Genomic DNA, 55,045 nt, shown 5'->3' on the forward strand with positions numbered 1-55,045 from the left:
ATCGTCGGCATGGGCGAGACCCGCACCGACCGCGCCGGCCTGCTGCACGCCCTGGCCACCCTGCCGGCCCATCCCGACAGCCTGCCGATCAACGACCTGATGCCGATCCCCGGCACCCCGCTGGGCGGCTCGCAAGCCGTCGACGGCTTTGAGTTCGTGCGCATGATCGCCGTCGCCCGCATCGTCTGCCCCAAGACCGTGGTCCGCCTCTCGGCCGGCCGCGAGCANCATGAGCCGCGAGCTGCAGGCCCTCTGCTTCATGGCCGGCGCCAACTCGATGTTCATCGGCGGCAAGCTGCTCACCACCTCCAACCCCGACAAAGACACCGACGCCGCCCTCATGGCCGACCTCGGCATGAAGCCCATGACCATGGGCGTGGCCGCTCCCTCCATTTCAAACCACCATCGCCGTCACGCGCACGCCGTGACGGGCGTCTCCGGATAAGCCGATGTTTTCGAAAATTCTGATAGCGAACCGAGGCGAGATCGCCGTTCGGATCATCAAGACCTGNTATGAGCCGCGAGCTTCAGGCCCTCTGCTTCATGGCCGGCGCCAACTCGATGTTCATCGGCGGCAAGCTGCTCACCACCTCCAACCCCGACAAGGACACCGACGCCGCCCTCATGGCCGACCTCGGCATGAAGCCCATGACCATGAAGACCGCCTCGGCTGAGGCCGTCGCCTAAATTTCCGAACGATGTCGGCTGCACGCCGCGCTATTCGTCCTGTGGTCTAGTTTGAGCCGTCCCCCGCCCCTATCTGGCGGGGACGCCCGAAGGAGCCCGCGTGCAGCCCATCATTTCCGTATCTGGTCTATCCAAGAGCTATGCGGGGGGCTTCCAGGCCCTCAAGAGCGTCGATCTTGAGATCCGCCCGGGTGAGATCTTCGCCCTGCTCGGCCCGAACGGGGCGGGCAAGACCACCCTGATCAGCATCGTCTGCGGGATCGTCAATCCGACCTCCGGCAAGGTGCTGGCCGACGGCCACGACATCATTTCCGACTATCGCGCCGCGCGCTCCAAGATCGGCCTGGTTCCGCAGGAGCTGTCCACCGACGCCTTCGAGAGCGTCTGGGATACGGTGAAGTTCAGCCGCGGCCTGTTCGGCAAGCCGCCGAACCCGGCCTATCTGGAAAAGGTGCTGCGCGACCTCAGCCTCTGGGACAAAAAAGACTCCAAGATCATGGCGCTCTCGGGCGGCATGAAGCGCCGGGTGATGATCGCCAAGGCCCTGAGCCACGAGCCGCGCATCCTGTTCCTCGACGAGCCCACCGCCGGCGTCGATGTCGAGCTGCGCCGCGACATGTGGGAGATGGTCCGGGGCCTGCGCGCCAGCGGCGTCACCATCATCCTGACCACCCACTACATCGAGGAGGCCGAGGAGATGGCCGACCGGATCGGGGTGATCAGCAAGGGCGAGATCATCCTGGTCGAGGACAAGGACGTCCTGATGCGCAAGCTGGGCAAGAAGCAGCTCACCCTGCATTTGCAGGAGCCGTTGAAGGACCTGCCGACCGGCCTGTCGGACTACCAGCTCGAACTCGCCGCCGACGGCCATGAGCTGACCTACACCTTCGACGCCCAGGCCCAGGACACCGGCATCGCCGCCCTGCTGCGCCAGCTCGGCGCCCAGGGCGTCGACTTCAAGGACCTCCAGACCAAGGAAAGCTCGCTGGAGGAAATTTTCGTCAGCCTGGTGAGCGCGCGGCCATGAACCTCTACGCCATCAAGTCGATCTACATCTTCGAACTGGCGCGCACCTGGCGCACCCTGATGCAGTCGATCGCCTCGCCGGTGATCTCGACCTCGCTCTATTTCATCGTCTTCGGATCGGCGATCGGCTCGCGCATGGTCGAGATCGACGGGATCAGCTACGGCGCCTTCATCGTGCCCGGCCTGATCATGCTGTCGATCCTGACCGAGAGCATCATGAACGCCTCGTTCGGCATCTACATGCCCAAGTTCTCAGGCACGATCTACGAGGTGCTGTCGGCCCCGGTCTCGCCGGTCGAGATCGTCGTCGGCTATGTCGGGGCGGCGGCGACCAAGTCGGTGATCCTGGGCCTCATCATCCTGGCGACGGCGCGCCTGTTCGTCGATTTCAGCATCCTGCACCCGTTCTGGATGCTGTCGTTCCTGGTGCTGACCGCGATCACCTTCAGCCTATTCGGCTTCATGATCGGCGTCTGGGCCGACGGCTGGGAGAAGCTGCAGATCGTCCCGATGATGATCGTGACGCCGCTGACCTTCTTAGGCGGCAGCTTCTATTCGATCAGCATGTTGCCGGAGGTCTGGCAGAAGATCGCCCTGTTCAACCCCGTAGTCTACCTGATCTCCGGCTTCCGCTGGGCCTTCTACGGCATCTCCGACGTCGACGTGCGGATCAGCCTGGCGGCGACCTTCGGGTTCATGCTGCTGTGCCTGATCGGCGTCTGGGCGATCTTCCGGACCGGCTACAAGCTGAAGACCTGACCGGGGCTACAGGCCAGTATTCGCAGGCCCCGCCCCAACCGAACTCTCGCCATGGTGAAGCTTGAGAGCTTCTACCCGCCAGACTTGCAACTATCCCGCGCAAGTCTAAAGGTGTGAACGTGACTTAAGAACTTCACCAACTGTCGGACTGTGTCCGTACAGCGCGACCACCCTTGCATCGATCGACAAGGCCAAGCTCACGACCTGATTTCGCGCTGACTGGATACGACCCAACCCCCTGGGAGATCTGTTGTGAGTAATCTTGTCCAGACCGTGATCAACGCCGTAACGCCGGATATGATCACCAAGCTCTCCGGCCTGCTTGGAGAGTCCTCAGGCGGCGTCGGCAAGGGCCTCGCCGCCGCCGCGCCGGCCCTGCTCGCCGCGGCGCTTCAGCAAAGCTCGACGACCAGCGGCGCCAATGGACTGCTGGGCCTGCTGAGCCAGGTGACCAGCGGCGGCAACCTGCTCGACCAGCTGCCCGCCCTGCTCGCCGACGACACCGCCCGCGCCACCCTGCTCAACCAAGGCCGCGGCCTGGCCGACGGGTTGCTTGGATCCAACAGCAGCAGCATCGCCAACACCCTGGCCAGCTTCGCCGGACTGAAGGGCGGCTCGGCCTCGAACCTGCTGGCCCTGGCCGCTCCCCTGGTCATGGGCGCCATCGGCAAGGCGCTTGGCCCGTCGCCGACGGCGTCGGGGCTGCAATCGCTGCTGTCCGACCAACGCTCCAGCATCCTGGGCGCCCTGCCGCCCGGCCTCGGCGCGCTATTCGGACTTGGCGGCGCGGCCCAGGCGGCGAAGGGCGCGGCGACCGCGGCGGCCGCCGCCGGCGGAGGCGGCTTGATGAAGATCTTGCCCTGGCTGATCGCCGCGGCGGTCGTCCTGGCCCTGATCTTCGGCCTGCGCAGTTGCGGGGCCAAGAAGGTGGAGGCGCCGGCTCCCGTCGTCACCCCGCCGCCAGCCATGGCGCCGGCTACGCCCGCCGCCGAAACCCTGACCCTGCCAGGCGGCGCGACCATCTCCGTGGCGCCGGGCTCGATCGGCTATAGCGTCGCCAAGTTCCTGGATTCCCGCGAGGCCGCGCCGAAGACCTTCGTCTTCGACAACCTGAACTTCGCCACCGGCTCCAACGCCCTGACCCCGGAGAGCGGCGTCACCGTCGACACCCTGGTGGTGATCCTCAAGGCCTATCCCAACGTCCGCGCCCGCGTCGTCGGCTACACCGACAACCAGGGCGACCCAGGGGCCAACAAGACCCTGTCGGAAAACCGCGCCATCACGGTCTCCAAGAAGATCGTCGCCGCGGGCGTCGCGGCCGATCGACTGGAAACCGCGGGCCTGGGCGACGCCGACCCGGTCGCCGACAACGCCAGCGAGGAAGGCCGCGCCAAGAACCGGCGGACCGAACTGGTGATCATCAGGAAGTAGGAGAACTCTGGTTCGTCATGGCCGGTGCAGGCCGGTCGTGACGAACGGAGGCGAAGGGCCCAAAGCCCTATTCGTCCTCGTCGAACCTGGCCGCGACCAGAGCGGCCAGGGCCTCGACCGCCGGGGCGGCTTCCTTGCCCTCGGCCTCGATATCAATGGCGCTGCCCGGCCCCGCGGCCAACATCATCAGCCCCATGATCGAGCGGGCGTCGACGCTCTGCCCGTCCTTGGAGACCTTGACCTCGGCTTCGAAGGTGGCGGCCAGCTTGACGAACTTCGCCGAGGCCCGCGCGTGCAGACCCCGCTTGTTGATGATTTCGACCGTGCGTGTCGCGCTCACTTTTCGCCGGCCAGCACGTAGGAGGCGACGGAGATATATTTGCGGCCAGCTTCCTGGGCGCAGGCGACGCAATCCTCGAGGTTCTGACGCGTGCGCACCGAGGCCAGCTTGATCAGCATCGGCAGGTTCAGCCCGGCGATCACCTCGGCCCGGGTCTGCTCCATCACCGAGATGGCCAGGTTCGACGGCGTGCCGCCGAACATGTCGGTCAGCAGGATGACGCCCGCCCCGTTATCCACGGCTTCGCACGCCGCCAGGATGTCCTTGCGACGCCGTTCCATGTCGTCTTCCGGCCCGATGCAGATGGCGGCGACCGCAGTTTGCGGACCCACCACGTGCTCCATGGCGAAGACGAACTCTTCGGCTAGACGCCCGTGTGTAACGATCACGAGCCCGATCATGCCAACTCTCTCAACGGGAATCCCCACCCGGCCGCGGCGATACGCCGGCCGCGAGGTCGCCTAGATACGCTCCTTCCGCGCCGCGTCCAAGATGTTGCAGCGCGCGACGCAGTTTCGCAGGCGCCGAAGCCTCCAAAGGCGCGATTGAAATGAGCGGTATGCTCAACCCGGCGTACTCGTTGAAAGCCGGATCGGGCAGCCGCTCAACAGGCTCGCACCGCGCCGCCAGCGCGATGCGGCAGAACCGCAAGGCCGGCTCGGCGCAGATCCCGAGACCGCGCACCTCGATCAGGTTGGCCAGGGCGTCGGGCGCGCGACCAAAGAGGACGCCGTCGCAGTTCCAGGCCAGCACCCGATCGTCGGCCACCAGCCGAAAACCGTGATCCAGCATACGAAGCGCCAGGTCGCTCTTGCCGCAACCCGACGGCCCCTCGATCAGCACGCCGCGCCAGGCGCCGGCGATGTAGGTGGCGATCAGGCCCGCGTGATGGATCATCGCCGGGCCTCGGGCAGGGTGAGGACGAACCGGGCGCCGGTGATCTTGCCGTCCTGGTCCTTACGGTTTTCCGCTCGGATCGCCCCGCCCTGGGCGGCGACGATCTGGCGGGCGATCGACAGGCCCAGCCCCGAATTGCCGCCAAACGCCGCACCCTTGGGCCTGGACGTGTAGAACCGTTCAAAGATTGTCTCGAGATTGTCGGGCGGGATGCCGGGCCCGTCGTCGTCGACAGTGACCACCGCCTCGCCGCGCCGCCGCTCCAGCGTCACCCGGACCTCGCCGCCCTTGGGACTGAACGAGCGCGCATTGTCGGTCAGGTTGCGCAGCAGCTGGCCGAGCGGCCCTTCGCGGCCGGAGACCATGATCGGCTCCAGAGTCTCGGGCGCGATATAGCGCACGGCGACGTCGCCCGGCCTGGCGGTGTCCTGGTAGAGCTGGACCACCTCCGAGATCAGCCGCCCGAGATCCAGCGGCCGCAGATCCTCACGCGACAGCTCGGCGTCGAGGCGCGAGGCGTTCGAGATGTCGGTGACCAGCCGGTCCAGCCGCTGGATGTCGTTCTTCAGGATCGCCAGCAGCCGCTCGCGCGCCGCCGGGTCCTTGACCAGATCCAGGGTCTCGACCGCCGAACGCAGCGAGGTGAGCGGGTTCTTGATTTCGTGCGCCACGTCGGCGGCGAAGCGCTCGATGGCGTCCATCCGCTCCGACAGCGACTGCGTCATGTCCTCCAGCGAGCGGGTCAGATCGCCCAGCTCGTCGTCGCGGTGCGCCAGTTGCGGCAGCGAGATCGCCCGGGCCCGCGACATCCGCACGCGGTCGGCGGCGCGCGCCAGCATCCGCACCGGCTGGGCGATCAGGTTGTTGAGCAGGATCGAGGACACCAGGGTCACGAAGATCGCGATCAGGATGAACGGGGCCAGGGCCTGGCGTTCAGCGCTGATGATCTCGTCGACGTCGCTGGCCTCCAGGGTCAGGACCCCCAGCACCGCCTGGACATGCTGGATCGGGATGGAGACCGAGACCACGCGCTCGCCGTCCTCGGCGCGGCGCATGCCGGCCCAGTGTACGCCGCGCAGGGCCTGGCCCACCTCCATCATCAGCGCCCGCTGGGCGGCCGGCGCCACTGGCGGCGGCGGACGGCCCATCTTCAGGTCCAGCGACAGCCCGCCGTCGTCGCGCGGACGGGCGGGCGGCAACACCTTCCACTCCACCCGGTCGGCGACCCAGTAGCTGTCGGCGATCAGGTTGCCCTTGGCGTCGAACAACCGCGCGCGCTGCGAGCGCGGATTGGAGAGCATCTGCAGGATTTCGCTGGCCGCCTGGGGGTCGAGCTCCGGCGTCGGCTCGCCCACCGTCGCGGCGCGGTTGATCACGTTGACGATCAGCTCGCCCTGGGTGGTCAGGCTGTCGATGCGCGCGCCCACCAGCCCCCGCCGCAGCTCGTTCAGCAGCAGCGAGCCGGCGATGATGATCGCCAGGCCCAGAACGTTGAGCAGGATGATGAGCCGCCCCAGGCGCGAGCCTGGCAGCCAACGAAAAAGCGACGGCCCGCTCACCCTACGGGGCTTGCGGGCGTCGGTCTTCGGGTCAGGCTTCGCGGTATCTGTATCCGACGCCATAAAGGGTTTCGATCGCGTCGAACTCAGGGTCGACCTCGCGGAACTTCTTCCGCATGCGCTTGATGTGGCTGTCGATGGTGCGGTCGTCGACATAGACCTGATCGTCGTAGGCGGCGTCCATCAGGTTGTCGCGGCTCTTCACGAAGCCGGGTCGCTGAGCCAACGATTGCAGCAGCAGGAACTCGGTGACGGTCAGCTTCACCGGCTTGCCGTCCCACAGGCAATCGTGGCGAGCCGGGTCCAGGGTCAGCTTGCCGCGCTTCAAGGCCCGAGCGGCCTCGCCGCCGGCGGCGACCGTGGCCGGGTCCTCGCCCTCGACGCCGGCGCGGCGCAGCACCGCCTTCACCCGTTCGATCAGCAGACGCTGGCTGAACGGCTTGTGCATGTAGTCGTCGGCGCCGAGGTTGAAGCCGAGGATCTCGTCGATCTCCTCGTCCTTCGACGTCAGGATGATCACCGGCAGGTCGGAGGTCCGGCGCAGACGCCGCAGCACCTCCATCCCATCCATGCGCGGCATCTTCACATCGAGGATCGCCAAGTCCGGCGGTTCGCTCTCAAGCGCCGCCAGCCCGGCAGCGCCGTCGTAGTAGGCCTTGACCTCGTGGCCGTGGCTTTCCAACGCGAGGCTGACCGAGGTGACGATGTTCTCGTCGTCATCCACCAGGGTGATTTTCGCCATATGTCCGTGTCGCATCCTTCAGCGCAGCTTGCATAGGTAATCGCCCGCCAGCATGGCCTCAATGGGGCGATTGAACGACGGACGGCGCGTCGAGGAAAGTAGTAGGCGAGACAACGGTTCCCCGCGTCCGACTTTAACCGCGCCGCCAGCCCCGTTTCGATAAAGCGATATTAAGCTAGTTCGCAGAACATGGTCAGCCCAAAGGGGGAGTCCCGAGTGCCTGGCCGCCAAGTCCACTATGAACTGTTCATCCGGCGCACGCCGGGCGGCGGCTGGACTCTGGACATGGCCACGGAGAATCGCGCCGCGGTGATCTCCACCGCCGAGGACCTGATGGCCGAGGGCAAGGTCGCCGCCGTCCGGGTCACCAAGGAGACCCTCGACCCCGAAACCCGCGAGTTCCAGTCGGTCACGATCCTCAATCTGGGGGCCGCTGAACCGGTGAAGAAAAAGAAGGTGGTCGAGAACCTCGATCCCCTCTGCGTGTCGCCGCAAGACCTCTACACCGTCCACGCCCGCGAACGGATCGGCCGCCTGCTGGAGGGCTGGCTGGAGCGCAAGGGCGCGACCGCGTTCGAACTGCTGCACCGCCCCGACCTAGTCGAGGAGCTGGAAGCCTCGGGCACCGACCTGCAGCACGCCATCCAGAAGGTGGCGATCCCCGAGGCCCAGGCTCGCGGCCTGACCGTCCACGAACTGATCCGGACCTTCACCAGCCTGGTCGAGCGGACCATCGACCGGCTGCTCAAGGACTTCCGCAAGGGCGGCATGCCCGACCTCGACAAGGAAGGCTTCGCCCGCGCCGCCGAACGGGTCAGCGGCGATCCGGAGCGCGCCTACCTGCTGGGGGCCGGGGTCGCGGCCTCCATCGCGCCGGCGAGATCCTGGTCGGAGAAGATCTCCCGGCTGCTGGACCTGGCCGACGCCGCGCCGATCACCGGCCCGCCCCGGGGCCTGGCCCTGCAGACCATCGAACAACCCCTGGCCGAGATCCTGGGATCGAAGACCGGCCTTGACCACATCATCGGCCTGGAACTCGACCTGGGCGGCCAGATGGCCGCCATGACCCGGCTGGCCGCCTGCGACACCGTCGACGCCCTGATGCGGATCGAGCCGTCGGTCGCCAAGATCATGCCACCGCTGTCGGAGGCCGCGACCCGGCTCGCCAAGTGGTTGGCGGCCGAAGACTTCGAGAGCGTCCGCCTGGCTATCGCCCGGCGTGTCGTCCGCGACCTGAACGGCCCCCGCCGCCTGCGGCCCGGCGACGCCGCCGGGGAGATCGCGGTGATGCGCGGCCTGGCCATGGCGCTCACCGCCGCGGCCGGATCGCTGCTGCAGGCTGATGAGGTCCAGGCCGCCTTCACCCAACGCTCGCGGATGTTGGTCACCAGCGATTTCGTCGAGGCCTATCTGGGCGGCGGCGACCAGACGGCGCGCGACGAGGCCGAGTCCCTGATGTGGCTGGTGGAGAACGTCATCGGCGGCGCCAACAAGCGCCAGGCCGGGCGCTATCTGGCCGCCGGCATCGCCGCCCTGCGGTTCGAGAAGGAATTCCGTTACGGCCCCGACACCGCGGCGGTGAAGCTGCAGAAGCTGGCCGCCCTGCAACGGGCGGTGGCGCGCGGCGGCCTGGCGCCGGAGGACTACCAGCCCATCCAGGTCAAGATCGGCGACGTCGGCGGCATGGTCGAGGCCGACGCCCGGCTGATCCCGACCCTGGCCCGCACGCCGGCCCCACCCGGCCAAAAGCTGATGCTGATGCTGAAGCTCGCCATCGGCGAGACCGCGCCGAACGGCCCAGCCGCCGACCGCGCCCGCCAGGAGGCCATGCGCCTGGTGCGCCAGGAAGACACCCGCGCCGACCTCGCCGCCAACCCGGAGCGGATGACCCAGGTCCGCGACCTGATCCAGCAGCTCGGCCAGGCGGCCTAGCCGCCCAACACCTCGATCAGCGCCTCGACCACGCGGTTCACGTCCTCGTCGGCCATGCCCGGATAGAGCGGCAGCGACAGGCAGCGCTCGTACCAGGCGTTCGCGCCCGGCAGGTCCAGCGCGCCGTAGCGCTCGCGGTAGTAGGGCTGGGTGTGGACGGGGATGTAGTGGATCTGGGTCCCGACGCCCCTGGCCTTCAACGCCTCGACCACCTCGCGGCGGGTCTTGCCCGCGGCGGGAAAATCGATCAGGGCGACCATCAGGTGCAGGACCGGATCGCTCCAATCTGGCCTAGCCGCTGGGCGCAGCAGCGGCGCCAACGGGGCGAGCCTCTCGTGATAGCGCGCCGCCAGCGCCCGGCGCCGCGCGGCGAACCGGTCCAGCTTGGCCAGCTGCGACAGGCCAAGCGCGCAAAGGATGTCGGGCAGCCGATAGTTGAAGCCCACCTCCGGCATCTCGTACCACCACGGATCGCCGCCCTCGGGGCGGATCATGCCGTGGCTGCGTAGACGCCGCAGGCGTTCGGCCAGGGCCGGGTCGTTGGTGGTGACCATGCCACCCTCGCCGGTGGCGATGGTCTTCACCGGATGGAACGAGAAGGTGGCCATGGCCGAGTGGGCGCAGTCGCCGACCCGTTCGACCGAATTGCCGAACCTCAGCGCCGAGCCCAGCGCATGGGGGGCGTCCTCCACCAGCACCGCGCCGGCCGAGGCCGCCAGGGCCTCCAGCGCCGGCAGCTCGGCGGTGTCGCCGCGCATGTGCACCGGCAGCACCGCGCGCAGGCGGCGATCACCGACCCGGCTCAACGCCTGGGAGAGCGTCTCCGGCGTCATCAGCCCAGTGAGCGGATCGACATCGGCGAACACCACCTCGGCGCCCACGAACCGCGCGCAGTTGGCGGTGGCCAGGAAGGTGATCGACGGCGCGATCACCACTTCACCCGGCTGTACGTCGAGGGCCAGCATGGCCAGGTGCAGGGCCGCCGTGCCGTTGGCGCAGGCGACCGCATGGCGCGCGCCGACGGTCTGCGCGAAGGCGGCCTCGAAGGCCTCGACCCGTGGCCCGGTCGTCAGGAAGTCGCTGCGCAACGCCTCGGCGACGGCGGCGATATCGTCCTCGTCGATGGACTGGCGGCCGTAGGGAAGCATGGCCGCCATGTCAGTCGGTGGCCCGCCGACGCAGCGGCGTCGGGCCGCCGTCGTGCAACAGCTCAAGCAAGCCCTCGCCCGAGAGCCACTCGTCGTTGGTGTCGCTGGCGTAGGAGAAGCCCTCGTCCGCCATCGGATGGGTCAGGCTGTAGGGCGTGCGCGAATATTCCACGAAGGCCGGCTCGATGGCGTAGCGGTCGCCCAGATCGACCGTGGTCCGGGCGTCGTCCACCGAGATCATCATCTCGTGCAGCTTCTCGCCGGGGCGGATGCCGATGACCTTGATCGCCAGGTCCGGCGCCATGGCGGCGGCCAGCTCAGTCATCTTCATCGACGGAATCTTGGGCACGAAGATCTCGCCACCGCGCATCTGGTCGAGCGACGACAGCACGAAATCCACGCCCTGGTTCAGGGTGATCCAAAACCTGGTCATCCGCGCGTCGGTGATCGGCAGTTCGGTGACGCCCTTGGCGATCAGCCGCTGGAACAGCGGGGCCACCGACCCGCGCGAGCCCACCACATTGCCGTAGCGCACCACCGCGAAGCGGGTGCCGATGTCGCCGGACAGGTTGTTGGCCGCCACGAAGGTCTTGTCGGAGGCGAGCTTGGTCGCCCCATAGAGGTTGACCGGGTTGCAGGCCTTGTCGGTCGACAGGGCGATCACCTGCTTCACCCGATTGTTCAGGCAGGCCCACACCACGTTCTCCGCGCCCATGATGTTGGTGTGGATGCATTCGGAGGGATTGTACTCCGCCGCCGGGACCTGCTTCAGCGCCGCGGCGTGGATCAGGATGTCGACCCCGCGCACCGCCAGCTGCAGCCGCTCGCGGTCGCGCACGTCGCCCAGGAAGAAGCGCATGCAGGCCATGGTCTCTGGATCGAACTTCTCGGCGAGATCGATCTGCATCTCGTGCTGCTTCAGCTCGTCGCGCGAATAGACGATCAGCTTGCGCGGCTTAGCGCGGGTCAGCACGGTTTCGATGAAGCGCCGGCCGAAAGAGCCGGTGCCTCCGGTGACTAGGATCACCTTGCCGTCCAGATCGAGAGAATTCGGTGCGAACCGGCCCAAACGCGGAGCTCCTGAGAGGGATTCGAAGCGGGAGTGCGAATCTTCGCCGCACTCTTCGGCCCAGCACGTAAAGAGACCGCTAACCATGATGTGGCGTGCTGTCGCTCATGCAACGTCGCCGCCTCCTCACATTCGCCGCCCTGCTGGTCGCGCCCGCCCTGATCGCGGCCGCGCCGGCGAAGGATGAGAAGAAGAAAGGCGGCGGCGCCAGCTTCATCCAGATCAACACCCTGACCGCGACGGTCATCCGCGCCAGCGGGCGTCGGGGCATCCTGACCGTGGAAAGCGGCCTGGACATTCCGAACGAGAAACTGCGCGCCAAGGCCAACAGCGTGCTGCCGCGTATTCGCGCCGCCTTCGTCCAGGCCCTGCAGATCTACGCCTCGGGCATGAGCCCCGGCGCCATCCCCAACGCCGAGATCCTGACCCTGCTGTTGCAGCGCGAGGCCGACCAGGTGCTGGGCCAGAAGGGCGCCCGGCTGCTGCTGGGCACCATGCTGATCAACTAGCGATCCAAAAAGATCCTCCCCCGCTGGGGGAGGTGGCGCGCGCAGCGCGACGGAGGGGGCCTGCTGAAGGAGTCGTAGTCCCGCTCACCCGGCCGAACGGCCGGGAGCTCCCCCAGCGGGGGAGCATCTGCACGTCACATCGCCGAAATGCCGCCGTCGAGCTTCAGCTCGGCGCCGGTCATGAACTTGCTCTCGTCGGAGGCCAGGTAGAGCGCCGCATTGGCGATGTCTTCGGGCTCGCCGATGTGGCCGAGCGGGATCTGGCGGGCCAGCTTGCCGTGCGCGACCTCGGTTCCGAACTGTTGGCGCAGCGGATCGAGGATCGGGGTGTCGATGAAGGTCGGGTGGATCGAGTTCGAGCGGATGTCCAAACCTTGCTTGGCGCAGTGCAGAGCGATGCCCTTCGACAGCAGCCAGACCCCGGCCTTGGAGGCGTTGTAGACCGGCGAGTTATGCGCCGCGATCAGGCCGGCGATCGAGGAGATGTTGATGATCGAGCCCGGCTGGTGGTCGCGCATATATTTCAGCGCGTGCTTGGTCCCCAGGAACACCGAGTCGACATTGACGCTCATGACCAGCTTCCAGTCCTCGTAGGACAGCTGCTCGATATTGCCCGCGCGGGAGATGCCGGCGTTGTTGATCAGCACCGAGATCCCGCCCATGGCCGCGTCGGCCTCTTCCAGGGCGTAGATCCACTGGTCTTCCTTGGTGACGTCCAGCGGGAAGGCGAAGGCCACGCCCTCGCCGCAGGCGGCGTTGATCTCGGCGGCGACCGCCTTCGCGCCCTCGTGATTGATGTCGGCGACCGAGACCTTGGCCCCCTCATCGGCCAGCTTGCGCGCCATCGCCGCGCCCAGGCCCTGGGCCCCGCCGGTGATGAAGGCCTTCTTGCCCGCGACCCGTCCGGCCATCGCCACCTCCTAGTCCTTGGCTCCGGCCGCCTGCGCGGCCTGGTTCATGAAGCTGGCCAAGGCGACGTCCAGTTCCGTCACCCCGTCGGCGTCGTGGGTGGTCAGCGTCACCTCGACCCGGTTGTAGACATTGAACCATTCGGGATGGTGGTCCAGCTGCTCGGCCCGGATCGCCACCCGCGTCATGAAGCTGAAGGCGATGTTGAAGTCGGCGAACCGGAACGTGCGGTGGATGGCCTCGCGCTCGCCATCCGCGCGCGACCAGCCCGGCAGCTGGGCGAGCGCGGCGTCCGCGCCAATCCTGGGCGGACGGCTCACGCCGCCACCCCGTCTTCGAAGATCAGCCCGGTGGCCGCCGACAGCTCGGCCAGGGTCTGATCGACATCGACCACCTTGATCGCCCGCATGCCCAGGGCCGCGGCCGGTTTGCAGTTGATGCCGAGGTCGTCGAGATAGACGCAGGCCTCCGGCTTCACGCCCAGCGCCGCGCACATCATCAGATAGATCGCCGGGTCAGGCTTGCGGACCCCGGCCTTGGAGCTTTCGATCACGTGGTCGAACAGCGGCAGGATCTGGCCCATGGCGCCGGCCGCCTGCTGCGGCGCGTCGGCGCCGGGGCTGTGGTGGCTGACCATGTTGTTGGTGATGCAGCCGACCTTGAAGTGCTGCTTGCAGGCCTTCAGGGCCGCGACCATCCGCGGCCGCACCGCGCCCGAGATCAGCGGCAGGACCTCGCGGCCGGGGACCGGATGGCCGAGCGCGGTGGATTCCGCCAGGAACAGTTCGTCGAAGCCCTTGGCGTCGATCTCGTTGCGCTCGAACAAGGCCCAGGCGTTGCTGTCGGGATTGGTGGAGTTCACCTTGCGGATCAGATCCTTGGGCAACCCCTTCTCCGCCTCATAACGGGCGAAGGCCTCGAAGGGCGAGGTGGTGAAGACCCCGCCGAAATCCCAGATCACCGCCTCGACCGTCATGCATCTAAACTCGCGTTTGAATTTCTGCTCGGAAGCTAGTGGGCATTGGCCGACTTTGAAAGGCTCGCCGTCCTCGTGCGCGCTCGCTAATAGTTGGCGCCATGCGCCCACTCTTCTCGTTCATCCCCCGCCGCCTGCGTCTTGCGATCTTCCTCGCCGCGGTGGCGGTGATCCTCTACCTCACGCTCGCGCCCAACGAGGACGTCCCCGGCTCGGGAATGATCTGGGACAAGGCCGCCCACGCCATCGCCTACGGCCTGCTGACCCTGATCGGCCTGTTCATGTCCACCCACCGCCGCTGGCTGGTGGTGTTGGCGGTCTGGTGCCTGGGGATCGGCGTCGAGATCGCCCAGAGCGTCATGGCGCTGGGCCGGCAAGGCGACTGGCACGACGCCGCGGCCAACAGTATCGGCATCTTCCTGGCCTTCGCCCTGTGGGCGCTCGCCAGGCGCTTCAGGCCAAAATGACCACCATCCGCCACGCCCCGTACGAGGACAGCGCCGATTTCACCATCGGCCTGAAACCCATCGGCGAGGCGGCGTGGCTGGAAGGCGGGGAGGCTGATCCCGCCGCGCGCAAGGACCCGCTGTTCGCCACCCGCCGCGAGATCGTCTGGGGCGAGACGGCCGGCTCTCTAGGCGGTCAGCAGGAAGTCCTGGCGCTGATCGAGGCGGCCTTGGGACCAGCGCCGCATGATCCCGCCCTGCCGCCGCTCTACGCCGCCGCGCGGCGGACGCCCGACGACCTGGTGCTGATGGAGAAGCAGGACGGCGCCTGGCGGGTCGCGGCGCTATCGCTCTGCGCGCCGACCTTTTTCACCGCCCGCGACGTGCTGGGCGCCAGCCTGGCGCAGATCCACGGCCCGGTGCACGGCTTCAGCGAACGTTTCCTGACGCGGGTGGAACGTATCTTCGACGGCCTGCGGCCAGACCTGATCCTGGAGCGCCGGAACTGGAACCTGGTCAATTCGGCCGAGCTCCACACGCCCGACCCGGCGCCGATCCGCGCCCGGATCGGATCGATCGATCCCGCCCAGGCGGGGGCGGAACTCTTCGTGCGGGTCGAACGCCAGACCCTGCGACGGCTGCCGGAAACCGGCGGCGCGCTGTTTACGATCCGGGTTTGGCTACATAGCCTGGACGCCCTGCGGGACGATCCCGCGCGCCTGGCGGCGTTCGCAAAAGCCTGGCGCGCGGCCACGCCGGACTTCCGAGAATATAAACGGCTAGGCCTCTATGATGAGCTTGTGACGGGATTTCTTCGCGCTCACGGTGAAAGCCACAGCGTTAACGGATCTTGATCCCCATGCTTGAGGTTCATTGTTCAGGACGCTGGGAAACCGCCATGCGCTTGCGTTCCATTCTGCCCCTCGCCGCACTGCTCGCCCTGGCGGCGTGCGACTCCAAGGGGCCGCCGAAGATCGCCTCCGCGCCGACCCCGGCGCCCGGAGCCGTGACCGTGCCGATTCCGGCCGCCGCGACGACCGTGGCGACCGCCTGCCCCGATCCGGCCAAGATCATCGCCGCCGCCTGCCCGCCGGCCAAGGTCGCCGCGCCCAAGGTGGTTCGCGCGCCGACCAAGCCAATCAAGATCGTGCGCCATCCGCCGCGGCCGAAGAAACCTGTCGTCCACCGCGCGGTCGTTCGCCACTACACCCCAGCGCCGGTCCGCGAATACGCCCAGGTCGAGCGCGAGGTCGAGGTGCACGAATACGCGCGGGTCGAACCGCCGCGTCAGGTCGCCCCGCCGCCACCCCCGCCGCCGCGCGCCTATGGCCGGGTCGAGGAGGAGGTGATCACCGAGTCCTATCGCAGCTACCCGCCGCCCTCGCCTCGGGTCTATGCGCCGCCGCCGCCGCCGCCGCGCGCCTACTATCCTCCGCCGCCTCCGCCGCCGCCGGTCTACGCCCCGGCCTACGCCTGGCGTCCGCCGCCGCCCCCCGGCCCCTGCTGCACCTATCCGGCCGCCGGCCGCGATCAGAACGGCTTCCTGACCTGGCCAGGTAAGCGCTAGACCTCGTCCTCCGGCGTCAGGCGGTAGCCGACGCCGGGTTCGGTCAGCAGGATCAGCGGGGCTGAAGGCTCCTCCTCGATCTTCTGGCGAAGCTGGGCGACCAGCACCCGGACGAACTGGGCGTCGACCTGGGTGGCCGGGCCCCAGACCGCGGCGATCAGCTGCCGGTGGGTCACCACCCGGCCGCCATAACGCGCCAGGGCCTTCAGCAGATCGTACTCGCGCGGCGTCAGCCGCACCTCGTAGCCCTGGAGAGTCACGCGCCGGGTGGCGAAGTTGACCTCCAGGTCGCCGCTCTTGAACACCGCATGGGTCGAGAACCGCCGCTCGCGGCCGCGCAGGGCGGCGCGAATGCGGGCCAGCAGCTCGCCGACCGCGAAGGGCTTGTTGATGAAGTCGTCGGCCCCGAGGTCCAGCGCGGCGATCTTCTCGTGTTCCAGATCACGCGCCGACAGCACCAAGATCGGGGTCTCCGACCACTCGCGGATGCGGGAGATCACCTCCTTGCCGTCCATGTCCGGCAAGCCGAGGTCCAGGATCACCACGTCGCAGGCCTCGCCCGCCAGATAGCTCATAGCCTCGTGCCCGGTTTCGGCGGTGGCGACCGCATAACCCGCCGCCGCCAGGGCGGGCTTCAGGACACGCAGGATCTGCTGCTCGTCGTCGACCAGCAGCAGGTGGGCCAGAACCGTGCTCATGCCTGCGCTCCGGGCAGGGTGACGCTGACCACAAGGCCAGGACGGCCGTCGCCGCGCCCCCGAGCCGACACCTCGCCGCCCATGGCCTCGACCAGGCCCCGCGTGATCGAGAGCCCCAGGCCGGTGCCTTGCTGATTGGTCGAGGTGGCGGGCGAGCGATAGAACTTCTCGAAAATCATCCGCAGTTCGTCGTCAGGAACGCCGGGCCCCTGGTCGATGACATCGATCACCACGCGACCGGCGTCGCGCCGGCCCAAGATGTCGATGCGCCCGCCGTTCGGGGCGAACCTGACGGCGTTCTCGACGATGTTGGCCAGGGCCTGCTCGGTCAGGATCGGATCGCCCAGCGCCGCCAGGTCATCGGGGGTGAAATGGCTGACCAGTTCGCGCGCGCCGGCGCGGCGCCGCACCCTCTGCACCACCCGGCCGACGACTTCGGCCACGCCGAAACTGACGCCCTCGATGGTCAGGGCGCCGGACTCCAGCTTCGTCATGTTCAGCAGGTTGCCGACGAAGCGGTTGAGCCGCTCGGCCTCCTCCTGGATCGTCAGGGTCAGGTCTTCGCGGACCTCGGCGTCGAAGCGGTCCCCGAACTCGCGAAGGCTGGTCGCCGAAGCCAGGATCGCCGCCAGCGGGGTCCGCAGATCGTGCGAGATCGACGACAGCAGCGCATTGCGCAGTTGCTCGGTCCGGGCGCGGGCCTCGGCCTCGGCCTGTTCCTCGGCGAGCCGCGAGCGGGCGATCGCTGCCCCGGCCATATCGACCAGCACGTCCACCAGCCGTTCATCGTCCGCCGGATTGTCGGCCATGCGCCCGTCGGTGGGCGTCAGCCGCCAGACGGCCAGGCCCAGCACCGCCCCGTCGGCGCGCAGGTGGCGAAGCCGCCATCCCGCCTCCCGCACCGTGGCGCCGCCGTCGACCGGCCGGCCGGCCAGGTCGCTCAACGCCTCGGGTGGCGAAAGGCCGGGCGGCGCGCTCCAGGAACGCCCGTCGTAAAGCACCACGGCCTGACCTCGGCCGGCCTCGGCGATCCGTTCGGCCAGCGCCTGACGCACGGCGTCTTCGTTGTCCGACGCGGAGAATTCCTCGCTCGCGCGGAACAGCGCGCCGGCGGTCCGCGCCCTCGCCTCGGCGCTGCTCTGGGCCTCGCGAACCCTGCCGGCCAGCCGCCCGGTCAACATCGCGACCGCCAGGAACACGATGAGGACCAGGAAGTCCTCGGCCGAGGTCATGGTGAACTCGAACCGCGGCTCGACCAGATAGATGTCGTAGATGATGAAAGCGGCCGCGGCGCCGAAATAGGCCGGGCCTTGGCCCAGCGTGACCGCGGTGACCAGCACGCCGGCCAGGAACACCATCGACAGGCGGTCGGTCTCGAAGGTCCGATAGATCGTCTCGGCGACCAGGGTCGAGAGGATGATGATCGCCAGCGCCGCGACGTATCGCCAGACGCCGCGCGGCGGCGCGATCCGCCGAAATGTCCATTCCCGCGCCATGCGGATCCTTGCAAAGCCGGGGCGTCGACAGCTTTCGCCTGTCCGTGGGAACCCCAGGCTCGAAAAGGGAGACGAGCGAGGCCGCCGACGTGATGGACGATGGAGCGACCCGCCGGCCGTTTCAATTATGCCCAGCTTATGCCCTGCCCTCAGGGCCTGGCGTTATAAACTTCTTATACTTGTCTGATCGGGCCGGCCGCCGCACCAGACTGGTCCATGAGCCTGATCCCTGGCCAAGCTGCACCTTGGTTCACCGCCCCGACGAAGGCCAACCCGCGCTTCGCCTTCTCGAGCCTGGCCGGACGTTACGTCCTGCTGCTCTTCACGCCGGATGATCCCGCCCAGCGCGAGACGGCGCTGGCGCGGCTGGCCGCGGTCGAGGCTCAGTTCGACCAGGTCAACCAGATCGCCTTCTGCGTCACGCGCGATCGGGCGGTGTTCCAGGCCGCACGGGAAACCTTGGGGGTTCGCTGGTTCCTCGACGCGAACGATCAGATTACCCGCGGATATGGCGCGGTGGACGCCGCCGGGGCCGAGCAGCCACAGTGGCTCATCCTCGATCCGACCCTTCGGGTCCTGGTGACCGGTACGATGGCCGACAGCGACCGGATCTTCGCCGCCCTAGGCGGACTGCCCAGCCCCGACGACCACGCCGGCGTTCCCCTGCACGCCCCGGTGCTGATCGTGCCGCGCGTGTTCGAGCCGGAGATGTGCCGGCGGCTGATCAATTTCTACGACCAGACCGGGGGCGCGCCCTCGGGCGTCATGCGCGAGATCGACGGAAAGACGGTCGGGGTGCTGGACGATTTCAAGCGCCGCAGCGATGCGACCATCGAGGACCCGGCGTTCCGCGCCGAAATCCTGCGCCGGATCGAAAAGCGGCTCGTCTCCCAGATCAATCGGGCGTTCCAGTTCCAGCCGACGCGGATCGAACGCTACATCGTCGCCCGCTACGACGCCGACGAGGGCGGCTATTTCCGCGCCCATCGCGACAACACCACCGCTGGAACCGCCCATCGCCGGTTCGCCTGTTCGATCAATCTGAACGCCGAGGAATTCGAGGGCGGCGATCTGCGGTTCCCGGAGTTCGGCTCGCGCACCTATCGCCCGCCGAGCGGCGGGGCGGTGGTGTTCTCCTGCTCGCTGCTGCATGAGGCCACGCCGGTCACGCGTGGACGGCGCTATGCTTTCCTGCCGTTCTTCTATGACGAGGCCGGCGAAGAGATCCGCCAGAAGAACCTGCACACCCTGGTCCTGCCGCCGGAAGCGACCGCCATCTCTTCGGACTGATTGCAGGCACAGTTCACGCGGCAGGTTTGTTCGAACTCCTCCAGAACAACTACGGCGATAGAGAGCGAATACATCCCTGGATACAGGCGAGCCGCCGCGCCAAGCCGCGATCAAGCGCTCATCGCTAGACGTTCGCCGTATTCGAAACCCCGCGGACTTTCCACCCCAGGCGCCTAACCGCTTACAGGCGGTTCAATCTCTGAGCGAGATCACAGCAAGGCGGCCATGGGAGGACAGAATCAACAGAGTCTAATGGAGGTTTGACCCAAGGCGTTCGCCTGAATGGGGATTTTTACCAACTCAATAGACTTCAATGCCTGCTCATCATCGGAGGCGCCTTACTCGCGCTATTCTCATAGATGTGGCGAGAATCTGGCCGGATCAAATAGGGTTGATATTTACTTAACGCGCCACCTGGAGTATCGCTGTTATCGAAGGCGTTCGCGCTCGGCGGGCGTCAGCAAACGCACCGAGGGGCTAACCCTATGAATATGCTACTAAAAGGCGCCGCAGTCGCTGCTGTGGCCAGCTTCATGATCGCCAGTTCAGCGAACGCTGCTGTCAACGTCACCACCACGGCGGGCGCTCCGGACCCGGGGCCGCAGGCCGGCGAAAGCGTCCTGTTCAACTTCAACGGCGCCACGCCTGGGCTTTCGGGCGACTACGCCTTGGTCAGCGGCAGCTCGAGCGGCGTCTATGCGGCTCCGGCCGGCGACGCCAGCCAGTACCTGGTGGTTCCGGGCGTCGTTAACAGCGCCGGCACGGCCACGCTGGACCTGACCACGGTTCTGGCCGGCCTCTACACCAACACCTTCAGCTTCTACTGGGGTTCGGTGGACACCTACAACACGCTCAAGCTGTACGATAAGTCGCACACCCTGATCGACACGATCTTCGGCAACACCCTGCCGCCGGCCAACGGCAACCAGGTCGACGCCAACTCCAATATCCGGGTGAACTTCGCGCTCACGGGCGCGTCGCGGGACCTCGGCTATCTGGAATTCACTTCGAACGGCAAGGCCTTCGAGCTCGACGACATCTCGTTCGCGACGTCGGCGGTTCCGGAGCCGGCGACCTGGGCGATGATGATCGCGGGCTTCGGCCTGGCCGGCACGGCGATCCGCCGTCGCCGCAGCACCTTCGTCGTCGCCTAAGACGCACGAACGTTCCCTGGAAGAGCCGGCGGGGTCCTGCCCCGCCGGTTTTTCTTTGCCCGTCAGACGGCCGCCGAGGAGGGCGGCGCGATCAGGTCGAGGTCCCGAGCCTCAAATCACCGGCCGAAACGGCTGCTGACAGACAGCTGTCAGCAGGCTCATGTTCTGTTGGCGCAAACCCCTGGAGCCGACCATGTCCGACCTCATTTTCTACACCAACCCCATGTCACGCGGCCGCATCATCCGCTGGATGCTCGAGGAAGTCGGCCAGCCCTATGAGACCAAGATCCTGCGCTGGGAGACCGGCGAGGCGAAGGGCGCCGACTACCTGGCCATCAATCCCATGGGCAAGGTGCCGGCCATCGTGCACGACGGGGTGATCGTCACCGAATGCGCCGCCATCTGCGCCTACCTCGCCGACGCCTTCCCTGAAGCGGGCCTGGCTCCGCCCGCGCACAGCCGGCTGCGCGGCCCCTATTATCGCTGGCTGTTCTTCGCGGCCGGCCCGATCGAGCAGGCCGTGAGCGCCAAGATGGTGAACCTGGAACCGACGATCGAACAGCGCAGCATGCTGGGCTTCGGCTGCATCGAGGACGTCCTGGCCGTCGTGGAGGACGCGGTCGAAAGCCGCCCATACCTGGTCGGCGACAGCTTTACCGCCGCCGACCTCTATCTGGCCTCCCACCTGTCCTGGGGGATGAACTTCGGGACGATCGAAAAGCGCCCGGCGTTCGAGGCCTATGTCGAGCGCCACGTCCATCGCCCCGCCGCCCAGCGCGCCGACGAGATCGACAACGCGCTCATCGCCGCCGCCGCGCAGCCCGCGTCCTGAGCCTCGACGGCCGCCGGACGGCCGCCGCGAGCATCTGCGCGCGGCGGCGGCCGAGGCCGCCGCGAACTGATCAGGCGTCGGCTCAGACGCGCCCGCCGCGCCTCGAGCTCCGCAGCTGCATGTAGAAGCCGGTCAACGCGAAAGGCATCACCCAGCCGACCCAGCCCATGGTGATGTAGCGCATCGGCCCCATGTCCTGGATGAACGCGATGGGCGCGTCGAACAGCCAGCGCGTCACCACGAAGGACAGCGTCAGGGCGTAGTTCTGAGCCATCAGCTGACGGTGCAGCGCCACGTTCCGCCCTCGGATCGCCCACCAGCTGAGGCCCGCGGTGCCTGTCCAACAGACAGCCAGGCAGAACAGCCCGACCGCGAACCCGACGGTGCGGGTGAGATCAAGATGGAAGGACATGTAGAACGCGCTGGCCGCGCCCAGCGCCACGCCGGTCAGATAGCCGTATCCCACGGCCCGATGCAGAGCCGGGCGGGCCCGCCTCAGGCCTTCCCAGAACTGCAGCGGACCGAGGAACAGCGCCGCAGACGCGCCGAGGATGTGAGCGGCCATGGCCGGCAGGTGCGGCCAGAAACGGCCATAGGTCTGCTCCGACAGCACGTAGAACGGCAGGGCGTCCCGTCGGAAGATGAAGACGGCTACGACCGCCAGCGCACAGACGCCAAACGTCGCCGCCGCGAGCGCCAGGACCCGTGCAGCGGCCGCGAGGCGGCGCGATCCCGGGGCGATCATGATCTCGGATTCAAGGTTCAAGGCGTCCATCCTTCCGCATCCAGTCGACGGCGTCGGCGATCATCTGTTCGAGCGACGGCGAGGCGTAGCCGAGCTCGAGGCTCGCCTTTTGGGTCGCTACCGATTGGTGGCCGCAGACGATCTCTGCGCCTTCCGGCGTCAGGTCCGGTTCGCGGCGCGTCACGTACGAGGCCAGCTGCGAGAGGGCGCCCATCGTCTTCAGCAGCCCGGCGGGCGTCGCGCGCGCCGGCGTCGGCCGGTCCAGCAGCCGCCCGGCGCAAGCGATGAAGTCCAGGTAGCTGGCGTGCGGGCCGGGCAGGATGTACCGCTCGCCCACGGCGGCGCGGTCGACCGCGTCGATGTGGGCCTGGGCGACGGCGCCGGCGTGACAGAAGACGGTGGAGCCGGGAGGCGCGCCGGGCAGCGAACCGTCATGCACCATCCGAATGAGCCGGGACCAATTGTGCGTGTCGTACCGGCCGACAATGCTGCAAGGATTGAGGATAGTGGCGGGCAGGCCCTGATCGATCGCCTTCACCACGAGGTCGTCAGCCAGCGACTTGGAGCGGATGTAGCCGATCGGCGAGGTCGATCCCAACCGAGGCGAATCTTCATGGATGTCGCGGAACGAGGTTCCATAGACGCCGACCGTGGAGGTGTGGATGACCCGCGGCACGCCCTTGCGCCGCGCCGCGTTCATCAGCTGGCGGGAGCCTTCCACATTGATCGCGTGCTGACGGGCGTTGTTCCGCCGCCAGAAACTCGTGTCCCCTGCAAGGTGGAACAGGCAATCGATGTCGTCCGGGATCGCCGCCTCGAGGGTCGACGGGTCGGCGAGATCGCCTTGCACGAAACTGACGCCTTCTCCCCTGCGCTCAACGCCCGCCGAGCGCTTGAGGACGGAGACGCGCCAGCCGGCCGCCACGAGGCGTTCGATCAGATTGCGTCCCAGAAACCCGGTTCCACCGGTAACAAGCGCACGACGCATATCCCCTCCGCGCGACCTTGTCGTCGCGATTCATATACGATATCGTACTTACATACATATATGTATCTGAAAGTGCAAGCAGCAGGCGGACGAGGTGCGACATGGCGCGGATGACTCGCGAGGAAACACGGGAGCAGACGCGGGAAAGGCTGCTATCGGCTGCGCGCACGGTGTTCGCCCGCAGCGGCTTCGGCGGCGCTTCGATCGACGTGATCGCCGAGCGCGCCGGCTATTCCCGCGGAGCGTTCTATTCGAACTTCGCGAGCAAGGAGGCGATCTTCCTGGAGCTTCTCGCGCGCCACATGGAAGGAGAGCGCAAGGCTGGGCGACAGATCGCGGCGTCCTCCACGGACCTGGATCAGATCATTGACGCGCTGGCGGAGCGCTACGCCACCGATCAGAACGACCAGGACTGGTGCATGCTCTCGGTGGAGTTCTCGCTGCAGGAGGGCCGCTCACCGGCCTTCGCCGAACAGGCGGCCGAGCTGAACGCCGCTCATCTCGCCGGCGCTGCGGAGGTCGTCCAGCGCCTGTGCGAGGTCGCCGATGCTCGCGGCGTGGACCCTAGGCGCGCCGCGGCGCTCTTCCTGGCCTTTCGCCAGGGCCTCGCCCTCGCCGCCTCAGGTCCGGCGCCCCAGCTCACTCAGTCGGAGATTCAGGAGGGGTTGCGACTCTTCATGCACGCCCTGCTCGCGCCGGAGCCGCGCGCCTGAAACAGCCGCTCAAGCTGCGGCAAGTCATTGGAAACTCTGGCGCACCCGACACGATTCGAACGTGTGACCTTTGCCTTCGGAGGGCAACGCTCTATCCAGCTGAGCTACGGGTGCGTCTTCAGAAGTTGCGCTGTCTAACTGAAAGCGACGCGAAACGGAAGGCTTAGGCGCCTGCTGTCGTCAAGGAAACGAAAACGTCCTCCAGATCGGGATCCTCGGTGGAGATATCCTTGATGTGCAGGCCGGTGGCGCGGACCGCCGCCAGCACCTGTTCGACGCTGGATTGGCCGGTCTTGTAGGTGACGGCGAACGATCCGCCGGCGCGCGACCGGGTTTCAAATCCCTCCAGCAGCGGCGCGTCGGCCAGCGGCTCCTCGGGGGTCACCACCACATTTCGGGTGTCCAGGCGCTTCAGCAGGCTGGAGGTCGGCTCGCAGGCCACGACCTCGCCGCGATTGACGATGGCGATCTGGTCGCAGAGCTCCTGGGCCTCTTCCAGATAGTGGGTGGTGAGCACGATGGTCACGCCCTTGCGGTTCAGCTCCAGCACATAGGCCCAAAGCTGGCGGCGCAGTTCGACGTCGACGCCGGCGGTCGGCTCGTCGAGGATCAGCACCGGCGGATTGTGCACCATGGCCTTGGCGACCATCAGCCGCCGCTTCATGCCGCCTGACAGCTGGCGCACATAGGCCTCGGCCTTGTCGCCGAGCCCGAGCGCGTTGAGCAGCTCCATGGTCCGGCGCTCTTTCGGCGGCACGCCGTACATGCCGGCCTGCACCTCGAGCGACTCGCGCGGGGTGAAGAACGGGTCGGCGGAAATCTCCTGCGGCACCACGCCGATGGCGGCGCGGGCGTCGCGCGGCCGCACGTCGATGTCGCGGTCCCAGATCTTCACCGTGCCGCCGGTCTTCTTGGTCAGGCCGGCCAGGGTGTTGATGAAGGTGGACTTGCCGGCCCCGTTGGGTCCCAGCAGGCCGAAGATCGAGCCGCGCGGGATCTTCAGGTCCAGCCCCCGCAAGGCATGCATCTCCGGCGCGGTCTTGGTGGCCGGATAGATCTTGACCACGCCTTGCGCCTCGATGGCGAACTCGGGAAGGATCATGCGTCTCTTTGTACCAAGCGCAATCCAACCAGAGGGAACCGGCCGGCGGGAAATTGCGCGACAAATTAAGGGGCTGGAGCGCCGTTTCGATCAACCGAAACGAACAGCGCGCCAGGGGCGTGCATTGACGACGAAAGCCGTGGTCGCATACCTAGGCGCGCGCGGAGCATCCGCCAAGCTTCCGCAGCCGGAGAGTTTACATGGCCCGCAAAGCCCCCGTCCCCGATCAGGGTCGTTCGACCAAGCTGGAACCCATGCCCGCCAAGGGCGCGCATACGCCCGACCTGCCGCCGTCGGAGGTGATCGTGGTGCGTTCGGGCCGGGTCGCCTGCGACGGCGTCGGCGGCGCGCTCGGCCATCCGCGCGTCTGGCTGGAGATGGGCGAAGCCTCCTTCGTCGAATGCCCCTACTGCGACCGCCGCTTTGTTCTGCCCGCCGGCTCCGAAGGCCCTGAGGACGAACGCCTGGCGCCCGGCGTCTATGAAGGCTCGCACGGCCACTAGGGCGGCCGATTTCCGCCAGTACGTCACATCGGCGCTTCCTATATCGTCCTCATCAGACGAGGAGGCGCCCATGGGCCAGCAAGCCGACACATTCCGACGACTGCACGAGGGTCCGCAGATCCTCGTCCTGCCGAACGCCTGGGACGCCGCCAGCGCGGCGATGATGGAGGACGCCGGCGCCAAGGCCGTGGCCACCTCATCGGCCGCCGTCGCCTGGGCGCACGGCTACGCCGACGGCGACATCCTGCCGATCCCGACGCTGCTGGCCGCCATCGGCGAGATGGCCCGCGTGCTGAAGATTCCGCTGACCGCCGACATCGAGGGCGGATATTCCGACGACCTCGCCATGGTCGGCGAAACCATCAGGGGCGTGATCGGGGCCGGCGCGGTCGGGATCAACTTCGAGGACGGCGCCCGCTCGCCCGACCTCCACGCCCGCAAGATCGAGACCGTGCGCCAGGCCGCGGCCGAAAGCGGCGTTCCGCTGTTCGTCAACGCCCGGATCGACGTCTATCTCAAGGGACTGGCCAAGGACGAGGCCGCCCTGGACGAGACTCTGCGCCGCGCCGAGCTCTACCGCGCGGCCGGCGCCGACGGAATTTTCGTGCCCGGTCCGACCGACGAGACCCTGCTGGCGACCCTGGCCAGCAAGATCGCCCTGCCGCTCAACGTCATGGGTCGCGGCGGCATGGCCCCGGCCGCCAAGCTGCAGACGCTGGGCGTGCGGCGGCTGAGTTCGGCCACGGCGCCGTTCCGCGTCGCCTATGCGGCGCTCGGGCGGGCCGTCGAGACCTATCTGGCGGACGGCGACGCCAGCGCCTTGGCCGACGCCGGCAAGGGCGCGCCCGAGCTCAACGCGCGGTTCGGCTGACCCGCGTCAGGCGGTGATCTTGCCGTCCAGGGCCGAGGGCGGCTCGATCGCCTCGTGGATGGCCAGCACCAGGGCCTCGATGCTGATCGGCTTGGTCAGATAGCCCCGGAAGCCCGAGGACTGCCCGCGCGACATGGTCTCGGCCAGCACATTGGCCGAGATCGCGATCACCGGGATCTGCCGGGTCAGGGGGTTGGCTTCCAGCCGCGCCTTGACCTGGAAGCCGTCCATGCCCGGCAGGTTGATGTCGAGCAGGATAACGTCGGGCCGCAGCCGCGCGGCCAGGCTGAGACCTTCGACCGGATGCTCGGCCACGTGCAGGTCCAGGGTGCCGAGCGCCTCGGCGATGTGGCGCATCAGCCGGATGTTGGAGGCGTTGTCCTCGATATAGAGCACCTTGGCCTGAGGTCCCGGCTCGGGGCCCGCAGGCGCCCTCGCCACGGCCGGCGCTGGCCGCAGCTCGACCAGATCGGGGGCCTCGGCCGGCAGGTCGACGATAAAGCGCGACCCGACATCCTCGCGGCTCTCCACCCGCAGCTCGCCGCCCATGGCCTCGACCAGCCGCCGCGTCAGGGCCAGGCCGAGCCCCGCGCCCTCCACGCCCAGTCCCTCGCGCCCCAGCCGGTCGAACGGCTCGAACAGGTCGTTCATCCGATGGGCGGGAATGCCAAGACCGGTGTCGGTCACGCTGAGCATCACCCGGTCGGCCACGGCGCTCACCTCGACCCGCACCGAGCCGTTCGGCCGGTTGTACTTGATGGCGTTGGAGATCAGGTTCGAGAGCACCTGCTTGAGCCGCAGGTGATCGGCCCGCACGGCGATCTCCTCATCGCTCGCGACGATGTCGAGACTGACCCCGGCGCGATCGGCCGCCAGCTTGAAGCTGCCGTAAAGACCCTGGGCCACCTCCTGCGGGTCGATCGCCTCGATCGAGATCGAGACCTTGCCGCTTTCGATCTTGGCGAAATCCAGCACCTCCTCGATCAGGGCCAGCAGATGCCGACCCGCCGTATGGATCTGACCGACCGCCTCATCCTGGCGCGCGCTCAGGGCGTCATCGCCGCGGCGCATGCGCAGGACCTCGGCGAATCCGATGACGGCGTTGAGCGGGGTGCGCAGCTCGTGGCTCATATTGGCCAGGAAGTCCGACTTGGCCCGATTAGCCGACTCCGCCCGGCGGCGCTGCTCGTCCAGGGCGGCCAGCGCCGTGGTCAGGTCGATGGTCCGCGACTGCACCGAGGCCTCGAGGTCCTCGTTCAGCGCCCGCAGATGCTCGGCTTCGGCCAGCGAGCGCGCCTCCAGCCGCCGGTCCAGATAGGCGCACATCAGGGCGATGCCGAGGATCAGGGCCATGCAGGCGAAGATCGTGGCCGACAGCAGCGAGCCGGACACCAGGGGGGTCCCGCCGTCCACCTGCGCCAAGCCAGGCGCCACGACGATGACGGTCCCGGCCATGGCGCTGAAGTGCATGCCGCAGATCGCCACGGCCATGACCATGGCGGCCACCGCGCGCTGCCCGGCGGTGCGGAGCGTGACGGCCAGCCAGAGCGCGGCGGTGGACGCCGCCAGCGCGATCAGGATCGAGGCGGCGAACCACAGGGGGCGGTAATAGATCTCGCCCGGCGTCCGCATGGCGCTCATGCCCATATAGTGCATGACGCAGACCCCGAGGCCGACCAGCGCGCCGCCGCCGAAGATCCGCATCGGCGTCGCCTGCTTGGCCAGGACCTGCAGGCCCGCGGCGACGCCAGCCACGGCGATGACGCCGGAGATGATGGTCAGGCCAGGATCGTACTGCGCCATGAACGGCGTGCGATAGGCCAGCATGGCGATGAAGTGCATCGACCAGACCCCGCCGCCCAGCACCAGGGCCGCGCCCAGATGCCAGAACCGCCGGGCCGAAGCCGCCGCCGTCCGCAATCGCTCGACCATGTCGAGGGCGGTGAACGAGGCCACCACTGCGGTGAGATAGGAGAGGATAACCAGGGCGCCGTCGTGCTGCGCGTTCACGCCGATGGCGGAGTTGCTGAAGCAAAGGCCTAGAATCTGCATGACCGCCCACCCCCGAGGGCTCGTCATAGCTACTCGCGCCTCATGGTTGTTCTGATTCGATCCTACCGCATAGGGCGCAGACATCGCCTCGAAGCGATGCGAACGGGAGGGTGACCAAACGCCCGCCGATCCCTATCTTCGCGCCATGACCGACGCCCCCCTCGACGACGCCGCCACCCTGGACGACATCCCCCGCCAGCCGACCCAGGACGGGCCCGCCGTGCGGCTCTACCTGGTCGACGGGTCCGGGTTCATTTTCCGCGCCTATCACGCCCTACCGCCGCTGACCCGCAAGTCGGACGGATTGCCGATCGGGGCGATCTCCGGCTTCTGCAACATGCTGTGGAAGCTGCTGGTCGACATGAGGGCCCAGGCCGAGGGGCCGACCCACCTGGCCGTCATCTTCGACCACTCGGAGAAGACCTTCCGCAACAAGCTGTACGATCAGTACAAGGCCCACCGCCCGCCGGCCCCCGAGGACCTGGTTCCGCAGTTCCCGCTGGTCCGCGAGGCCACCCGGGCCTTCGGCGTGCCGAGCCTCGAGCTGGCCGGCTACGAGGCCGACGACCTGATCGCGGCCTATGCCTGCAAGGTGCGCGACGCCGGCGGCGAGGTGACCATCGTCTCGTCCGACAAGGACCTGATGCAGTTGGTGGGACCCCGGGTCTCGATGCTGGACACCATGAAGAACCTCAAGATCGGTCACGATCAGGTGGTCGAGAAATTCGGCGTGCCGCCGAACAAGGTGGTCGACGTCCAGGCCCTGTGCGGCGACAGCGTCGACAACGTGCCCGGCGCGCCCGGCATCGGGATCAAGACCGCCGCCCTGCTGATCAACGAGTACGGCGACCTCGACACGCTGCTGTCCCGCGCCTCGGAGATCAAGCAGCCCAAGCGCCGCGACACCCTGATCGACTTCGCCGACCAGATCCGTCTGTCGCGCGAACTGGTGCGGCTGGATTGCGAGACGCCGCTGCCCGCGCCCATCGACGACCTGGTGATCGCCGAGCCGAATCCCGAGGTGCTGGGCAAGTTCCTCGAGGAGATGGAGCTGCGCACCCTGGCCCGCCGGGTCTCGGGCGGGACCGCCTCCGCCGGCGCTCCGGCGGCTGGGGCGTCAGCCCCGGCGGCGGCCAGCGCCCCGGAACATCCGACCATCGACACCAACGCCTATGTCTGCGTCCGCGACCTGCCGACCCTGGACGCCTGGATCGCGCGGGCCCGCGCCGTCGGCGTCGTGGCCTTCGACACAGAGACCGACGCCCTGTCCTCCGCCAACGCCGGGCTTTGCGGCGTGTCGCTGGCGGTCGCGCCGGGCGAGGCCTGCTACATCCCGGTCGGCCATGAGAACGAGGGCACGGGCGGACTGGAGTTCGAGACCCCCGCCGAGATCGAGCAGATCCCGCTCGAGGAGGTCATGGCGCGGTTGAAGCCGCTGCTGGAGGACCCGTCGGTCCTGAAGGTCGCCCAGAACGCCAAGTACGACATCGCCGTGCTCTCGCGCTACGGCATCGAGGTGGCCCCTATCGAGGACACCATGCTGATCAGCTACGTGCTGGAGGCGGGGCTGCACAAGAGCCACGGCATGGACGATCTGTCCAAGCGCTGGCTGGCGCACGAGCCGATCAAGTTCTCCGCGGTGACCGGGACCGGCAAGGCCCAGAAAAGCTTCAAGCACGTGCCGCTGGAGCCGGCGACCTGCTACGCCGCCGAGGACGCCGACGTGACCTTGCGGCTCTATCAGCACCTGCGGCCGCGCCTGGCGCCCGAAGGCCTGCTGACCGTCTACGAGACCCTGGAGCGCGGCATGCCGCCGGTCCTGGCGATGATGGAGAACCACGGGATCAAGGTCGACCCCGACCAGCTGCGCAAGCTCTCCTACGACTTCTCCAACCGCATGGGCGAGCTGGAGGCCCAGGCCCACAAGCTGGCCGGCCGGCCGTTCAACCTCGGCTCCCCCAAGCAGGTCGGCGAACTACTGTTCCAGGAGATGGGACTAGCCTCGGGCCGGATGACCGCCACCGGCGCGGCGTCCACGGACGCCTCGATGCTGGAGGACCTCGCCGTCCAGGGCCACGAGCTGCCGCGCGTACTGCTCGACTGGCGCCAGCTCTCCAAGCTGAAGGGCACCTATACCGACAACCTGGTCGCCGCGATCGCGCCCCGGACCAACCGCATCCACACCTCCTATGCGCTGGCCTCGACCACCACCGGGCGCCTGTCGTCGAACGATCCGAACCTGCAGAACATCCCGATCCGCACCGAGGAAGGCCGCAAGATCCGCAAGGCCTTCATCGCCGAGCCGGGCCACGTGCTGATCAGCGCCGACTACAGTCAGATCGAACTGCGAATCCTGGCCCATGTCGGCGACATCCCGCAGCTCAAGAAGGCCTTCCTGGAGGGTCACGACATTCACGCGGCCACCGCCTCGGAAATGTTCGGCGTGCCGATCGAGGGCATGCCCGCCGAGACCCGTCGCCGCGCCAAGGCGATCAACTTCGGCATCGTCTACGGCATCTCGGCCTTCGGTCTGGCCAACCAGCTGTCGATCCCGCAGGACGAGGCCGGGGCCTATATCAAGACCTACTTCGAACGCTTCCCCGGCATCCGCGCCTATATGGACCGCACCAAGCAGATGGCGCGCACCCAGGGCTTCGTCACCACCGTCTTCGGCCGCAAGGTCAACATCCCGGCGGTGAAGTCCAAGTCGGCGGCCGAGCGCGCCTTCGGCGACCGCGCCGCGATCAACGCCCCGATCCAGGGGGCGGCGGCCGACGTCATGCGCCGGGCCATGATCCGCATGCCGGGCGCGCTGGACCAGGCGGGGCTGAAGGCGCGCATGTTGCTGCAGGTGCACGATGAACTGGTCTTCGAGGCCCCCGAAGCCGAGGCCGAGGCCGTGATCGCCCTGGCCAAACGGGTGATGGAGCGCGCCGCCGAACCGACGCTGGTCTTCTCAGTGCCGCTGGTGGTCGAGGCCCGCGCCGCGACTAACTGGGACGACGCCCACTAGCATAGTGGGCGACCGCCCGCGGCCTTTGACTTCGGTCATCGGGCGCGGGCCGGCGCTTCACCGAGCGACCGGTCGTGAAAATCCAAATGTCTTGAAGATCCTGGAGCAACCAATCTCCGAAAGGAGATTGGTGGAGCCGAGCGGAGTCGAACCGCTGACCTCCTCATTGCGAACGAGGCGCTCTACCAACTGAGCTACGGCCCCAGGAGGCGCGGAATTAGGGGTTCGAGGCCCACCCTGTCAAGCCGTTGAATTGCATCGTGGCGTCACGACTTGCCAGCCGTGGCCCGCCAGCCGATACAGGAGCCTTCCTCCTCTACGGAATTCCAGATGATCTCGCTGCTCGGCTTCGTGTTCTACATCCTGAACGCACTCCTCGGATTGCTGGTCTTCGCGTTGATCGCGAGCGCCATCCTGTCGTGGCTGGTCGCCTTCGACGTGATCAATCTGCGCAACCAGTTCGTCTACAACGTCGCCCGGTTCCTGGACGCGGTGACGCGGCCGGTGCTGGCGCCGTTCCAGAAGATCATGCCCAACCTCGGCGGCGTCGACATCAGTCCGGTGCTGGCGATCCTGGTGATCTCCGGCGTCCAGCGCTACCTGCTGCCCGCCGCGGCCCAGACCCTGATGGGCCTGTTCGCCTAGACCCCATGCGGCTGCCGGTCAGGGTGACGCCCAAGGGCGGCCGCGACGCCGTCGACGGCTGGGCGCTCGACCCGGCCGGACGGCCCTATCTGAAGGTCAGGGTGTCGGCGGTCGCCGCCGAGGGCCAGGCCAACGCCGCCTTGACGGCGTTCCTGGCCAAGACACTCAAGACGCCCAAGTCAGCGGTGCGGATCATCTCGGGCGAGACCGCACGGCTGAAGATGATCGAAATCGAGGGCCTGGACGACCAGGCGCTGGAAGCCGCCTTCGGCCGACCGCCTCCGAGCCCCTAGGGCGGCCCATCCAGTTCGTCATCACCGGGCCTGTCCCGGTGATCCATGCGCACGAAACTCTCAGGCAGGTCTCTAAGCGCGGAGTCTATGGGTGGCCGGCGCAAGAGGCCGGCCATGACGATCCGGTGGATTGAGGGCGTCTAGCCCCTAGAACTCTTCCCAGCCGCTGTCGTTGCGCGCGGCGATCGGGCGCGAACCGCCGCCGCCGGCCGCGAGACGCTGCGCCGGCCGCTGCCGGGCGGCGGGCGCCTCGAACCGATCGGCCGCGCCGGTCTTGAACTGGCCGATGAGCCTGGCCAGCTCGACCGCCTCATTGGCCAGCGAGTGGCTGGCGGCGGTCGATTCCTCGACCATGGCCGCGTTCTGCTGGGTCACCTGATCCATCTGGTTCACCGCCGTGTTCACCTGGTGCAGACCGGTGGCCTGTTCCTGGGCGCTGGCGGCGATCTCGGTGACGATGCCGTTGATCTCGGCCACCTGGGTGACGATCAGCTGCAGGGCCTTGCCGGTCTCGGCGACCAGGCCCACGCCCTGGCCGACCTGGCCGGACGAGGCGTTGATCAGGATCTTGATCTCCTTGGCCGCGCCCGCCGAACGCTGAGCCAGGGCCCGGACCTCGGAGGCGACGACCGCGAAGCCGCGACCAGCTTCACCGGCCCGCGCGGCTTCGACGCCCGCGTTCAGCGCCAGCAGGTTGGTCTGGAAGGCGATCTCGTCGATCACCCCGATGATCTGGCCGATCTGCTTGGACGAGCTTTCGATCTCGCCCATGGCCGCGGTCGCGCGCTGCACCACGTTGGCGCTCTCGGCGGCGTTGGTGCGCGCGGTCTGGACCACGCCCTGGGCGTGGGTGGCGCCCTCGGCGGTCCGCCGAACGGTGGCGGTGATCTGGTCGAGCGCCGCGGCGGTCTCTTCCAGGCTGGCGGCCTGCTGCTCGNCTTGCTGATTTCATCGGCGCCGGAACGCATGCTCGAGGTCGCCCCGACCACCACGCCCATCGTGTTCTGCAGTTGGCTCATGGCCATGTTGAAGTCGTGCTTCAGCGCCTCGTATTCCGGCGCGAACTGACCTTCGACGCGCGCCGTCAGGTCGCCTTGGGCCAGGCGCTCCAGGCCCTGGGCCAGGGCGGTCACGACCAGGGCCTGCTGCTCGGCGATGGCCGCGCGCTCGGCTTCGGCGCGGCGGCGTTCGGTTTCCGCGGCGATGCCCGCCGCTTCCTGGCCGGCGCGCAGGGCGCGGTTCTCGGCCAGGCCGTGACGGAAGCCCTCGAGGGCGCGGGCGATCTCGCCCACTTCATCGCCCTTGTCGGCGCCGCCGACCGCCTTGTCGTAACGTCCGGCCGACAGTTCGCCGACCGCCGAGGTGATCTGGGCCAGGGGCTTCCTGACCAGCTTGCCCACGGCGATGAACAGCGCGCCCAGCACCAGGGCCAGGATCACCAGGCCGCCGACCGCCAGCCAGATCGCCAACTGTCGGGCCGGACCGGTGATGTGCTTGGTGGGTACGTCCATCACCACGGCCCAGGTCGAGTTGAGACCCGGCAGCGGCGCGGGCGTGACCAGCCGTTCAACCGATCCGGTCGGCTGGTCCAGCTTGGTCAGCAGGACCGGCTGGCCGCTGGCGAGCGCGCCTTTCAGCTCAACCGCGCCGGCGTCGGCATAGGGCTTCATCCGCAGCGCAGCGTCGGGATGGGAGACCCAGTTGGCGTCAGGCGAGACCAGCATCACCCGGCCGTCGCCGAACGGCTTCATGGCCCCCAGGCGCGTCGCGACGTCGTCGAGGGCCAGGTCCAACCCCGCCACGCCGATCATCTGGCCGCCCGACATGACCGGGAAGGTCACCGAGGTCATCGAAATGGTCTTGCCGCCGACCTCGTAGGGATAGGGTTCGACAATGGCGGCTTTGCCGCTCTTGAAGCTGGTTTGATAGAAGGGCTGCTCGTAGTCGGCGCCGGTGTCCAACGGCTCCAGGCGCAGCTGGCCGCCGTCGTTCACCCAATAGGGCGTGAACTGGCCAAGCTTGTTCGAACCGGCCGCGGCGTCGCCCAGATGGGCGGCGTCCTGGCCGTCGAGCGCGTCCGGAATTTCCATGAACCAGGCGCCCAGGATCATCGGCGAGGCCGAGGCCGAGGGCTTGAGCAGGCTCGCCAGCACCTTACGGTCGCGAACCCCGTTTTCATGGGCTGCGCCCAGCGTCAGGGCCATGGCCGCGCCCATCCCCTGGATCTGGCCAAGGTCAGTGGCCACCTGGGCGGCCGCCTTGCCGGCCAGGGCCTGCGCGTTATCGTTGGAGAGGTCCCGCACCATCCCGCTGGCGTTGGCCGCGACCAGCGCCGCGGCCAACAACAGCAACGCCCCGATCGCACACCCCGCCGCAATCATCAGCTTCCAGGCGATCGACAGGCGGGACAACATACTCACGTTCCTCAACAACTCACTTGGGGCAGACAGGACGGCCTGGCAGGCCTCAGGCGGCGACCGCCTGGATATCGGCCGGCAGGATGTGATCCAGCGACAGCAGGGACACGATCCCGGTGTCGGTGGTCATGACCCCGGCCACATAGGCCGCCGATTCCGGGCTCCCCACCTCGGGCGGAGGTTGGATCAAACCCTCGGTGACGGTCAGGATGTCCGACACCGCGTCGACGACCAGGCCCATCTGGGCGTCGCCGATCTGGGCGACGACCACGACCGACGAGGTGGTCGGCGAGGCCGGGCCAAGGCCCAGCCGCGCGCCCAGGTCGATGACCGGCAAGATCGCGCCGCGCAGGTTCATCATGCCCAGGACGTGGGTCGGGGCGTGGGGCAACGGCGTCGCCGCCGTCCATCCCCTAATCTCACGCACCGCCATGATGTCGATCGCGTAGGCCTGTTCACCGATGCGAACCGAAATCAGTTCGGCCCCCGGCGACGGGATACGGGTAGTGGAAACTTCCATCAGAACTCCTCCCAGCTGTCGGTTTCTCCGACCGGCTCCAACCTGGCCGCCGTGGCGGCCCCGGAGCTGTAACCCCTTGTGGGCAAAGGTCTCGACGCGCGGGGCGCGGCGGTCTTACGAACGGTCGGCTGGTCGTTGTCCTGGCCAATCGTGAACTGGCCCATGAGACGGGCGAGCTCGACCGCTTCGCTGGCGAGCGCGTGACTGGCGGCGGTGGACTCTTCGACCATGGCCGCATTCTGCTGCGTAACCTGATCCATCTGATTAACGGCGGTGTTGACCTGATGCAGGCCGACGGCCTGTTCCTGGGCGCTGGCGGCGATCTCCGAAACCGCGCCGTTGATCTCCGAAACCTGGGCCGCGATCCGCTGCAGGGCCTTGCCGGTCTCGCCGACCAGGTTCACGCCGGAGGCGACCTGGGCCGACGAGGCGGTGATCAGCGACTTGATCTCCTTGGCGGCTTCGGCCGAACGCTGGGCCAAGGCCCGGACTTCGGAGGCGACGACCGCGAAGCCGCGGCCGGCTTCACCGGCGCGAGCCGCTTCGACGCCGGCGTTCAAGGCGAGCAGATTGGTCTGGAAGGCGATCTCGTCGATCACCCCGATGATCTGGCCGATCTGCTTGGACGAACCCTCGATCTCGCCCATGGCCGCGGTGGCCTGGCTGACGATCACGGCGCTATGTTCGGCGTCCGACCGGGCGGTCTCGACGACGGTGCGAGCGTGGTTGGCGCCCTCGGCGGTCTTGCGGACCGTGGCGGTGATCTGGTCGAGCGCCGCGGCGGTCTCTTCCAGGCTGGCGGCCTGCTGCTCGGTGNATCGTCGGCGGCCTGACTGATCTCGCCGGCGCCTGAACGCATGTTGGTGGTGTTGCTGGTGATCACCGACATGGTGGTCTGCAGGGTCGTCACGGCGGCGTTGAAGTCGGTCTTCAGCTGCTCGGCCTTCGGCGCGAAGGCCGCGGTGATGCGGAACGTCATATCGCCGCGCGCCAGCTTGCCCAGCCCCTCGGCCAACGAGCCGATGGCGACGGCGTCCTGCTCGGCCTCACGGGCCTTCTCAGCCTCGCGCTGCTGGCGCTCGATCTCGGCCTGGGCGCGCTGCTCCTCGCCCTGCTTTTCAAGACGCAGCTTCTCGATCGCGGCGTCCTTGAAGGCCAGGACCGCCTGGGCCATCTCGCCGATTTCGTCGGTGCGGCCGACCGCCGGCACCTCGACGGTGTTGTCGCCCGAGGCGAGCCGACCCATCGTCCGGGTCATCGCGCCCACCGGGGCGGCGATCGCCTTCGAGAGCAGCCACGCCATGGCGGCGGCAGCGAGCATGGCGACGACGCTGCCGACGACCAGGGTCATCTTGGCCTGGCTGATCGCCTGTTGCTGCGCGGCCCAACGCTCGGAGACCAGCTTCTTCTGGGCGGTCAGGATTTCGCCCTGAACCCCTCGCACGGCGGTCAATCGAACCTTGTCGATCATCGCGCGCGCCTGTTCGAGCGTGGCCGGGTCGCGCGCCAAGGTGATGACTTGGTCGTTCTTGACACGCCAATCGGCGAGCGCCGTCTTCAGCCGCCCAGCGCGCTCGCGCTGTTCGGCGTTCGTGGTCCGCTCCTGGAAGGCGGACAGATTCTTCTCAAGAGCTACGGCGTCCGCGTCATAGTTCTTCAGGAAATCGGCGTTGCGTGTCGCGGCGTAACCGCGCGCGGCGTTCTGTTGTTCGACGGCGTAATAGAGCACCCCGGACACGTCCTGGATGTTGAGATTGCTGACGTTGTTGCGCTCAGCGGACTCCAAGGTGGTGTTTAGACTGAAAAATACCGCGACGGCCGATAGCGTAAAGACTGCAAGGATCAGGGCGAACGCCGAGATCAACTTGCCGGAAATACGCATGTTTTTGATGTTCATCACTACGCCCCCAAGTAAACTGAGAACTTGATCCGCCGCCAACGTCTTCCGGATCGTTAATTGCCTTTAATCGTATCCCGGCAAATTGTCGCAGGACGCCGCACGGACAAGCATCCGGCGAAATCGTGACGATTCACTACTGGTATACCCCAGGACTACTCCATCGGATTTCTTGAGGCGGCCGGCCATACCGGCCGGCGCGGCGAGCCTCGGAGCGAACGGCCGGGCGCCGCCAAAGACCGGCGGCTGGCGGCGGCGACCTGCAGGCGCTACCCATGGGAAACGGCGATGCGATGGAGACGGCCATGAGCGAAACCCTGTTCCAGGCCGCACCTGGCCGCCGGCAGCTCGCCCAGATGATCGCCGGGGCGCGCAGGATCGTGATCTTCACTGGCGCCGGGATTTCCACGGAGTCCGGCGTCCCCGACTTCCGCAGCCCCGGCGGCGTCTGGAGCCGGATGAAGCCGATCTACTTCCAGGAATTCGTGGGCGACGAGGCCCGCCGCCGCGAAGCCTGGAACCGGGTCTATTCTGGAGCCGCCGGCTGGACGGGCGCCCGGCCCAACGATGGTCATACCGCCGTGGCGCGACTGATCACCGAGGGTAGGGCCAGCGCCGTGATCACCCAGAACGTGGACAACCTGCATCAGGAGTCCGGCGTCCCCGACGACAAGATCATCGAGCTGCACGGCAACGCCCATTACGCACGCTGCCTGGCCTGCGGCCTGCGTCACGAGTTCAGCGACTTCCGCGAGAGCTTCCTGGAGCGGGGCGAGATCCCGACCTGCCGGGCGTGTGGCGGCCTGGTGAAGTCAGCGACCATCTCCTTTGGCCAGGCGATGCCGGAGGAGCCGATGGAGAAGGCCCAGGCGGCGACCTTCGACTGCGACCTGTTCCTGGTGCTGGGCTCGTCCCTGGTGGTCTATCCGGCGGCGGGCTTTCCGATCATGGCCAAGCGGGGCGGCGCCATGCTGGCTATCGTCAACCGCGAGCCTACCGATCAGGACGGCTACGCCGATCTCGTCCTGCATGACGAGATCGGATCGGTGATGCGCGAGGCGGTGGGGTCTTAAGGACCTAGGCGCGCTTGGTCGGGCGGGCCCGCAGCTTGGCCGGCGGCGGATCGGCGCGGAAATCGCCGACCAGGCCCAGCTTGGCGTTGCAGGACGGGCAGCGGATCACGACATCCTCGGCCAAGCCGGCGTCGACATTGAAGCCGGCTCCGCAGGGCTTGCACTTCCAGTCATGTTGGACCGGCGGCGGCGCGACAGGCGCAGGCGCGCGCGCGGGCCTTTTCTTCGGGCCTTCCGGCAGAACGACCTTCGGGGGGTTCTTCAGCGACAGGATAGGGCGTCGCTTAGGTTCGTCGCTCATGATCTAGGACTTGTGACTCCGACAGGTGGGCTCGTCACGGCGCGGCCGGGGCGAAACGGGTTCTCCCTTGTCCGGGATTGACTTGCAACACCAAAGGGAAACGAAATCATGCGGCATTTATCGACTTGATCACGCCAAAGAGGCGCCTCGTCGCGGATCGATGTTCGTGACAGCTTAAGAAGTTTTGAGGTTAAAGGAACTAACGGCTCGTCCGGGTTGCTGACGTGCTCGCCATAGTTGGTGGGGCAACCGGCCTGGAAGGCGTCCGTCGTAAGGACATTCGGGGGAGAATCCGATGAAACTGAAATGGACTCACGGCGCTGCTCTTCTGGCCTGCGTCGCGATGAGCGGCTGCGGCATGATCGGCGGCGGCGGCAAGGCCCCCAAGGGGCAGGTGGTCGCCACGGTGAACGGCGAGGAAATCACCATCACCGAGCTTAACCGCGAGCTTGGCGGCGCTGCGCCGGCCAACCCGCAAGAGCGCAAGGCTATCGAACAGGCCGCCCTGCAGTCGATCATCACGCGCAAGCTGGTGGCCCAGACCGCCAAGGAACAGAAGCTCGACAAGACGCCGATCTTCGCTCAGCAGGAACTGCAGGCGAAGGAAGCCATGCTGGTCGGCGCCATGCAGCGGAAGATCGCCTCCACCGTGGTGGCGCCCACCCGCGCCGAAGCCGAGAAGTTCGTCGCCGACCACCCGGACATGTTCGCCCAGCGCAAGGTCATGGTCGTCGACCAGATCGTGGTCGGCAAGTTCAAGCCCGAGCTGATGAAAGAGTTCGAGCCGATGACCACCCTCGAGCAGATCGAGGCGGTCCTGGCCCGCGAAAGTCTCGACTATCAACGTACGACGACGGTCCTCGACACGCTCAACGCGCCTGAAGACCTGACCAAGACCCTGGCCAAGCTGCCGCCGGGCGAAGTCTTCATCTTCCCGCGCGGCAATGCGGTGTTCGTGAACCAGATCCGCGACAGCCGCGTGATGCCGTTCACCGGCGATCGCGCCGTCAACTACGCCATCGCCGGCCTGAAGTCCCTCCGGACCCAGGAAGCCGTGGTCAAGCAGGTCGAGACCATCCGCAAGGGCGCGGAAGAGAAGATCACCTACAACGACAACTACAAGCCCGCGAAGCCCGCGGCCAAACCGGCCGCCAAGCCGGCGGCTCCGGCCGCGGCCCCGGCCGGCGCCTCGCCGACCTAGGAACGATCAGGCGCGGCGGGCACCCGCCGCGCCTATTCCTCGCGCCGAGAGCCGTCAGCCGGCTCGGCGCCCGCGCTTCCAGTTTCAGATGACGCCCACGCGACCGGAGCGGCTTAATCGCCGCGCCGCCGATCCACATGTGGGAAAATGGTGCCGCTTACAGGACTCGAACCTGTGACCCCCTCATTACGAATGAGGTGCTCTACCAGCTGAGCTAAAGCGGCCTGGTATGTGTTCGTGAAGCGATTTGCCCCGCGAAGGAGCGCCTACTTAGCGACTCTCGGGGCGCTCGCCAAGCGCCGCCTTGCTTGCGGCCGTCGTTGACCGGCCTGCGGGGCGGGCGGAACCGGGGGTTCGTCGTCTTCATAGACCCCCTCGTCGATCGGATAGGGCGCCGGCGCGGACTCGTGCGCCGCCAGGAAAGCTGCTGAATCCACATAGGAAATAGGCTGCAGCGGCAACTCGCCCATGGCCGGCTCGCGGCGTTCGTGACGTGGGTGAATAAGCTCGCCGGTCTCGGCGAAACTCACCACCAGACGCCCCCAATCGGCGGCTTCATAGGCGAAGGCGCGGCCTTCCGGGTCTAGATCTGACCAGTCGGCCTCCTGTTCGGCGCTGACGCCGCGCGCCATCCAGACCCGCGCCTCGTCCGGCTGGCCGGCCGCGAAGGCGACGCGGGCCATCAGCCCGGCGATGCGGGCGGTGACCGGTTCGCCCTCCAGCGCCCGCGCCGCGTCCTGCGCGCGCGCCGTGTCGCCGCCGATCAGCGCCTGCTCGACCAACAGGATGCGGCTCTCGCGCGCGGCCGGGTTCAGCTCGGCCAACTGGCGCAGACGATCGGCCCGCTGGCGCGGGGTCTCGTTGGTCCGCAGATCGCGATAGGCCAGCCACAGGGCCGGGTGCGGCGAGGCCTTCCAGGCGCCTTCCAGGACCTGGGCGGCGCGCGCGGCCTTGCCGCCGGCGCCCAGCAGCCGGGCGGCCATGACCACGCCGGGCGCGAAGCCCGGCTGCAGCTTGGCGGCCTCGACCGCGAAATCCAGGGCCTGGGCCTGGCTCTTGGGATCGGCGGCGGCTTCGAGCTGGGCGGCCGAGGCGGCCAGCAACGCCGCACGCGCGCGCTCGGCGACGATGGGCGAGACGATCTTGCGGTCCAGGGCGCCCTTGGCCAGGTCCCGCGCGCCCGTCCAGTCGCCGGCCTCGAGCCTAGCTTCCAGCAGCGCGCGCCAAGCCCAGCGGCCGGTCGGCGTCAGCCCATAGGCTTGCTCGGCGTGACCGATCGCCCCGGCGCGGTCGCCCTGGTTGAGCGCCAGCTGCATCAAGCCCTTGTGCCCGGCCAGACGCATGTCCGGCAGGCCCAGCATGGCGGTGTAGGCGGCCTGGGCGGCGACCGCGTCGCCAGCGGCCTCGGCCGCCTGGGCGGCCAGCACCCGGACTAGGCCCGGCGCCTCGTCGGCGAGGTCGGCGGCTTTCAGGGCCAGGCGGCGAGCTTCGGAGCCGTCGCCCGCCGCCGCGGCCACGAAGCCGCGGGTCAGGACGTCGTTGGCCTGCCGGCGCCGGGTGTCGGCGCGGGCGCGGGCCGCGCGGCGCGGCGCCTCGGCGGCCCAGAGCAGCAGTCGCCAGGCCATCATGGCGCAGAGCGCCACGAACAGGGTGATCAGCACGAAGGCCGCGGCGGTCATGTCGGCGCGCCAGCCCAGCCAGATCACGCTGGCGTGGCCTGGCTCTCCGGTGATGGCCAGGATGGCGGTCGCCAGCGCCGCCACCAGGAAGACGATGATCGCGGCGCGGATCATTCGCCGCTCCGTGCCAGGCCGGCCAGGTCCTTGAGCGCCTGGGCGCGGACCTCGGCGATGTTGCGGTCGATCTTGGCCCGGCGTTCGGCGCGGTCGCGCCAGGGGCCTAGGGCGTCCTTGCCGGCCGCCGGCAGGGTGTCGAGGGTGGCCAGCGCCGAGGTCAGGTCGCCGTCCTCCACCTGACGTTCGGCCCGGGCCAGCACGGCGTCGAGGCTCTTGCCCGGCACGTCGCCGACCCGCCGCAGGGTGACGACCCGCGACAGCGCATAGCCGATCCGAGCCAGCACGCCGGCGTCGTCGCCCGGCGCGCGGGCGGCCGACGCGGCGCGGGCGGCGTAGTCAGGGAAGCTGGCCGCCAGGGCCGCGCGGCTGGGGGCGCCGCGCTCGGCGTCGGCGCTGAGCGAGCGCAGGTCCAGCGACGGCGCGCTGGCCGCCAGGGCCTTCAGCTCCTCGCCGAACGGCCGCGAGGTCTGCGAGGCCTCGACCAGGGCGGCGGCGGCGAGCGCCGACGCGGCGGCGGCGGCGACGCGGGACCGGTCGGCCTCCAGCGTATCCAGCCGACGGGAAATCTCGCCCGTCGCCGGTTCGGCGGCTGGCGCGGCGAAGCTGCCCGCGACCGGCGGCGGCGCCTGGACGGCGCCGACCAAGGGCGCGACGGCGGGCGCGGGCGCCTCCACGGCGCCGGGACGCGGCTTGTCAGGATAGAGTTCCGGCCCAAACCGCGCCGCCAGATAGCCGCCGGCGACGCAGGCCAAGCCGAACACGATCAGCGCCCAGACGCCCCAGCCCATGGAGCGGGGGCGGCCGTAGGAGCCGGGATCGCGGGGGGCGGAAAGCTCGTCGGGATCGCTCATGGCCTAACGGTCTATCAGATTCAGCAGCGCCGCTTCGAGTGGAAAGGGCGCGAAGATCTTGCCCGAAACCTGGGCGCGGGCGAGCGGCTTCATCACCGCCTTGGAAAGGCCGAGAACGCGCAGCTGCGGTTGGGGGTGGCCTCTCAGCACCTGGGCCAGGGCGCTCGCCGCCTTGGCCGAATAGACCAACGCCACATCCACCTGCGGAAGCTGGGCGATTTCGTGGGCCTCGAGCCGGACCGGCAAGGTGTCGTAGAGGGTCAGCGGTCGCACCTCGACTCGGGCCCGCGCCAAGGCGCCGGCCAGGTCGCCCGCCAACTCGGCGGCGCCAGGATGCAGGACCACCCCGCCGATCTCGCTGCGCCGCGCCGCGATCCCTTCGGCCAGGGCGGCGACGTCGCCGTCGGCCGAGAGCACGCGCTTGAAGCCCGCCTGGCGCGCGGCCTGCGCGGTGGCGGCGCCGACCGCGAACACCCTCAAGGCGCGATCAGGACAGACCTCGGTGAAAGCTCGCAGGCCGTTGGCGCTGGTGAAGGCCAGGGCGCCGACACCGGCGAGGTCGACCTGCACGTCCTCCAGCATCCGCACCGCCAGCAGCGGCGCCACCATGACGTCGTGACCGAGCGCACGGACCCGCGCCGCGGTGGCGTCCGCGCCCGGCTGGGCTCGGGTGATCCAGATTTTCAACGGGCGGGTGACGTTCATGACAGGCGGGGAACCTACGCGGCCCACAACCCTGGAGGTGGACGGCGGCGGAATCAATCCGCCGCCGACGGTCATTCGGGCAACAGGATCAGGTCGCCGCCCTCTTCCTTGACCGCCGCGCCCAGGGAAAGGCCCAGCGCCCGGGCCGCCTCCAGCGGATCGCGCGACGCGCCGAGCTCGGCCGAACCCTCGTGACGGAAGCGGTGGACGCCGTCGGAGGACAGGGCCTCGACGATCAGGTGCAGTCCGCCATCAGCCAGCCGCGCATGGGCGCCGACCGCGGTCTTGCAGGAGCCTTCCAGCGCCGTCAGGGCGCCGCGCTCGGCGGCGACGGCCACGGCGGTCGGGGCGTGACGGATAGCCTCCAGCCACGGCGCGCCGATGTCGGAAATGCGAGTCTCGATGGCCAGGGCGCCCTGGCCAGGAGCCGGCGGGCATTCCACCGGGTCGATCACGCTCTGGACCAGATGGCCAAGACCGAGGCGGTTAAGCCCCGACATCGCCAGCAGGATGGCGTCGGCGTCGCCGGCCGCCAGCTTGGCGAGCCGGGTGTCGACATTGCCGCGCAGCATGCGGACGTCGAGGTCGGGGCGGCGATGCAGCGCTTGGGCCTGGCGGCGCAGCGAGGCGGTGCCCAGGATCGCGCCCTGCGGCAAATCCTCCAGGCGCTCGACCTTGTGGCTGAGGAAGGCGTCGCGCGGATCTTCGCGCTCGGGGATGGCGGCGATGCAGAGCCCGTCGGGCAGCAGGGCCGGCATGTCCTTCATCGAGTGCACCGCGCAGTCGATGGAGCCGCTCAGCAGCGCCTCCTCAATCTCCTTGGTGAACAGGCCCTTGCCGCCGATCTCCATCAGGCGGCGGTCCTGAATGCGGTCGCCGCTGGTGGTGATGACGATCAGAGGCGCGACCGCCTCCACCTGCGCAGGGTCGCTCGGATCAGCTCCGAGCGCCGCTGCGATACGGCGTTGCATGATGCCGGCCTGAGCCAGCGAAAGCTTGGAGCCGCGGGCTCCGATCCGGACGGGCGGTTGCGTGGGCACGACGCGCGGTCTACCTCGGCGTTTCAAAGGAGGTCCCGGCCTATAGGACGGGACCGCAAGTCGCAACCACTGGGAGACCGAGTGACTGAGCCGCTGACCGTTCTGGGCCTGGAAACCAGCTGCGACGAGACCGCCGCGGCGGTCGTGCGCCTGGATGCGTCCGGCAAGGTCGAGGTGCTGTCCTCCATCGTCGGCACCCAGATCGCGGCCCACGCGCCCTATGGCGGCGTCGTGCCCGAGATCGCCGCCCGCGCCCATGTCGAGACCATCGACGCCATTGTCGCCGAGGCGCTGAGCAGCGCCGGCGTCGGCTATGGCGACCTGACCGGCGTGGCGGCCACGGCCGGTCCTGGCCTGGTCGGCGGGGTGATGGTGGGACTGTCGTTCGGCAAGGCGGTCGCCCTGGCGCGCGGCCTGCCGCTGGTGGCGGTGAACCATCTGGAGGGCCATGCGGTCTCCGCGCGGCTCGCCGCCGACATCCCCTATCCGTTCCTGCTGCTGCTGGTGTCCGGCGGCCATTGCCAGATCCTGGCTGTCGAGGGCGTCGGGGCCTGCCGGCGGCTCGGCTCGACCATCGACGACGCCGCCGGCGAGGCCTTCGACAAGATCGCAAAGAGCATGGGCCTGCCCTATCCCGGCGGTCCGGCCCTGGAAAAGCTGGCGCAGGGGGGCGACCCCAGCGGCTATGTCCTGCCTCGCGCCCTGCTGGGCCGCGACGGCTTCGACTTCTCGTTCTCGGGCCTGAAGACCGCCGCCGCCCGGATGGCCGCCACCGTCAACACCGACGCCGAACGCAAAAACCTGGCCGCCGCCGTCCAAGTCGCCATCGCCCGCCAACTGTCCGACCGCACCGACAAGGCGATGGCCGCCTACGCCCTTGAGCATCAGGGCGCGCCCTTGCGTTTCGTGGTCGCCGGCGGGGTCGCGGCCAACGGGGCGGTGCGCGCCAAGCTGCAAGACACCGCCACCGCGCGGGGGTTCTCATTCGACGCCCCGCCGCTGGCCTATTGCACCGACAACGCCGCGATGATCGCCCTGGCCGGGGCCGAACGACTGGCGCTGGGCATCTCCGACCGGTTGGACGCCCCGGCCCGGCCGCGCTGGCCGCTGGACGAGGCCGCCGCCCTGGCCAATCCGACCCACGTCCCCGGCCGCAAAGGAGCCAAGGCATGAAGACGGCTGGCGTTATCGGCGGCGGCGCCTGGGGCACCGCCCTGGCCCTGGTCTGCGCCCGAGCGGGCCTGACCACCACGCTCTGGGCGCGCGAGCCCGAGGTGGTCAGCGCCATCAACGAAACCCGCGAGAACAAGACCTTCCTGCCCGGCGTGGTGTTCGACGCCCCGGTCAGGGCGAGCGGCGACCTCGCCGACCTCGCCGGGGCCGACCTGGTCCTGAACGTCAGCCCCGCTCAACACCTGCGCTCGAGCCTCGACGCCTTCCGCCCCTACGCCCGCGCGGGGGTGCCGATGGTGCTCTGCTCCAAGGGCGTCGAGCAGGGCTCCCTGAAGCTGATGACCGAGGTGCTGAACGAAGGCCTGCCCCAGGCCAGCCCCGCCGTGCTGTCGGGACCGAGCTTCGCCATCGACGTGGCCAGGGGCCTGCCGACCGCCGTCACCCTGGCCTGCCCGGACGAGGAGCTGGGCTTCCAGCTCGCCGCGGCGCTCAGCCTGCCGACCTTCCGCCCCTACATGGCCACCGACATGATCGGCGCCGAGATCGGCGGCTCGGTGAAGAACGTGCTGGCCATCGCCTGCGGCGTCGTCGAGGGCCGCGGCCTGGGGCGCAGCGCCCACGCGGCGCTGATCACCCGCGGCTTCGCCGAGATGACCCGGATGGCCGTGGCCCTGGGCGGGGAGGCCGAGACCGTCGCCGGCCTCTGCGGCCTGGGCGACCTGGTGCTCACCTGCTCCAGCCCGCAATCGCGCAATATGAGCGTCGGCCTGGCGCTGGGCGGCGGCCAGACCCTGGAACAGGCCTTGGCCGGCAAGGTCTCGGTGGCCGAGGGCGTCGCCAGCGCCCCGGCCGTCCTGGCGCTCGCCAAGAAATTAGGTGTCGAGGCTCCGATCTGCGAAGCCGTCGCCGCCATCCTGGCGGGCGAGGCTCAGGTGGACGAGGCCATCGCCGGCCTGCTGTCCCGCCCCATCAGAACCGAACGCTAAGAGGACCCACGCCTTGCCCCTGTTCGCTTTCCACTGCGTCGACAAGCCCAACTCGCTGGACGTCCGCGTCGCCACCCGCGAAGCCCACCTGGCCTATCTGGGCGGCTTCAAGGACGAGCTGCGCCTGGCCGGCCCGATGCTTGGCGTCGACGACGCGCCCGTCGGCTCGATCCTGTTCGTGGAGCTGGAAAGCCGCGCGGCGGCCGAGGCCTTCGCGGCCAACGACCCCTACGCCCAGGCCGGCCTGTTCCAGACCGTGGAGATCACCGGCTTCCGCGCCTCGATCGGAACGTTGGGTTGACGCGGGACGGCTCTGACAACCCCGCCAGGCCCCCGGCCGGCGTCGCGCTCTGCGCGCTCGCCGACCTGGCCGACCCGGGTTCGAAGGGCTTCCGCTTCCGCCAGGACAGCAAGATGTTCGCGGGCTTCGTGGTCCGCGTCGGGGCGGAGATCCGCGGTTACGTGGACTCCTGCCCGCACGCCGGCTGGCCGCTGGCCGCCTGGGACGACCGCTATCTGACCCGCGAGGGCGACCTGATCCTCTGCGGCGGCCACGCGGCCCTGTTCCGCCCGCTGGACGGGGTCTGCATCGCCGGCCCCTGCGCCGATGAGCGTCTGACCCAGTGGCCGGTCGCGGTCGTGGACGGCCAAGTGGTTACGACCTAGGCGGGAGAACGACGGTTCTTTAACGCCTTCCGGCCTAGGTTTCGGGAAGAGCTTGAGGAGAATCCCGTGGCTGACGCCCTTCGCGCGATCGCGACCTTCAATGGACGGTTCGCGCCGCAATTCGCCAAGACCATGCTGGCCTCGCCGCGCGACGAAGAGTCCGCCGCCGCCTTCAGTCAGCACTGCGACGCCATGGGTTTTGAGTTCACCGAGGCCTGGGCCGACAACAATTTCCGCTTCGTGGCGCCGCTGCTGCGCGAGTTCGCCAAGGACCGGGGCCAGATCCGCTATCTCGAGATCGGCGCCTATGAAGGCAAGAACCTGGCCTTCCTGGACTGGCTGCTGCCGGCCCGCCTGGACGTCACCGTCATCGACCCCTGGTTCGACGAGAACCTGAACCCCGAAGAGAAATATCTGGCCGTCGAGCCCCGCTTCCAGCGCAACGTCGCCAAGCTGAACTTCGACAATCTCACCACCCGCAAGGCGTTCTCCACCTACGAACTGCCCAAGATGCTGGAGACCGGCGAGACCTACGACCTGATCTATATCGACGGCTCGCACACCGCCTGGGCGGTCGGGGTCGACCTGGCCTATTGCGCGGCGCTGCTGAACGTCGGCGGCATGATGGTGCTGGACGACTACTGGCACCACGAGAGCGAGATCGGCGGCCCCGGCGTGAAGCAGGCGGTGGATCATTTCCACGCCGTCTTCCGCCAGTACTTCGACATCACCGCCGTCTACCGCCAGGTCGCCCTGACCAAGATCCGCGACATACCGCGCTAGGAAACATCACCGTCCAGATCCTCCCCCGCCGGGGGAGGTGGCGCGCGAAGCGCGACGGAGGGGGCTCCGCCGCAGAAATCAAAGTCCCCCCCCCCCNGCATCTAGGCGCGCGCGGGGAACACCTCGGCCGAAAAGTCCGCCACGTCGGCGATCAGGCCCTCGGCGGCCAGCGCCACCAGCTCGCCGCCCTTTTCCGGCGTCGCCAGGCCGGGGTCAGAGCCCATGCGGCCGTCGGGATAGCGGGCGCGGAAGTCGAGCGCCTCGCGGATCGGGCCGGTGGGGGCGATCTGCGGCGCGTAGTCGGCGGTCTTGATCGCGTCCGGGTAGGCCCACTGGGTCACCGCGATCTCAGAGGGCGTGGCGTGGCTGCCGTGGCCGACCGGGAATTGGCGATGGGCGAGCGCATTGACGCCGCGCAGCTCCCACCAGTTCTTCAGCTTGCAGGCGAAGCCGCGCTCGACCTTGCCGAAGCTGGCCTCGGCGTAGAGTTCGGAGAACGCCGCCTCGATGGTGGCGACGTTGCCGCCGTGGCCGTTCAGGAAATAGATCTTCTCGAACCCGTGCCCGGCCAGCGACCGGCACCAGTCGCCGATCGCGGCGATGAAGGTCGAGGGCCGCAGCGAGATGGTGCCGGGGAAACCCAGGTGATGCTGGGCCATGCCGATATTGAAGGTCGGCGCGATCAGCAGGTCGGAAGACTTCTGCGCCTCGTTGGCGATGATCTCGGGGCAGAGCCAGTCGGTGCCCAGCAGGCCGGTCGGGCCGTGCTGCTCGTTCGACCCGATCGGCACAACCACGGTCTTGGAACGTTCAAGATAGGCTTCGACTTCTTGCCAGGTCGAGAGGTGGAGCAGCATCTGATTTCCTAATCCGGCGGAGTGCGTTCGAACCCCGGCATACTACCTTCAGCCTCGGCCGATAACCCAACCGCGCAAAGGAGGCCTCGACATGGCGCTGCAGTTGAACGATCTCGCCCCCGATTTCACCCAGGACTCCACCGAAGGTCCGATTTCCTTCCACCAGTGGGCCGGCGACGACTGGGTCGTGCTGTTCTCCCACCCCAAGGACTACACCCCGGTCTGCACCACCGAGCTGGGCGTGGTCGCCAAGCTGAAGCCCGAATTCGAAAAGCGCGGCGTCAGGGTGATCGGCCTGTCGGTCGACCCCGCCGACAGCCATGCCGGCTGGGCCAAGGACATCGAGGAAACCCAGGGCGCGAAGCTGAACTTCCCCCTGATCGCCGATCATGACCGCAAGGTCGCCGATCTCTACGGCATGATCCACCCGAACGCCTCCGACACCATGACCGTCCGCTCGGTCTTCGTGATCGATCCGGCCAAGAAGGTGCGGCTGACCCTCACCTATCCGGCCGCCACCGGGCGCAATTTCGACGAGCTGCTGCGGGTGATCGACTCGCTGCAGCTTACCGACAACCACAAGGTCGCGACGCCGGCCAACTGGAAGCAGGGCGGGGACGTGATCATCGTGCCGTCCGTGACCAACGAGGCGGCCAAGGCGCTGTTCCCCGGCGGTTGGGACGAACAGAAGCCCTATCTGCGCGTGGTGAAGCAGCCGGGGCTCTAGCCTCTCCCTTTCCTCCCCCATCTTGATGGGGGAGGAAAGAACGGGGGAGCATCTGCCGGCTGGCGCTCCCTAGTTCGCGAAGCGCTTGAAGAAGCTGCCGTCCTTCCAGGCCGGACGCTGCGGGGCGTTCGCCGCCTGCACCGCCACCCCGGCCATAAACGCGTTGAACTTCACCGCGTCGGCGCGCTCGACAGGCTGGGTCAGGTCGTCGGCCAGGCCGTGATAGCGCTCGGCGCGCCAGGTCTTCTCGATCTGCGCCTCCGGGCTGCCCGGCTTAAAACCGAACTTGAAGGCCAGGGCCGGGACCCCGGCGCGGATGAAGCTGTACTGGTCCGAGCGGATGAACGAGTTGCGGTCCGGATAAGGGTCGGCGACCACCTCCAGCCCCTGGGCCTGGGCGGCGGCGCGCGCGGCGTCGCCCAGGGTGCTCTCGTCGACGCCCAGGATGATCACCGACTTCAGCGGCCACAGCGGCAAGGCCATGTCCATGTTCAGGTCGGCGACGACGGAGCTAGCCGGCACGCTGGGTCGCTCGGCGAAATATTTCGAGCCCAGCAGGCCCTTTTCCTCGCCGGTCACCAGCACGAACAGGATCGAGCGCTTCGGCTTGACCTTGGCCTGGCTGAGCGTCCGGGCGATCTCCAGCACCGAGGCGACGCCCGAGGCGTTGTCCATCGCCCCGGCGTAGTAGGGCGCGCCCTGGCCAGCGGTGTTCAGGCCCAGATGGTCGAGGTGCGCCGACACCACGACGTGCTCGCTCTTCAGTTTCGGATCGCCGCCCGGCAGCTTCGCCACCACATTGGCCGACGCCACCTGGCTGAACTCGGCCGCGACCTGCGCCTTGAAGCCGATCTTCAGGTCGAAGCCGGCGATCGGCTTGGAGGCGTCGGCCAGGGCCAGCACCTCGGCGAAGCTGTGGCCCGAGCGGGCGAACAGTTTCTCCGCCTCGGCCGGATTGAAGGTTCCGGAGAACTTGTCCTCGGCCACGTCGCGCAGGGCGCTGTCGGCGGGATACATGCCGGGCTGGCCGGAATTGGCGATCTGCCGCGCCCACGGCACCTCCATCGACTTCGGGGTCGGCAGGGCGATCAGGCCGACGGCGCCGGCCGCCTGGGCCGCGCGCCAAGTCTCCGACCCGCGTGAGTGGGACTTCAGCGCCGCCGAGATCTCGGCCGGGCCGCCGTTCACATAGACGGCGATCTTGCCCTTCAGGTCCTGGCCGGCGAAGTCGTCATAGCCGGCCTCCGGCAGGTGCAGGCCGTAGCCGATGAAGACCAGCGACGCCTCGATGGTCTTGGGCTGGGGCAGGCGCGAACCGAGCAGTATGTCGGGGCCGACCCGCAGCGGCTGGGCCTGGCCGTCCACCACCAGGGCGGCGCTGGACCGGTCGGCCAGGACCCGCTGGACGGTGAACTTCATCGGTTGGAGGTAACCGTCGGTCCCGGCCGGTTGCAGGCCATAGGCCTTGAAGCGATCAGCCGCATAGGCCGCGGCGCGGTCGTAGCCGGGACTGCCGGTCAGCCGGCCCTCGAACTGCGGTCCGGCCAGGGTCTCGACATGCGACCACCACTTGGCGCCGTCCGCATCGGCCGCCAGGGCCGGCGAGGTGGACAGGGCGATCAGCGCGAGAACAACGACGGGACGCATGCGGCGGGTCTCCAACAGCCAAGCGGCCACACTTCCCTGATCCAGCCGGCGCGACAAGGCGCGCGGGCGACACAGCCAGGCGAAACGCAAGTTCGCGCCGCTCGACGGTTGCGCCGACCGCCTCAACCCGCATAACTCCCCGAAAGTCAGAAATGGGAGTGCGCAGCGTGAGCGACGGCGAAGTCTTTCCGGTTCCGAAATCCTGGGCGGAGCGCGCGCATATGGACGCCGCGGGCTATGAGGCGGCCGTCGCAGAGGTCGAGACCAACCCCGACGCCTACTGGACCAAGGTCGCTGGCCGCCTGGACTGGATCACCCCCTTCAGCGTGGTCAAGGACGTCTCGTTCAACCGCGAGGACTTCCGCATCCGTTGGTTCGCCGACGGCGTCCTGAACGTCTCGGTCAACTGCCTGGACCGCCACCTGGCCACCCGCGGCGACCAGACCGCCATCATCTGGGAAGGCGACGACGCGGAGTGGACCAAGGTCAGCTACCGCGAGCTGCATGCGGAAGTCTGCCGCATGGCCAACATCCTCAAGGCCAAGGGCGTCCAGAAGGGCGACCGGGTCACCATCTACATGCCGATGATCCCGCAGGCGGCGATCGCCATGCTGGCCTGCGCCCGGATCGGCGCGGTCCACTCGGTGATCTTCGGCGGCTTCTCGCCCGACTCGATCGCCGGCCGCATCCAGGACTGCGACTCCAAGATCGTCATCACCGCCGACGAAGGCCTGCGGGGCGGCAAGGTCGTGCCGCTGAAGCGCAATGTCGATGAAGCCCTGGCCAGCTGCCCGGGCGTGACCGACGTGATCGTGGTCCGCCGCACCCGCGCCGACGTGCCGATGACGGAGGGCCGCGACGCCTTCTTCGGCGACCTGAAAAAGGATGTCGGCGACACCTGCGATCCCGAGCCGATGAACGCCGAGGATCCGCTGTTCATCCTCTACACCTCGGGCTCGACCGGCAAACCCAAGGGCGTGCTGCACACCACCGGCGGCTACCTCGCCTGGACGGCCCATACCCACGAGCTGGTGTTCGACTATCGCCCCGGCGAGGTCTTCTGGTGCACGGCCGATGTCGGCTGGGTCACCGGCCACAGCTACGTGGTCTACGGCCCGCTGGCCAATGCGGCGACGACCGTGATGTTCGAGGGCGTGCCCAACTATCCGACCAACTCGCGCTTCTGGGAGGTGATCGACAAGCACAAGGTCGAGATCTTCTACACCGCCCCCACCGCCATCCGCGCCCTGATGCGCGACGGCGACGAGCCGGTGACCCGCACCGATCGCACCTCGCTGCGGCTGCTCGGCACGGTCGGCGAGCCGATCAATCCGGAAGCCTGGCTCTGGTATCACCGCGTGGTCGGCGAGGGCCGCTGCCCGATCGTCGACACCTATTGGCAGACCGAGACCGGCGCCTGCCTGGCCAGCCCGCTGCCCGGCGCCCACGCCGCCAAGCCCGGCTCCTGCGCCAAGCCGCTGCCCGGCGTGAAGTTCCAGCTGGTCGACGCCGAAGGCGGCGTGCTCAGCGGCGCCAGCTCGGGCAATCTCTGCATCACCGACTCGTGGCCCGGCCAGATGCGCACCGTCTATGGCGACCATCAGCGCTTCTTCGACACCTACTTCTCGACCTATGCCGGCAAGTACTTCACCGGCGACGGCTGCCGCCGCGACGAGGACGGCTACTACTGGATCACCGGCCGGGTCGACGACGTGATCAACGTCTCGGGCCACCGCCTGGGCACCGCCGAGATCGAGAGCGCACTGGTCGGCAACGAGAACGTCGCCGAGGCCGCCGTCGTCGGCTTCCCGCACGATATCAAGGGCCAGGGCGTCTATTGCTTCGTGACCCTGAAGGCCGACGTGACGCCGACCGACATCCTGATGGCCGAGCTGAAGGGCTGGGTCCGCCGCGAGATCGGGCCGTTCGCGGCCCCGGACGTGATCCAGTTCGCGCCGGGCCTGCCCAAGACCCGCTCGGGCAAGATCATGCGCCGCATCCTGCGCAAGATCGCCGAGAACGACCTCTCCAACCTCGGCGACACCTCGACGCTGGCCGACCCCTCGGTGGTCGACGACCTGGTGAAGAACCGCCACGCCGCCTGATGCGTTAGCCTTCGGCGGGGCAAGCTCCGCCATGAGGCTTTCGATGCGGGCGAGGCTCCTATCTGCGGTCCTGGTGCTGGCGCTCGCCTCGGCGGCGTTCGCCCAGGACGGCGGCGTTCACGTGGAGGTCACGCCCGATCCGGGCGGGGCCTCGGGCCAGATCCGCGGCTCGGTCGAGATCGACGCCACGCCGCAGGAGGTCTGGAAGGTGCTGGTCGATTGCGACCTCGCCCCGCGCATGGCGGCGCGCTTGAAGAGCTGCCGCATCCTGGAGCGCGACCCGCAGGGACGCTGGGACGTGCGCGAACATATTAGCCGCGCCGGACCGCTGCCCTCGATCCGCAGCGTGTTCCGCTCCGACTACGCCCCGCCCTACGCCATCGCCTTCCACCGGACCGGCGGCCAGGTGAAGGTGCTCGAAGGCCAGTGGCGGCTGATCCCGCTCGACGGCGGCGTGCGCACGCGGGTCCTCTACGAAAGCCGCGCCTCGGCGCCCTTCGCCGTGCCCGCCCCGATCGCCCGGATGATCCTGCGCCACGACGTCCCCGAGGCCCTGGCCGCCTTGCGACGCGAGGCGACGGCCCGGCGGTGAGTCACAAAAGCTCGTCATCCTCCGGTCGTCTGAAAGACGATCCGGGGACCCAAGCTGAGTTGCAGAATTTGATGGGCCCTATGGGTCCCCCGGATCTCGCTTCGCGAGCCCGGAGGATGACGAAAGGCGGGGAGACGTCTAAGCCTCCCCCATGTCGCCTGACCTGCCCGCCCCGCTTCGCCTCGCCGCCGACCGCCTGATGCAGGGGGTGTCGCGCCGCGACATGGCCCAGCGCGCCTCGGCGATCTCGGCGCGCTATCGGGCCGGCGGAACCTCGGCCGGGGTGGTGGGCTCGGAGGCCGACGCCACCGCCTATGTCCTGACCCGGCTGCCGGCCACCTACGCCGCCTGCGCGCGGGCCTTCGCCGAAGCCGCCGAGCGCGCGCCAGGCTTCGAACCCGCCAGTCTGCTGGACGCCGGCGCCGGCCCCGGCGGGGCCGGCTGGGCGGCGCTGGAGATGTGGCCGGCCATTCGCACCGCCTGCCTGCTCGACTCCAACCGCGCCTTTCTCGACATGGCCGCGAGCCTCGCCGCCGAGGGGCCGGCGCCGCTGGCCGAGGCTGAGCGCCGCAAGGGCGACCTGACCGCGCCGGCCGACTGGCCCAAGGCCGACCTGGTGGTCGCCAGCTACGCCCTGGCCGAGATCGCCCCGGCCAAGCAGGCCGCCACGGTGAGCGCGCTGTGGACCTCGACCGAGGGCCTGCTGGTCATTGTCGAGCCCGGCACCCCGGCCGGCTACGCCCGCATCCTGGCGGCGCGTGAAACCCTGATCGCGGCGGGAGGCGCCATCCTCGCCCCCTGCCCGCACAGCCAGGCCTGCCCGCTGGTCGCCCCCGACTGGTGCCATTTCAGCCAGCGGCTGGCGCGGTCCCGCGACCACCGCCTGGCCAAGGGGGCCGAGGTTCCGTTCGAGGACGAGAAGTTCAGCTACCTCGTCGCCGCCCGCCCCAGCGTCCAGGCGCTGGCCCCAACCCCACGCGTGCTGGCCCCGCCGCACACGGCCAAGCCGGGCATCGACCTGAAACTCTGCACGCTGGATGGCCGGGCCGAAGTCGGCTTCGTTCCGCGCCGCGACAAGGGGGCCTACGCGGTCGCGCGCCGCCTCGACTGGGGCGACGCCCTGCCGCCCGACTAAATTCGAACGGCCGTTTAAATTTACTGGCCGAACCCGGTTTCCCAGGCGACAACTGACATCCTGGCCCACCCGTATTCAGGGCCGCGCGATTTCAGAAACATAGGGAAGCCATATGCCCAAGAGCCGTGAAATCCATCTCGTCGCCCGTCCGGACGGCATGCCGACCCAGGACCAGTTCGCC

General features: G+C 68.4%; 56 protein-coding genes, 3 tRNA genes and 5 pseudogenes (1 of these 64 only partly in view). 33 read left to right on the forward strand and 31 right to left on the reverse strand.

What is annotated here, in order from left to right; all coding sequences use genetic code 11:
* From ASE02_RS23020 to ASE02_RS15870, 7 genes and pseudogenes are all read left to right on the forward strand, one after another.
* A pseudogene (locus ASE02_RS23020) lies at positions 1-227 on the forward strand (biotin synthase); the annotation flags it as partial.
* 1 nt (position 228) lies between these two features.
* Positions 229-445, forward strand: a pseudogene (locus tag ASE02_RS23025) (hypothetical protein); the annotation flags it as partial.
* A 4-nt stretch (positions 446-449) separates the two neighbouring features.
* A partial coding sequence (locus tag ASE02_RS23365; protein WP_156405859.1) for a biotin carboxylase N-terminal domain-containing protein occupies positions 450-511 on the forward strand: 62 nt, incomplete at its 3' end.
* A gap of 1 nt (position 512) precedes the next feature.
* Positions 513-687, forward strand: a pseudogene (locus ASE02_RS22105) (biotin synthase); the annotation flags it as partial.
* Between the two features lie 73 nt (positions 688-760).
* On the forward strand, positions 761-1,714 hold the full coding sequence (locus ASE02_RS15860) for an ABC transporter ATP-binding protein (protein ID WP_369818578.1): 954 nt from the start codon (positions 761-763) through the stop codon (positions 1,712-1,714).
* Positions 1,711-2,472 (forward strand): ABC transporter permease, encoded by a 762-nt coding sequence (locus ASE02_RS15865; protein ID WP_056735517.1) that lies wholly within the window; start codon positions 1,711-1,713, stop codon positions 2,470-2,472. The genes ASE02_RS15860 and ASE02_RS15865 overlap by 4 nt, the downstream gene beginning before the upstream one ends.
* Positions 2,473-2,724: 252 nt before the next feature.
* A complete protein-coding gene (locus ASE02_RS15870) occupies positions 2,725-3,903 on the forward strand; it encodes an OmpA family protein (RefSeq protein WP_056735518.1) in 1,179 nt (392 codons plus the stop codon).
* A 67-nt stretch (positions 3,904-3,970) separates the two neighbouring features.
* Here the strand turns inward: ASE02_RS15870 and ASE02_RS15875 are convergent, their stop codons facing one another.
* The 5 genes from ASE02_RS15875 to ASE02_RS15895 are packed head-to-tail and all read right to left on the reverse strand — an operon-like array spanning position 3,971 to position 7,441.
* Positions 3,971-4,243 carry an HPr family phosphocarrier protein gene (locus tag ASE02_RS15875; RefSeq protein WP_056735519.1) on the reverse strand — a complete coding sequence of 91 codons (273 nt, stop codon included), beginning with the start codon at positions 4,241-4,243 and terminating at the stop codon, positions 3,971-3,973.
* Positions 4,240-4,644, reverse strand: a complete 405-nt coding sequence (locus tag ASE02_RS15880) for a PTS sugar transporter subunit IIA (protein WP_056735520.1) — start codon at positions 4,642-4,644, stop codon at positions 4,240-4,242. Before ASE02_RS15880 ends, ASE02_RS15875 begins: the two co-directional genes overlap by 4 nt.
* A 10-nt stretch (positions 4,645-4,654) precedes the next feature.
* Entirely contained in the window at positions 4,655-5,140 is a 486-nt protein-coding gene (locus ASE02_RS15885; RefSeq protein WP_082602144.1) for an HPr kinase/phosphorylase, read from the reverse strand.
* A complete protein-coding gene (locus ASE02_RS15890; RefSeq protein ID WP_056735521.1) occupies positions 5,137-6,762 on the reverse strand; it encodes a stimulus-sensing domain-containing protein in 1,626 nt (541 codons plus the stop codon). The genes ASE02_RS15885 and ASE02_RS15890 overlap by 4 nt, the downstream gene beginning before the upstream one ends.
* Positions 6,731-7,441 carry a response regulator transcription factor gene (locus ASE02_RS15895; RefSeq protein ID WP_056735522.1) on the reverse strand — a complete coding sequence of 237 codons (711 nt, stop codon included), beginning with the start codon at positions 7,439-7,441 and terminating at the stop codon, positions 6,731-6,733. Before ASE02_RS15895 ends, ASE02_RS15890 begins: the two co-directional genes overlap by 32 nt.
* A 216-nt stretch (positions 7,442-7,657) precedes the next feature.
* On the opposite strand from ASE02_RS15895, the gene ASE02_RS15900 reads away from it, so the two are divergent.
* The gene (locus ASE02_RS15900) at positions 7,658-9,373 is read left to right on the forward strand and encodes a hypothetical protein (RefSeq protein WP_293457325.1); all 1,716 of its coding nucleotides are present in this window, start codon (positions 7,658-7,660) and stop codon (positions 9,371-9,373) included.
* Here the strand turns inward: ASE02_RS15900 and pseC are convergent.
* Together pseC and pseB are read right to left on the reverse strand one after the other, a co-directional pair.
* A complete protein-coding gene (pseC, locus tag ASE02_RS15905; RefSeq protein WP_056735524.1) occupies positions 9,370-10,530 on the reverse strand; it encodes a UDP-4-amino-4,6-dideoxy-N-acetyl-beta-L-altrosamine transaminase in 1,161 nt (386 codons plus the stop codon). The two genes, ASE02_RS15900 and pseC, sit on opposite strands and share 4 nt — an antisense overlap.
* Position 10,531: 1 nt before the next feature.
* Positions 10,532-11,590, reverse strand: coding sequence for a UDP-N-acetylglucosamine 4,6-dehydratase (inverting) (gene pseB, locus ASE02_RS15910; RefSeq protein WP_056735525.1), 1,059 nt, complete (start codon positions 11,588-11,590; stop codon positions 10,532-10,534).
* Positions 11,591-11,697: 107 nt separating this feature from the next.
* On the opposite strand from pseB, the gene ASE02_RS15915 reads away from it, so the two are divergent.
* Positions 11,698-12,099 carry a hypothetical protein gene (locus ASE02_RS15915; protein WP_056735526.1) on the forward strand — a complete coding sequence of 134 codons (402 nt, stop codon included), beginning with the start codon at positions 11,698-11,700 and terminating at the stop codon, positions 12,097-12,099.
* 134 nt (positions 12,100-12,233) lie between these two features.
* Here ASE02_RS15915 and ASE02_RS15920 read toward each other — a convergent pair whose 3' ends face one another.
* From ASE02_RS15920 to ASE02_RS15930, 3 genes are read right to left on the reverse strand one after another with little or no spacing between them, the layout of a single operon-like run.
* Positions 12,234-13,010 (reverse strand): SDR family oxidoreductase, encoded by a 777-nt coding sequence (locus ASE02_RS15920; protein ID WP_056735527.1) that lies wholly within the window; start codon positions 13,008-13,010, stop codon positions 12,234-12,236.
* A 9-nt stretch (positions 13,011-13,019) separates the two neighbouring features.
* The gene (locus tag ASE02_RS15925) at positions 13,020-13,328 is read right to left on the reverse strand and encodes a 4a-hydroxytetrahydrobiopterin dehydratase (protein ID WP_056735528.1); all 309 of its coding nucleotides are present in this window, start codon (positions 13,326-13,328) and stop codon (positions 13,020-13,022) included.
* Positions 13,325-13,984, reverse strand: coding sequence for an HAD-IA family hydrolase (locus ASE02_RS15930; protein ID WP_056735529.1), 660 nt, complete (start codon positions 13,982-13,984; stop codon positions 13,325-13,327). Before ASE02_RS15930 ends, ASE02_RS15925 begins: the two co-directional genes overlap by 4 nt.
* Before the next feature lie 101 nt (positions 13,985-14,085).
* Here ASE02_RS15930 and ASE02_RS15935 point away from each other — a divergent pair, with 101 nt between their 5' ends.
* The 3 genes from ASE02_RS15935 to ASE02_RS22705 are packed head-to-tail and all read left to right on the forward strand — an operon-like array spanning position 14,086 to position 15,997.
* Positions 14,086-14,451, forward strand: coding sequence for a VanZ family protein (locus ASE02_RS15935; protein ID WP_056735530.1), 366 nt, complete (start codon positions 14,086-14,088; stop codon positions 14,449-14,451).
* Positions 14,448-15,284 (forward strand): heme-dependent oxidative N-demethylase subunit alpha family protein, encoded by an 837-nt coding sequence (locus ASE02_RS15940; RefSeq protein ID WP_056735531.1) that lies wholly within the window; start codon positions 14,448-14,450, stop codon positions 15,282-15,284. Before ASE02_RS15935 ends, ASE02_RS15940 begins: the two co-directional genes overlap by 4 nt.
* A gap of 44 nt (positions 15,285-15,328) precedes the next feature.
* A complete protein-coding gene (locus ASE02_RS22705; RefSeq protein ID WP_056735532.1) occupies positions 15,329-15,997 on the forward strand; it encodes a hypothetical protein in 669 nt (222 codons plus the stop codon).
* On the opposite strand, the gene ASE02_RS15950 is transcribed toward ASE02_RS22705, so the two are convergent.
* Positions 15,994-16,695 (reverse strand): response regulator, encoded by a 702-nt coding sequence (locus tag ASE02_RS15950; protein ID WP_056735533.1) that lies wholly within the window; start codon positions 16,693-16,695, stop codon positions 15,994-15,996. The two genes, ASE02_RS22705 and ASE02_RS15950, sit on opposite strands and share 4 nt — an antisense overlap.
* Positions 16,692-18,191 (reverse strand): ATP-binding protein, encoded by a 1,500-nt coding sequence (locus tag ASE02_RS15955; RefSeq protein WP_056735534.1) that lies wholly within the window; start codon positions 18,189-18,191, stop codon positions 16,692-16,694. Before ASE02_RS15955 ends, ASE02_RS15950 begins: the two co-directional genes overlap by 4 nt.
* 216 nt (positions 18,192-18,407) lie before the next feature.
* Here ASE02_RS15955 and ASE02_RS15960 point away from each other — a divergent pair, with 216 nt between their 5' ends.
* The 3 genes from ASE02_RS15960 (at position 18,408) to ASE02_RS15970 (ending at position 21,467) form a co-directional block, all read left to right on the forward strand.
* On the forward strand, positions 18,408-19,481 hold the full coding sequence (locus ASE02_RS15960) for a 2OG-Fe(II) oxygenase (protein ID WP_056735535.1): 1,074 nt from the start codon (positions 18,408-18,410) through the stop codon (positions 19,479-19,481).
* A 485-nt stretch (positions 19,482-19,966) separates the two neighbouring features.
* Positions 19,967-20,635 carry a PEPxxWA-CTERM sorting domain-containing protein gene (locus ASE02_RS15965; RefSeq protein ID WP_082602145.1) on the forward strand — a complete coding sequence of 223 codons (669 nt, stop codon included), beginning with the start codon at positions 19,967-19,969 and terminating at the stop codon, positions 20,633-20,635.
* Positions 20,636-20,828: 193 nt separating this feature from the next.
* A complete protein-coding gene (locus tag ASE02_RS15970) occupies positions 20,829-21,467 on the forward strand; it encodes a glutathione S-transferase family protein (RefSeq protein ID WP_056735537.1) in 639 nt (212 codons plus the stop codon).
* A gap of 82 nt (positions 21,468-21,549) precedes the next feature.
* Here the strand turns inward: ASE02_RS15970 and ASE02_RS15975 are convergent, their stop codons facing one another.
* Entirely contained in the window at positions 21,550-22,233 is a 684-nt protein-coding gene (locus ASE02_RS15975; protein ID WP_162257188.1) for a DUF2306 domain-containing protein, read from the reverse strand.
* On the reverse strand, positions 22,223-23,200 hold the full coding sequence (locus tag ASE02_RS15980; protein WP_056735539.1) for an NAD-dependent epimerase/dehydratase family protein: 978 nt from the start codon (positions 23,198-23,200) through the stop codon (positions 22,223-22,225). The genes ASE02_RS15975 and ASE02_RS15980 overlap by 11 nt, the downstream gene beginning before the upstream one ends.
* 101 nt (positions 23,201-23,301) lie before the next feature.
* Here ASE02_RS15980 and ASE02_RS15985 point away from each other — a divergent pair, with 101 nt between their 5' ends.
* Complete coding sequence (locus tag ASE02_RS15985; protein WP_082602146.1) at positions 23,302-23,913, forward strand: TetR/AcrR family transcriptional regulator; 612 nt, start codon at positions 23,302-23,304, stop codon at positions 23,911-23,913.
* Positions 23,914-23,950: 37 nt separating this feature from the next.
* Here ASE02_RS15985 and ASE02_RS15990 read toward each other — a convergent pair.
* Positions 23,951-24,027, reverse strand: a tRNA-Arg gene (locus tag ASE02_RS15990).
* 49 nt (positions 24,028-24,076) lie between these two features.
* The gene (locus tag ASE02_RS15995) at positions 24,077-25,015 is read right to left on the reverse strand and encodes an ABC transporter ATP-binding protein (RefSeq protein WP_056735541.1); all 939 of its coding nucleotides are present in this window, start codon (positions 25,013-25,015) and stop codon (positions 24,077-24,079) included.
* 200 nt (positions 25,016-25,215) lie between these two features.
* Here ASE02_RS15995 and ASE02_RS16000 point away from each other — a divergent pair, with 200 nt between their 5' ends.
* Both ASE02_RS16000 and ASE02_RS16005 read left to right on the forward strand, forming a co-directional pair.
* Positions 25,216-25,518 carry a zinc-finger domain-containing protein gene (locus tag ASE02_RS16000; RefSeq protein ID WP_369818573.1) on the forward strand — a complete coding sequence of 101 codons (303 nt, stop codon included), beginning with the start codon at positions 25,216-25,218 and terminating at the stop codon, positions 25,516-25,518.
* Between the two features lie 70 nt (positions 25,519-25,588).
* Positions 25,589-26,389 (forward strand): isocitrate lyase/phosphoenolpyruvate mutase family protein, encoded by an 801-nt coding sequence (locus ASE02_RS16005; RefSeq protein ID WP_056735542.1) that lies wholly within the window; start codon positions 25,589-25,591, stop codon positions 26,387-26,389.
* 6 nt (positions 26,390-26,395) lie between these two features.
* Here ASE02_RS16005 and ASE02_RS16010 read toward each other — a convergent pair whose 3' ends face one another.
* Complete coding sequence (locus ASE02_RS16010; protein WP_056735543.1) at positions 26,396-28,441, reverse strand: MHYT domain-containing protein; 2,046 nt, start codon at positions 28,439-28,441, stop codon at positions 26,396-26,398.
* A 145-nt stretch (positions 28,442-28,586) separates the two neighbouring features.
* On the opposite strand from ASE02_RS16010, the gene polA reads away from it, so the two are divergent.
* Positions 28,587-31,454 (forward strand): DNA polymerase I, encoded by a 2,868-nt coding sequence (gene polA, locus ASE02_RS16015; RefSeq protein WP_056735544.1) that lies wholly within the window; start codon positions 28,587-28,589, stop codon positions 31,452-31,454.
* 128 nt (positions 31,455-31,582) lie between these two features.
* Here polA and ASE02_RS16020 read toward each other — a convergent pair.
* Positions 31,583-31,658: transfer RNA gene (locus ASE02_RS16020), tRNA-Ala, on the reverse strand.
* A 126-nt stretch (positions 31,659-31,784) separates the two neighbouring features.
* Here ASE02_RS16020 and ASE02_RS16025 point away from each other — a divergent pair.
* Both ASE02_RS16025 and ASE02_RS16030 read left to right on the forward strand, forming a co-directional pair.
* Positions 31,785-32,099 (forward strand): YggT family protein, encoded by a 315-nt coding sequence (locus ASE02_RS16025; protein WP_056735545.1) that lies wholly within the window; start codon positions 31,785-31,787, stop codon positions 32,097-32,099.
* 5 nt (positions 32,100-32,104) lie between these two features.
* A complete protein-coding gene (locus tag ASE02_RS16030) occupies positions 32,105-32,392 on the forward strand; it encodes a DUF167 family protein (protein WP_056735546.1) in 288 nt (95 codons plus the stop codon).
* A gap of 147 nt (positions 32,393-32,539) precedes the next feature.
* On the opposite strand, the gene ASE02_RS22710 is transcribed toward ASE02_RS16030, so the two are convergent.
* From ASE02_RS22710 to ASE02_RS23040, 5 genes and pseudogenes are all read right to left on the reverse strand, one after another.
* Complete coding sequence (locus ASE02_RS22710; protein WP_369818579.1) at positions 32,540-33,229, reverse strand: methyl-accepting chemotaxis protein; 690 nt, start codon at positions 33,227-33,229, stop codon at positions 32,540-32,542.
* Positions 33,230-33,330: 101 nt separating this feature from the next.
* Positions 33,331-34,806, reverse strand: a pseudogene (locus ASE02_RS23370) (HAMP domain-containing protein); the annotation flags it as partial.
* 52 nt (positions 34,807-34,858) lie between these two features.
* Positions 34,859-35,329 carry a chemotaxis protein CheW gene (locus tag ASE02_RS16040; protein ID WP_056735548.1) on the reverse strand — a complete coding sequence of 157 codons (471 nt, stop codon included), beginning with the start codon at positions 35,327-35,329 and terminating at the stop codon, positions 34,859-34,861.
* Positions 35,329-36,145, reverse strand: an 817-nt coding sequence (locus tag ASE02_RS23035; protein WP_235536720.1) for a methyl-accepting chemotaxis protein, incomplete at its 5' end; no start/stop codon positions are given. The genes ASE02_RS16040 and ASE02_RS23035, both read right to left, overlap by 1 nt.
* A 1-nt stretch (position 36,146) precedes the next feature.
* Positions 36,147-37,226, reverse strand: a pseudogene (locus ASE02_RS23040) (CHASE3 domain-containing protein); the annotation flags it as partial.
* 305 nt (positions 37,227-37,531) lie between these two features.
* Between ASE02_RS23040 and ASE02_RS16050 the strand changes: the two are divergent.
* Complete coding sequence (locus ASE02_RS16050; RefSeq protein ID WP_056735647.1) at positions 37,532-38,299, forward strand: Sir2 family NAD-dependent protein deacetylase; 768 nt, start codon at positions 37,532-37,534, stop codon at positions 38,297-38,299.
* Positions 38,300-38,303: 4 nt separating this feature from the next.
* Here ASE02_RS16050 and ASE02_RS16055 read toward each other — a convergent pair whose 3' ends face one another.
* Positions 38,304-38,600 carry a hypothetical protein gene (locus ASE02_RS16055; protein WP_056735549.1) on the reverse strand — a complete coding sequence of 99 codons (297 nt, stop codon included), beginning with the start codon at positions 38,598-38,600 and terminating at the stop codon, positions 38,304-38,306.
* A 295-nt stretch (positions 38,601-38,895) separates the two neighbouring features.
* Between ASE02_RS16055 and ASE02_RS16060 the strand changes: the two genes are divergently transcribed.
* Complete coding sequence (locus ASE02_RS16060; protein ID WP_056735550.1) at positions 38,896-39,801, forward strand: EpsD family peptidyl-prolyl cis-trans isomerase; 906 nt, start codon at positions 38,896-38,898, stop codon at positions 39,799-39,801.
* A gap of 148 nt (positions 39,802-39,949) precedes the next feature.
* On the opposite strand, the gene ASE02_RS16065 is transcribed toward ASE02_RS16060, so the two are convergent.
* From ASE02_RS16065 to hemC, 5 genes are all read right to left on the reverse strand, one after another.
* A tRNA-Thr gene (locus ASE02_RS16065) sits at positions 39,950-40,025 on the reverse strand.
* Between the two features lie 42 nt (positions 40,026-40,067).
* A complete protein-coding gene (locus ASE02_RS16070; RefSeq protein ID WP_056735551.1) occupies positions 40,068-41,594 on the reverse strand; it encodes a heme biosynthesis HemY N-terminal domain-containing protein in 1,527 nt (508 codons plus the stop codon).
* A complete protein-coding gene (locus ASE02_RS16075; RefSeq protein WP_082602148.1) occupies positions 41,591-42,448 on the reverse strand; it encodes a COG4223 family protein in 858 nt (285 codons plus the stop codon). Before ASE02_RS16075 ends, ASE02_RS16070 begins: the two co-directional genes overlap by 4 nt.
* A 3-nt stretch (positions 42,449-42,451) precedes the next feature.
* The gene (locus ASE02_RS16080; protein WP_056735648.1) at positions 42,452-43,153 is read right to left on the reverse strand and encodes a uroporphyrinogen-III synthase; all 702 of its coding nucleotides are present in this window, start codon (positions 43,151-43,153) and stop codon (positions 42,452-42,454) included.
* Positions 43,154-43,224: 71 nt separating this feature from the next.
* On the reverse strand, positions 43,225-44,193 hold the full coding sequence (gene hemC / locus ASE02_RS16085) for a hydroxymethylbilane synthase (protein WP_056735552.1): 969 nt from the start codon (positions 44,191-44,193) through the stop codon (positions 43,225-43,227).
* A gap of 81 nt (positions 44,194-44,274) precedes the next feature.
* On the opposite strand from hemC, the gene tsaD reads away from it, so the two are divergent.
* The 5 genes from tsaD (at position 44,275) to ASE02_RS16110 (ending at position 47,801) form a co-directional block, all read left to right on the forward strand.
* Entirely contained in the window at positions 44,275-45,366 is a 1,092-nt protein-coding gene (gene tsaD, locus ASE02_RS16090; protein ID WP_235536721.1) for a tRNA (adenosine(37)-N6)-threonylcarbamoyltransferase complex transferase subunit TsaD, read from the forward strand.
* Complete coding sequence (locus ASE02_RS16095) at positions 45,363-46,352, forward strand: NAD(P)H-dependent glycerol-3-phosphate dehydrogenase (protein ID WP_056735553.1); 990 nt, start codon at positions 45,363-45,365, stop codon at positions 46,350-46,352. Before tsaD ends, ASE02_RS16095 begins: the two co-directional genes overlap by 4 nt.
* Positions 46,353-46,365: 13 nt before the next feature.
* Entirely contained in the window at positions 46,366-46,653 is a 288-nt protein-coding gene (locus ASE02_RS16100) for a YciI family protein (RefSeq protein ID WP_056735554.1), read from the forward strand.
* Positions 46,650-47,018, forward strand: coding sequence for a Rieske 2Fe-2S domain-containing protein (locus ASE02_RS16105; RefSeq protein WP_056735555.1), 369 nt, complete (start codon positions 46,650-46,652; stop codon positions 47,016-47,018). The genes ASE02_RS16100 and ASE02_RS16105 overlap by 4 nt, the downstream gene beginning before the upstream one ends.
* Before the next feature lie 66 nt (positions 47,019-47,084).
* Positions 47,085-47,801, forward strand: a complete 717-nt coding sequence (locus ASE02_RS16110; RefSeq protein WP_056735556.1) for a class I SAM-dependent methyltransferase — start codon at positions 47,085-47,087, stop codon at positions 47,799-47,801.
* Positions 47,802-47,902: 101 nt separating this feature from the next.
* On the opposite strand, the gene ASE02_RS16115 is transcribed toward ASE02_RS16110, so the two are convergent.
* Positions 47,903-48,658 carry a creatininase family protein gene (locus tag ASE02_RS16115; RefSeq protein ID WP_056735557.1) on the reverse strand — a complete coding sequence of 252 codons (756 nt, stop codon included), beginning with the start codon at positions 48,656-48,658 and terminating at the stop codon, positions 47,903-47,905.
* A 91-nt stretch (positions 48,659-48,749) separates the two neighbouring features.
* Between ASE02_RS16115 and ASE02_RS16120 the strand changes: the two genes are divergently transcribed.
* Complete coding sequence (locus ASE02_RS16120) at positions 48,750-49,385, forward strand: peroxiredoxin (protein ID WP_056735558.1); 636 nt, start codon at positions 48,750-48,752, stop codon at positions 49,383-49,385.
* 69 nt (positions 49,386-49,454) lie between these two features.
* On the opposite strand, the gene ASE02_RS16125 is transcribed toward ASE02_RS16120, so the two are convergent.
* Positions 49,455-51,032 carry a M28 family metallopeptidase gene (locus tag ASE02_RS16125; protein ID WP_056735559.1) on the reverse strand — a complete coding sequence of 526 codons (1,578 nt, stop codon included), beginning with the start codon at positions 51,030-51,032 and terminating at the stop codon, positions 49,455-49,457.
* Positions 51,033-51,253: 221 nt separating this feature from the next.
* On the opposite strand from ASE02_RS16125, the gene acs reads away from it, so the two are divergent.
* The 4 genes from acs to ASE02_RS16145 all read left to right on the forward strand — a co-directional run.
* The gene (gene acs, locus ASE02_RS16130; RefSeq protein ID WP_369818580.1) at positions 51,254-53,137 is read left to right on the forward strand and encodes an acetate--CoA ligase; all 1,884 of its coding nucleotides are present in this window, start codon (positions 51,254-51,256) and stop codon (positions 53,135-53,137) included.
* A gap of 43 nt (positions 53,138-53,180) precedes the next feature.
* Positions 53,181-53,729: an SRPBCC family protein gene (locus ASE02_RS16135; protein ID WP_162257189.1), complete on the forward strand. Its 549-nt coding sequence runs from the start codon at positions 53,181-53,183 to the stop codon at positions 53,727-53,729.
* Between the two features lie 151 nt (positions 53,730-53,880).
* Complete coding sequence (locus tag ASE02_RS16140) at positions 53,881-54,864, forward strand: small ribosomal subunit Rsm22 family protein (RefSeq protein WP_056735562.1); 984 nt, start codon at positions 53,881-53,883, stop codon at positions 54,862-54,864.
* Between the two features lie 112 nt (positions 54,865-54,976).
* Positions 54,977-55,045 carry the 5' end (the start) of an NADP-dependent oxidoreductase gene (locus ASE02_RS16145; protein WP_056735563.1) on the forward strand. Its footprint extends 915 nt past the window's final position, so only the first 69 of its 984 coding nucleotides appear in the window; its start codon is at positions 54,977-54,979; its stop codon lies beyond the right edge, outside the window.

The sequence above is a fragment of the Phenylobacterium sp. Root700 genome (assembly GCF_001429025.1).
Taxonomy (GTDB): domain Bacteria; phylum Pseudomonadota; class Alphaproteobacteria; order Caulobacterales; family Caulobacteraceae; genus Phenylobacterium.

Coding starts and splice junctions, on each gene's coding strand:
- ASE02_RS15920 (WP_056735527.1), bottom strand. CDS start 13,010: ATGGCCGGACGGGTCGCGGGCAAGAAGGCCTTCATCACCGGCGGGGCC.
- ASE02_RS22705 (WP_056735532.1), top strand. CDS start 15,329: ATGCGCTTGCGTTCCATTCTGCCCCTCGCCGCACTGCTCGCCCTGGCG.
- ASE02_RS16140 (WP_056735562.1), top strand. CDS start 53,881: ATGTCGCCTGACCTGCCCGCCCCGCTTCGCCTCGCCGCCGACCGCCTG.
- ASE02_RS16095 (WP_056735553.1), top strand. CDS start 45,363: ATGAAGACGGCTGGCGTTATCGGCGGCGGCGCCTGGGGCACCGCCCTG.
- ASE02_RS15960 (WP_056735535.1), top strand. CDS start 18,408: ATGAGCCTGATCCCTGGCCAAGCTGCACCTTGGTTCACCGCCCCGACG.
- ASE02_RS16120 (WP_056735558.1), top strand. CDS start 48,750: ATGGCGCTGCAGTTGAACGATCTCGCCCCCGATTTCACCCAGGACTCC.
- ASE02_RS15995 (WP_056735541.1), bottom strand. CDS start 25,015: ATGATCCTTCCCGAGTTCGCCATCGAGGCGCAAGGCGTGGTCAAGATC.
- ASE02_RS15940 (WP_056735531.1), top strand. CDS start 14,448: ATGACCACCATCCGCCACGCCCCGTACGAGGACAGCGCCGATTTCACC.
- ASE02_RS16040 (WP_056735548.1), bottom strand. CDS start 35,329: ATGGAAGTTTCCACTACCCGTATCCCGTCGCCGGGGGCCGAACTGATT.
- ASE02_RS16115 (WP_056735557.1), bottom strand. CDS start 48,658: ATGCTGCTCCACCTCTCGACCTGGCAAGAAGTCGAAGCCTATCTTGAA.
- ASE02_RS16135 (WP_162257189.1), top strand. CDS start 53,181: ATGCGGGCGAGGCTCCTATCTGCGGTCCTGGTGCTGGCGCTCGCCTCG.
- ASE02_RS16010 (WP_056735543.1), bottom strand. CDS start 28,441: ATGCAGATTCTAGGCCTTTGCTTCAGCAACTCCGCCATCGGCGTGAAC.
- ASE02_RS16080 (WP_056735648.1), bottom strand. CDS start 43,153: ATGAACGTCACCCGCCCGTTGAAAATCTGGATCACCCGAGCCCAGCCG.
- ASE02_RS16030 (WP_056735546.1), top strand. CDS start 32,105: ATGCGGCTGCCGGTCAGGGTGACGCCCAAGGGCGGCCGCGACGCCGTC.
- ASE02_RS15880 (WP_056735520.1), bottom strand. CDS start 4,644: ATGATCGGGCTCGTGATCGTTACACACGGGCGTCTAGCCGAAGAGTTC.
- ASE02_RS16070 (WP_056735551.1), bottom strand. CDS start 41,594: ATGATCCGCGCCGCGATCATCGTCTTCCTGGTGGCGGCGCTGGCGACC.
- ASE02_RS16055 (WP_056735549.1), bottom strand. CDS start 38,600: ATGAGCGACGAACCTAAGCGACGCCCTATCCTGTCGCTGAAGAACCCC.
- ASE02_RS15985 (WP_082602146.1), top strand. CDS start 23,302: ATGGCGCGGATGACTCGCGAGGAAACACGGGAGCAGACGCGGGAAAGG.
- ASE02_RS15890 (WP_056735521.1), bottom strand. CDS start 6,762: ATGGCGTCGGATACAGATACCGCGAAGCCTGACCCGAAGACCGACGCC.
- pseC (WP_056735524.1), bottom strand. CDS start 10,530: ATGGCGGCCATGCTTCCCTACGGCCGCCAGTCCATCGACGAGGACGAT.
- acs (WP_369818580.1), top strand. CDS start 51,254: ATGGACGCCGCGGGCTATGAGGCGGCCGTCGCAGAGGTCGAGACCAAC.
- ASE02_RS16050 (WP_056735647.1), top strand. CDS start 37,532: ATGAGCGAAACCCTGTTCCAGGCCGCACCTGGCCGCCGGCAGCTCGCC.
- ASE02_RS15950 (WP_056735533.1), bottom strand. CDS start 16,695: ATGAGCACGGTTCTGGCCCACCTGCTGCTGGTCGACGACGAGCAGCAG.
- ASE02_RS16075 (WP_082602148.1), bottom strand. CDS start 42,448: ATGAGCGATCCCGACGAGCTTTCCGCCCCCCGCGATCCCGGCTCCTAC.
- ASE02_RS15955 (WP_056735534.1), bottom strand. CDS start 18,191: ATGGCGCGGGAATGGACATTTCGGCGGATCGCGCCGCCGCGCGGCGTC.
- ASE02_RS15970 (WP_056735537.1), top strand. CDS start 20,829: ATGTCCGACCTCATTTTCTACACCAACCCCATGTCACGCGGCCGCATC.
- ASE02_RS16125 (WP_056735559.1), bottom strand. CDS start 51,032: ATGCGTCCCGTCGTTGTTCTCGCGCTGATCGCCCTGTCCACCTCGCCG.
- ASE02_RS15895 (WP_056735522.1), bottom strand. CDS start 7,441: ATGGCGAAAATCACCCTGGTGGATGACGACGAGAACATCGTCACCTCG.
- ASE02_RS15865 (WP_056735517.1), top strand. CDS start 1,711: ATGAACCTCTACGCCATCAAGTCGATCTACATCTTCGAACTGGCGCGC.
- ASE02_RS15885 (WP_082602144.1), bottom strand. CDS start 5,140: ATGATCCATCACGCGGGCCTGATCGCCACCTACATCGCCGGCGCCTGG.
- ASE02_RS15930 (WP_056735529.1), bottom strand. CDS start 13,984: ATGACGGTCGAGGCGGTGATCTGGGATTTCGGCGGGGTCTTCACCACC.
- ASE02_RS15935 (WP_056735530.1), top strand. CDS start 14,086: ATGCGCCCACTCTTCTCGTTCATCCCCCGCCGCCTGCGTCTTGCGATC.
- ASE02_RS15965 (WP_082602145.1), top strand. CDS start 19,967: ATGAATATGCTACTAAAAGGCGCCGCAGTCGCTGCTGTGGCCAGCTTC.
- polA (WP_056735544.1), top strand. CDS start 28,587: ATGACCGACGCCCCCCTCGACGACGCCGCCACCCTGGACGACATCCCC.
- ASE02_RS16025 (WP_056735545.1), top strand. CDS start 31,785: ATGATCTCGCTGCTCGGCTTCGTGTTCTACATCCTGAACGCACTCCTC.
- ASE02_RS15915 (WP_056735526.1), top strand. CDS start 11,698: ATGCAACGTCGCCGCCTCCTCACATTCGCCGCCCTGCTGGTCGCGCCC.
- ASE02_RS16060 (WP_056735550.1), top strand. CDS start 38,896: ATGAAACTGAAATGGACTCACGGCGCTGCTCTTCTGGCCTGCGTCGCG.
- ASE02_RS16005 (WP_056735542.1), top strand. CDS start 25,589: ATGGGCCAGCAAGCCGACACATTCCGACGACTGCACGAGGGTCCGCAG.
- ASE02_RS16000 (WP_369818573.1), top strand. CDS start 25,216: ATGGCCCGCAAAGCCCCCGTCCCCGATCAGGGTCGTTCGACCAAGCTG.
- ASE02_RS15980 (WP_056735539.1), bottom strand. CDS start 23,200: ATGCGTCGTGCGCTTGTTACCGGTGGAACCGGGTTTCTGGGACGCAAT.